Origin of the sequence: Erwinia sp. QL-Z3 (assembly GCF_004551645.1) — a bacterium.
Classification (GTDB): Bacteria; Pseudomonadota; Gammaproteobacteria; order Enterobacterales; family Enterobacteriaceae; genus Erwinia; species Erwinia billingiae.
The window spans coordinates 1-57671 of sequence record NZ_CP037949.1 but is presented as its reverse complement, the minus strand read 5'-3'; the positions used below and the strand labels follow the sequence as shown (position 1 = coordinate 57671).

Annotated in this window: 49 protein-coding genes and 6 pseudogenes; 23 read left to right on the top strand and 32 right to left on the bottom strand. The window is 48.8% G+C overall.

Features of this window, described 5'->3' with window-relative positions; genetic code table 11:
- The first annotated feature begins 208 nt into the window (after positions 1-208).
- The 3 genes and pseudogenes from E2F51_RS00305 to E2F51_RS00295 all read left to right on the top strand — a co-directional run bounded on the left by E2F51_RS00305 (position 209) and on the right by E2F51_RS00295 (position 2653).
- Complete coding sequence (locus E2F51_RS00305) at positions 209-622, top strand: N-acetyltransferase (RefSeq protein ID WP_134822423.1); 414 nt, start codon at positions 209-211, stop codon at positions 620-622.
- Between the two features lie 29 nt (positions 623-651).
- The gene (locus tag E2F51_RS00300) at positions 652-1338 is read left to right on the top strand and encodes a PAS and helix-turn-helix domain-containing protein (protein WP_134822422.1); all 687 of its coding nucleotides are present in this window, start codon (positions 652-654) and stop codon (positions 1336-1338) included.
- Between the two features lie 12 nt (positions 1339-1350).
- Positions 1351-2653, top strand: a pseudogene (locus E2F51_RS00295) (cytosine permease).
- Here E2F51_RS00295 and E2F51_RS00290 read toward each other — a convergent pair.
- From E2F51_RS00290 to E2F51_RS00280, 3 genes are all read right to left on the bottom strand, one after another.
- The gene (locus E2F51_RS00290) at positions 2626-2889 is read right to left on the bottom strand and encodes a hypothetical protein (RefSeq protein ID WP_134822421.1); all 264 of its coding nucleotides are present in this window, start codon (positions 2887-2889) and stop codon (positions 2626-2628) included. The pseudogene E2F51_RS00295 and the gene E2F51_RS00290 sit on opposite strands and share 28 nt — an antisense overlap.
- 78 nt (positions 2890-2967) lie before the next feature.
- Complete coding sequence (locus E2F51_RS24260; RefSeq protein WP_134822420.1) at positions 2968-3135, bottom strand: CopG family ribbon-helix-helix protein; 168 nt, start codon at positions 3133-3135, stop codon at positions 2968-2970.
- A gap of 432 nt (positions 3136-3567) precedes the next feature.
- Positions 3568-3957 (bottom strand): relaxosome protein TraM, encoded by a 390-nt coding sequence (locus E2F51_RS00280; RefSeq protein ID WP_134822419.1) that lies wholly within the window; start codon positions 3955-3957, stop codon positions 3568-3570.
- Between the two features lie 778 nt (positions 3958-4735).
- Between E2F51_RS00280 and E2F51_RS00275 the strand changes: the two genes are divergently transcribed.
- Positions 4736-5281, top strand: coding sequence for a lytic transglycosylase domain-containing protein (locus E2F51_RS00275; RefSeq protein WP_134822418.1), 546 nt, complete (start codon positions 4736-4738; stop codon positions 5279-5281).
- 15 nt (positions 5282-5296) lie between these two features.
- Here E2F51_RS00275 and E2F51_RS00270 read toward each other — a convergent pair whose 3' ends face one another.
- The 8 genes and pseudogenes from E2F51_RS00270 to E2F51_RS00230 form a co-directional block, all read right to left on the bottom strand.
- On the bottom strand, positions 5297-5608 hold the full coding sequence (locus E2F51_RS00270; RefSeq protein ID WP_134822417.1) for a hypothetical protein: 312 nt from the start codon (positions 5606-5608) through the stop codon (positions 5297-5299).
- A 259-nt stretch (positions 5609-5867) separates the two neighbouring features.
- Positions 5868-6128, bottom strand: a complete 261-nt coding sequence (locus E2F51_RS00265; protein WP_134822416.1) for a hypothetical protein — start codon at positions 6126-6128, stop codon at positions 5868-5870.
- Positions 6115-6414 carry a hypothetical protein gene (locus E2F51_RS00260; RefSeq protein WP_134822415.1) on the bottom strand — a complete coding sequence of 100 codons (300 nt, stop codon included), beginning with the start codon at positions 6412-6414 and terminating at the stop codon, positions 6115-6117. Before E2F51_RS00260 ends, E2F51_RS00265 begins: the two co-directional genes overlap by 14 nt.
- A 122-nt stretch (positions 6415-6536) precedes the next feature.
- Complete coding sequence (locus E2F51_RS00255; protein WP_134822414.1) at positions 6537-6836, bottom strand: hypothetical protein; 300 nt, start codon at positions 6834-6836, stop codon at positions 6537-6539.
- Between the two features lie 670 nt (positions 6837-7506).
- A complete protein-coding gene (locus E2F51_RS00250) occupies positions 7507-7905 on the bottom strand; it encodes an antirestriction protein (RefSeq protein ID WP_134822413.1) in 399 nt (132 codons plus the stop codon).
- Positions 7906-8259: 354 nt separating this feature from the next.
- Positions 8260-8907, bottom strand: a complete 648-nt coding sequence (locus tag E2F51_RS24255; RefSeq protein ID WP_371732124.1) for a DUF1380 family protein — start codon at positions 8905-8907, stop codon at positions 8260-8262.
- Positions 8904-9586, bottom strand: a pseudogene (locus tag E2F51_RS00240) (DNA methylase). The gene E2F51_RS24255 and the pseudogene E2F51_RS00240 overlap by 4 nt, the downstream one beginning before the upstream one ends.
- A gap of 605 nt (positions 9587-10191) precedes the next feature.
- Positions 10192-12588 (bottom strand): AAA family ATPase, encoded by a 2397-nt coding sequence (locus E2F51_RS00230; protein ID WP_167738366.1) that lies wholly within the window; start codon positions 12586-12588, stop codon positions 10192-10194.
- Between the two features lie 304 nt (positions 12589-12892).
- Here E2F51_RS00230 and E2F51_RS00225 point away from each other — a divergent pair.
- Positions 12893-14052 (top strand): annotated as a pseudogene (locus E2F51_RS00225) (IS30 family transposase).
- A gap of 177 nt (positions 14053-14229) precedes the next feature.
- On the opposite strand, the gene E2F51_RS00220 reads toward E2F51_RS00225, so the two are convergent.
- Together E2F51_RS00220 and E2F51_RS00215 are read right to left on the bottom strand one after the other, a co-directional pair.
- On the bottom strand, positions 14230-15252 hold the full coding sequence (locus tag E2F51_RS00220) for an alpha/beta hydrolase (protein WP_134822410.1): 1023 nt from the start codon (positions 15250-15252) through the stop codon (positions 14230-14232).
- A 511-nt stretch (positions 15253-15763) separates the two neighbouring features.
- Complete coding sequence (locus tag E2F51_RS00215; RefSeq protein ID WP_134822409.1) at positions 15764-16132, bottom strand: hypothetical protein; 369 nt, start codon at positions 16130-16132, stop codon at positions 15764-15766.
- A gap of 181 nt (positions 16133-16313) precedes the next feature.
- Between E2F51_RS00215 and E2F51_RS00210 the strand changes: the two genes are divergently transcribed.
- Positions 16314-16511, top strand: coding sequence for a hypothetical protein (locus E2F51_RS00210; RefSeq protein WP_134822408.1), 198 nt, complete (start codon positions 16314-16316; stop codon positions 16509-16511).
- Between the two features lie 281 nt (positions 16512-16792).
- Here the strand turns inward: E2F51_RS00210 and E2F51_RS00205 are convergent, their stop codons facing one another.
- Positions 16793-17005 carry a hypothetical protein gene (locus E2F51_RS00205; protein ID WP_134822407.1) on the bottom strand — a complete coding sequence of 71 codons (213 nt, stop codon included), beginning with the start codon at positions 17003-17005 and terminating at the stop codon, positions 16793-16795.
- A 118-nt stretch (positions 17006-17123) separates the two neighbouring features.
- Here E2F51_RS00205 and umuD point away from each other — a divergent pair, with 118 nt between their 5' ends.
- The 4 genes from umuD (at position 17124) to E2F51_RS00185 (ending at position 20305) form a co-directional block, all read left to right on the top strand.
- Positions 17124-17552 carry a translesion error-prone DNA polymerase V autoproteolytic subunit gene (gene umuD / locus E2F51_RS00200; protein WP_134822406.1) on the top strand — a complete coding sequence of 143 codons (429 nt, stop codon included), beginning with the start codon at positions 17124-17126 and terminating at the stop codon, positions 17550-17552.
- A gap of 3 nt (positions 17553-17555) precedes the next feature.
- Positions 17556-18830, top strand: a complete 1275-nt coding sequence (gene umuC, locus E2F51_RS00195; protein ID WP_134822405.1) for a translesion error-prone DNA polymerase V subunit UmuC — start codon at positions 17556-17558, stop codon at positions 18828-18830.
- A gap of 588 nt (positions 18831-19418) precedes the next feature.
- Positions 19419-20039: a ParA family partition ATPase gene (gene parA / locus E2F51_RS00190; protein WP_008815938.1), complete on the top strand. Its 621-nt coding sequence runs from the start codon at positions 19419-19421 to the stop codon at positions 20037-20039.
- A gap of 38 nt (positions 20040-20077) precedes the next feature.
- Positions 20078-20305 (top strand): plasmid partition protein ParG, encoded by a 228-nt coding sequence (locus E2F51_RS00185; RefSeq protein WP_134822404.1) that lies wholly within the window; start codon positions 20078-20080, stop codon positions 20303-20305.
- 612 nt (positions 20306-20917) lie between these two features.
- On the opposite strand, the gene mazF is transcribed toward E2F51_RS00185, so the two are convergent.
- Both mazF and E2F51_RS00175 read right to left on the bottom strand, forming a co-directional pair.
- Positions 20918-21250 (bottom strand): endoribonuclease MazF, encoded by a 333-nt coding sequence (mazF, locus tag E2F51_RS00180; protein WP_013199966.1) that lies wholly within the window; start codon positions 21248-21250, stop codon positions 20918-20920.
- A complete protein-coding gene (locus E2F51_RS00175) occupies positions 21251-21499 on the bottom strand; it encodes an AbrB/MazE/SpoVT family DNA-binding domain-containing protein (protein ID WP_041691825.1) in 249 nt (82 codons plus the stop codon).
- 336 nt (positions 21500-21835) lie between these two features.
- Here E2F51_RS00175 and E2F51_RS23980 point away from each other — a divergent pair, with 336 nt between their 5' ends.
- On the top strand, positions 21836-22042 hold the full coding sequence (locus tag E2F51_RS23980) for a hypothetical protein (protein WP_134822497.1): 207 nt from the start codon (positions 21836-21838) through the stop codon (positions 22040-22042).
- Between the two features lie 124 nt (positions 22043-22166).
- Here the strand turns inward: E2F51_RS23980 and E2F51_RS00165 are convergent, their stop codons facing one another.
- The 4 genes and pseudogenes from E2F51_RS00165 to E2F51_RS00145 all read right to left on the bottom strand — a co-directional run bounded on the left by E2F51_RS00165 (position 22167) and on the right by E2F51_RS00145 (position 26651).
- The gene (locus E2F51_RS00165; protein ID WP_134822403.1) at positions 22167-22562 is read right to left on the bottom strand and encodes a VOC family protein; all 396 of its coding nucleotides are present in this window, start codon (positions 22560-22562) and stop codon (positions 22167-22169) included.
- 105 nt (positions 22563-22667) lie between these two features.
- Positions 22668-23775, bottom strand: a pseudogene (locus tag E2F51_RS23755) (IS3 family transposase).
- Positions 23776-24471: 696 nt separating this feature from the next.
- Positions 24472-25443 carry a ParB family protein gene (locus tag E2F51_RS00150; RefSeq protein WP_134822402.1) on the bottom strand — a complete coding sequence of 324 codons (972 nt, stop codon included), beginning with the start codon at positions 25441-25443 and terminating at the stop codon, positions 24472-24474.
- 8 nt (positions 25444-25451) lie between these two features.
- Positions 25452-26651 carry an AAA family ATPase gene (locus E2F51_RS00145; protein ID WP_134822401.1) on the bottom strand — a complete coding sequence of 400 codons (1200 nt, stop codon included), beginning with the start codon at positions 26649-26651 and terminating at the stop codon, positions 25452-25454.
- A 1583-nt stretch (positions 26652-28234) separates the two neighbouring features.
- Between E2F51_RS00145 and E2F51_RS00140 the strand changes: the two genes are divergently transcribed.
- Positions 28235-29212 carry a replication initiation protein gene (locus E2F51_RS00140; protein WP_134822400.1) on the top strand — a complete coding sequence of 326 codons (978 nt, stop codon included), beginning with the start codon at positions 28235-28237 and terminating at the stop codon, positions 29210-29212.
- Between the two features lie 120 nt (positions 29213-29332).
- On the opposite strand, the gene E2F51_RS00135 is transcribed toward E2F51_RS00140, so the two are convergent.
- From E2F51_RS00135 to E2F51_RS24250, 6 genes and pseudogenes are all read right to left on the bottom strand, one after another.
- Positions 29333-30456, bottom strand: a protein-coding gene (locus E2F51_RS00135) for an IS3 family transposase (RefSeq protein ID WP_134822399.1) whose coding sequence is annotated in 2 segments (ribosomal slippage) — positions 29333-30196 and positions 30199-30456 — 1122 coding nt in all. Because the reading frame shifts where the segments join, the coding sequence is not laid out codon by codon here.
- 364 nt (positions 30457-30820) lie between these two features.
- Positions 30821-31009 carry a DUF1289 domain-containing protein gene (locus E2F51_RS00130; protein WP_134822398.1) on the bottom strand — a complete coding sequence of 63 codons (189 nt, stop codon included), beginning with the start codon at positions 31007-31009 and terminating at the stop codon, positions 30821-30823.
- Positions 31010-31140: 131 nt separating this feature from the next.
- Positions 31141-31896, bottom strand: a complete 756-nt coding sequence (locus E2F51_RS00125; RefSeq protein ID WP_134822397.1) for an ABC transporter ATP-binding protein — start codon at positions 31894-31896, stop codon at positions 31141-31143.
- A gap of 2 nt (positions 31897-31898) precedes the next feature.
- Positions 31899-32927, bottom strand: a complete 1029-nt coding sequence (locus tag E2F51_RS00120) for an iron ABC transporter permease (RefSeq protein WP_134822396.1) — start codon at positions 32925-32927, stop codon at positions 31899-31901.
- Entirely contained in the window at positions 32927-33940 is a 1014-nt protein-coding gene (locus tag E2F51_RS00115; protein WP_209215438.1) for an ABC transporter substrate-binding protein, read from the bottom strand. The genes E2F51_RS00120 and E2F51_RS00115 overlap by 1 nt, the downstream gene beginning before the upstream one ends.
- A gap of 555 nt (positions 33941-34495) precedes the next feature.
- A pseudogene (locus E2F51_RS24250) lies at positions 34496-35196 on the bottom strand (transposase); the annotation flags it as partial.
- Positions 35197-35468: 272 nt separating this feature from the next.
- On the opposite strand from E2F51_RS24250, the gene E2F51_RS00100 reads away from it, so the two are divergent.
- The 5 genes from E2F51_RS00100 (at position 35469) to fhuB (ending at position 42331) form a co-directional block, all read left to right on the top strand.
- Positions 35469-35999, top strand: coding sequence for an RNA polymerase sigma factor (locus E2F51_RS00100; RefSeq protein ID WP_041691799.1), 531 nt, complete (start codon positions 35469-35471; stop codon positions 35997-35999).
- Positions 35983-37026, top strand: coding sequence for a FecR domain-containing protein (locus E2F51_RS00095; protein ID WP_245174110.1), 1044 nt, complete (start codon positions 35983-35985; stop codon positions 37024-37026). Before E2F51_RS00100 ends, E2F51_RS00095 begins: the two co-directional genes overlap by 17 nt.
- 130 nt (positions 37027-37156) lie before the next feature.
- Positions 37157-39502, top strand: coding sequence for a TonB-dependent siderophore receptor (locus tag E2F51_RS00090; RefSeq protein ID WP_134822392.1), 2346 nt, complete (start codon positions 37157-37159; stop codon positions 39500-39502).
- Positions 39503-39558: 56 nt separating this feature from the next.
- On the top strand, positions 39559-40395 hold the full coding sequence (locus E2F51_RS00085; RefSeq protein WP_245174109.1) for an ABC transporter substrate-binding protein: 837 nt from the start codon (positions 39559-39561) through the stop codon (positions 40393-40395).
- Position 40396: 1 nt separating this feature from the next.
- Positions 40397-42331, top strand: a complete 1935-nt coding sequence (gene fhuB / locus E2F51_RS00080; RefSeq protein ID WP_134822390.1) for a Fe(3+)-hydroxamate ABC transporter permease FhuB — start codon at positions 40397-40399, stop codon at positions 42329-42331.
- A gap of 159 nt (positions 42332-42490) precedes the next feature.
- Here the strand turns inward: fhuB and E2F51_RS00075 are convergent, their stop codons facing one another.
- The 5 genes and pseudogenes from E2F51_RS00075 to E2F51_RS00050 all read right to left on the bottom strand — a co-directional run bounded on the left by E2F51_RS00075 (position 42491) and on the right by E2F51_RS00050 (position 47361).
- Positions 42491-43027, bottom strand: a complete 537-nt coding sequence (locus tag E2F51_RS00075; protein WP_134822389.1) for an AAA family ATPase — start codon at positions 43025-43027, stop codon at positions 42491-42493.
- Between the two features lie 273 nt (positions 43028-43300).
- Positions 43301-43673 (bottom strand): annotated as a pseudogene (locus tag E2F51_RS00070) (VOC family protein).
- Positions 43674-44438: 765 nt separating this feature from the next.
- Entirely contained in the window at positions 44439-45314 is an 876-nt protein-coding gene (locus E2F51_RS00060) for a transporter (protein ID WP_134822388.1), read from the bottom strand.
- Positions 45311-46360 (bottom strand): phenylacetaldoxime dehydratase family protein, encoded by a 1050-nt coding sequence (locus E2F51_RS00055; protein ID WP_134822387.1) that lies wholly within the window; start codon positions 46358-46360, stop codon positions 45311-45313. The genes E2F51_RS00060 and E2F51_RS00055 overlap by 4 nt, the downstream gene beginning before the upstream one ends.
- A 2-nt stretch (positions 46361-46362) precedes the next feature.
- Complete coding sequence (locus E2F51_RS00050) at positions 46363-47361, bottom strand: carbon-nitrogen hydrolase family protein (RefSeq protein ID WP_167738368.1); 999 nt, start codon at positions 47359-47361, stop codon at positions 46363-46365.
- A 152-nt stretch (positions 47362-47513) separates the two neighbouring features.
- Here E2F51_RS00050 and E2F51_RS00045 point away from each other — a divergent pair, with 152 nt between their 5' ends.
- The 5 genes from E2F51_RS00045 to E2F51_RS00025 all read left to right on the top strand — a co-directional run bounded on the left by E2F51_RS00045 (position 47514) and on the right by E2F51_RS00025 (position 53586).
- The gene (locus E2F51_RS00045) at positions 47514-48458 is read left to right on the top strand and encodes a helix-turn-helix domain-containing protein (RefSeq protein WP_134822385.1); all 945 of its coding nucleotides are present in this window, start codon (positions 47514-47516) and stop codon (positions 48456-48458) included.
- Between the two features lie 463 nt (positions 48459-48921).
- Positions 48922-50559, top strand: coding sequence for a bifunctional diguanylate cyclase/phosphodiesterase (locus tag E2F51_RS00040; protein ID WP_134822384.1), 1638 nt, complete (start codon positions 48922-48924; stop codon positions 50557-50559).
- Positions 50560-51442: 883 nt separating this feature from the next.
- Positions 51443-51640 carry a type II toxin-antitoxin system RelE/ParE family toxin gene (locus tag E2F51_RS24245; RefSeq protein WP_371732121.1) on the top strand — a complete coding sequence of 66 codons (198 nt, stop codon included), beginning with the start codon at positions 51443-51445 and terminating at the stop codon, positions 51638-51640.
- Positions 51641-51762: 122 nt separating this feature from the next.
- The gene (locus tag E2F51_RS00030; RefSeq protein WP_134822383.1) at positions 51763-52062 is read left to right on the top strand and encodes an XRE family transcriptional regulator; all 300 of its coding nucleotides are present in this window, start codon (positions 51763-51765) and stop codon (positions 52060-52062) included.
- A gap of 744 nt (positions 52063-52806) precedes the next feature.
- On the top strand, positions 52807-53586 hold the full coding sequence (locus E2F51_RS00025; RefSeq protein ID WP_134822382.1) for a spermidine synthase: 780 nt from the start codon (positions 52807-52809) through the stop codon (positions 53584-53586).
- A 1080-nt stretch (positions 53587-54666) separates the two neighbouring features.
- On the opposite strand, the gene E2F51_RS24225 is transcribed toward E2F51_RS00025, so the two are convergent.
- Positions 54667-55977 (bottom strand): PAS domain-containing protein, encoded by a 1311-nt coding sequence (locus E2F51_RS24225; RefSeq protein ID WP_305765434.1) that lies wholly within the window; start codon positions 55975-55977, stop codon positions 54667-54669.
- 507 nt (positions 55978-56484) lie between these two features.
- On the opposite strand from E2F51_RS24225, the gene E2F51_RS00005 reads away from it, so the two are divergent.
- Positions 56485-57255 carry a (S)-acetoin forming diacetyl reductase gene (locus tag E2F51_RS00005; protein WP_041691820.1) on the top strand — a complete coding sequence of 257 codons (771 nt, stop codon included), beginning with the start codon at positions 56485-56487 and terminating at the stop codon, positions 57253-57255.
- The last annotated feature ends 416 nt before the right edge of the window (positions 57256-57671 follow it).

The following is a 57671-nucleotide window of genomic DNA, read 5'->3' as shown; positions in this document are numbered from 1 at the left end:
TGTCATGACGGCTGGTTCTTACCTATCAATCATCTAATCGATACCTCAATATCAATTATTCCAGATATGATTTTTTGATTGATAAAACATAAAATATCACTAACCTGTACTAAAGTAGAAGGGCGATGAACGCCCTTGACAAACCAATAAAATTAATATCCATATCTTAAGATTGCATCCAAAGCCAACATAATTACGAGAGCAAAAAATGAAAATCAGTAAGGTACTGAATCCTGACAGCAGTAGAAGAGGACGTATTACAGATGAGTTATGGAAACACAACGGAAAATTCCATCCAGTTGAAATAGAACAATTTAATTTGGAGATCTTAGATGAAGACGGCGCTTTGCAGGCGGGACTGATAGCCCAAACCTGGTGGGGAGCACTGGAAATTCAGTACTTGTGGGTATCAGAACAGATGAGAGGTAAAGGATGCGGAAAACAACTTGTGCTTGAAGCTGAAGCTATAGCCTTAGAGAGAAACTGTCACATGGCTTATGTTGATACATTTGATTTTCAGGCAAGAGGTTTTTATCAAAAACTGAACTACAAGGAGTATGGATCACTGGATGGGTATGCTAAAAAGTTTGAAAGACATTATTTATCCAAAGCATTAACGTAGTAATTAAAAGGTATACCGGGAGTAAATTCATGCAAAAGCCCCGACATAAGTCAAATATCCTTTATTCCTTAATACCCACATTTGATTTGCTGTCAGAACCATGGGGGATTAAAGATACGAAATCCCGTCATATTTATATGAATAAAGCCGCAAAAATGTATACCTCCACGCCTGACAATTTTGATGTGGAAGGTAAGTTAGACTCTGACTTCCCTGCTTCATGGGCAGAGATGTCAGATGGTTTTGCAGAACATGACAGGAAAACGGAAAATGCGGGTAGCAGGATAGCAGTTATAGAAACAGACTTCTGGTTCGGCAAAAAAGAAATGGAACCTTATTTCAGTGAAAAATTCCCTATTTTCGACGATCAGAAAAAATGCATAGGTACTATCTGGAACGCCAGGAAGGTTAAGGTTATTTCTACATTAGCTTGCATTGGAAAGGAGAAGCCAGGAGTACTGCACATTGACTCCCAATCTGACACATTCACTGAAAATGAGATGAATATTATCTTTCTTCTCATGAAGCGACACAGTCATAAAGAAATATCAAATATTCTGAGCATTGCTGTAAAGACAGTATCCAATCGCATACAGAATATGAAAGAAAAGGCCGGGGTTCATTCGGTGAGACAGCTTGAAGATTTTTGCCGGGAACTTGGTCTTGAAAGTTACCTTCCCAAAAACATGGTTAGAAAAGGCATCCGTTTCGTTTAACAGGTATAAATTATGAATCTTTATGAGAACTACCCCGTTGCCCGAGTTCCTTCCAAACAGCGCATGCCATTTTTCGGTGTCGCACTGGTTCACATGGGGATGCTAACGGCATTAGATCAGTTCATGCTCGGTGCTGTGCTCGGGCATTCAATGACTTATATTCATGCTTTCATTGCTATAACTGGTGGAAGCATTATTTTCTTTATCGCGACAGTAGGACTGGGATATGCCGGGATGAAGGAAGGCATGTCAGGCAGTCTACTGGCTCGCTGGTGTGGCTTTGGACGCATCGGTTCTGTACTGGTTTGATTACTCATCGCTATAAGCCTGTTGGGTTGGTTTGGTGTCCAGAATTCCGTGTTTGCTAATTCACTGGATTATGCGCTAGGGCACCGACTGGGATTCCATCTTGCAGCTACTCTTTCTGGCCTGACACTAACTTTTATCGTTGCATTCGGATTCACAGCTTTGAAATTTGCAGCTCGTATCGCAGTGCCTGCTTTCATTGTTAGCGTCGTTTATATTTCAACAGTAATACTTTCAGGACATAGTATTTCGGAGCTTTCAATCCTCTCGATGCATCAGAATGCCATCACTATAAGTGACGCAATAACGATGGTCGTGGGTGGAAGTATTGTTGCAAGCCTGATTACTCCCGACCTGACCCGTTACTACAGCAATGGCCGCCAGGTTTTCTGGATGACTACGCTAACGATTATAGCCGGTGAGTACATCATAAATGGCTTGGCCATCGTCGCATCTGTAATGCTCAAAACGTCAGATGTTGTCACCATTATGTCCGAAGTCACCGGAGGTATAGGCCTTCTTGTAGTCGTTTTCTCAACGATGCGCATCAATGACATAAATCTCTACTCATCATCGCTGGGTGTAGCCAACACGATTGAAGCTTTAACAAAAAGAAAGGTCTCATATATCTTGGTAACCATTCTCATTGGAGTGGCAGGAACAATACTGTCAGTGATAGGTATCCTGGATAGATTTGTAGACTTCCTGAACCTGCTGGGCGTCCTCTTCCCACCCGTTATCGGAGTGATGCTGGTTGATTACTTCATTCTTCGCAGTGACAGGGAGGTGCTGGATGCATCCCGACGGAATGGAACGTTACCGGATGAGATAAAGACAAAAAAAATTGGCTGGCTCGCAATTGCGGCCAGCCTTTTAGGGGGGGGTATCTGGTTATTGTATAACCACAGGGGTGCCTGCAGTTAACTCGATTCTAGTTGCATGCATCTTCTACTGGCTCAGTGAAAAAACATGGTTACACATTCAGTCACGACGGTTCAGTAACGCGTAAATATTCAGTCTGATTAGTACAACCGCGCGCAACATGTTGAGATTGAACACCATCAATTTTTGTTGCGCCAACTTGAGTGACTTCTGAACGCTTTCTTCGGTCACTTCATAAAACTCGGCAATGAGATGCTGCGAGATACCCCATGAATAAAGTATCGAATAGTCACTTTGTTTGGCAGACATCTCAGGAAAAAGGTTGTGGAACTTTTTTAAATCAGTACGATCAGGCATAGCCATGACAGTCTCCTACTCAGATTGTAATGGTCAGCTGTAGGACCGGATGGCCGTCTGGTTCTACAGCGTTTCTTTTTTATCTCATTTTAGGCTTTTCGCGCCAGACTCTATATCTTTCACAAACTCATCTAAAGCTTCCAGTATGAGCCAGTGCCTTGTGCGCCGACTGGATGCTGCTAAATCATCGAGTTTTTCCTTCAGGGACTCTGGCAATTTAACTGTAACCTGGAAACCCTTATCGTTTGACATTCTCACGCCCTCATAATAATTACTTTAGATAAGATACATCACCTTGCGATTACTGTAAAGTCACGTCATCCAAAAACATACCTAAACCGCAATGCATTGAATATTCCTGTAAAAATTAAACAGGTAAATTCAAGAATAAAACATCGCGCAGAAGCTATATAAACATTACATTCAGGAAGCGACGAAAAACAGAATTGTATATTACGAAAAACAATCAATAACTTTCGAATCATCGAGAAATTTTTCAATGAAAATGACAATAGATAGTCTAAAATTGAGGCAGGTTAAAGTTATAAAAAATATTAACCCCCACCAATCCCACTACAGCCATAAAATCAAAAAAAAGCAACATATAGTTAGAAAAAAATAATTTCAAATGATTTGTTTTTAACAACTAAGACGCAACTCAATAATTTTTATGGTGAGATAAAATCAATCTTCATCTATGAAGTGTTTTCTTTCCGATTTATCTTCTGCGTCACTTATTCCGGTAAGATTTCTGTCAATGAGAGCTTCAAGCGCGCCAACTGCATTCTCCCCCCTGAGCTGCAGGTACATTTCTGACACCATGGCGATCATGATGCTGATACCTTCACGGCTTCCAGAGACTTTACGTATAAGGTCCCTGTTAAAACCTTCCTCATCGAATTTACTGCCTTCACCCTGATGTTTTTTTACCATCAGGCCAATACCAACCAGTTCATTTACCACGGATGAAAAATTTATCTCGCCATGCGTTGCGCCGTTCTGCAGTTCGAGTTGCACAAGTTCATGAACTTCACGCTCGGTTTTTTCTTTAAAGTAAATATTTCTTCTTGCCATGTTTTTTCCTTAGCGCCACATCAGAATACAGCCACGACTGACATGGCATATTTTACGTTATTACCAGTACTGTAAAGCACCCACAATCCAATTTTTTTACTAATATGCGTTTTTTTATTATTCATCAGGTTTTCACTGTGTGTCAATCAGGCACTACAAATTAGTTTCCTGCATCAGTCTGATGTGTGTCAATCAGGCACCTGAAGCAAACTGATGGTGTGTCAATCCGGCACCACAACGATTTTTGTGTGTGTTAATTCAGCAATATACCTCAAAAAGAGTGTGTCAATCAGGCACTATTCATCATAATTATGTGTGTCAATCCAGCACTACCCTGGAACTCACTTTCCATATCTATTTGTTAAATAGTAATAACCACACTTAACACACCATACAGTGCCTGTTACAGTGCCTGATTTACACACAATCAGGCACTGTAAAGACACACAATCAGGCACTGCAAAGTGTGCTAATTAGCACACCACATACGCCACACATGTAAAATATCATGTCATTAATCAGGTAAGCACATGTTATTAAAGCTAAAAACCGCAAGATTACATCTTGCGTGGGGTGTGATGAAATTAAACCTTCCAAAAGCGGCTTGTTAAATACCGCCATCCTGCCGATTTCTTTTATTATACCCCTGCCTTTGCAGTGTCCCCCTGAGCGCTCCGTGCGCGTCTGTAACGAATTATCTTGCATCGGGTGATCTGACGCGCTATTTTCCTGGAAACCCGCTGTATTTAATTCCCTACACGTCACGGGACTGTCCCTAATGAAATGGTTTGCAGTACTGGCATTAACGGCCGCATTTACCGCGCAGGCAAAGCCTGAAATGTGCTTTACCCGTGCGGGTCACGATTACGGGATAGACCCGCTGCTGCTCACGGCAATATCAATCAAAGAGTCCAAGCTTAAAGCAGATGCGGTTAACGGGGATAACAGGAATAAAACGGAAGATGTATGCGGGATGCAGGTCAACAGTTCTCATTATAAAAAACTGAAGCAATTCAATATTGATCGCGCTCGCCTGCTCGACGATCCCTGTATATGCGTTTACGCCGGCGCATGGGTTCTCGCCCATAACTTCCGGTCTTACGGTAAAAACTGGAGCAGCGTCGGCATGTATAATACCGGCCCTTCACCAAAGCTCATCACGCAGCGAAACGCCTACGCGAATGACATTAAAAATATTTACAGAGTTCTGCTGGCCAGAGCAATCGTTGCGGGTGCAAATAACCAGTCTAGCATCGCTGCAAAAACTGATACTGGCAATAATGAAGAACCCGTGGCGCAGGTCATAAAAAAACCGGTCAGATGACCGGTTTTTTATTTATCACCACGGCTGCACGGGCCATCCTTCGAGCGGCTTCGCATCGCGGTCAATTATCACCACGTCCGCCCCGTTAATTTCTCTCGCCTCCGTCAGCAGCCTGATGGCGTCTTCAGACAGCCCGGCGTTTCGCATACACATTGCCGGGATAGCCAGCTTATCGGGAATAACCATAAAGCCAAAAAAAATATTAACCACCCACCGTTCCGGCGCATTACCTGCCTGTTCCCCGCTCAGCTCTGCCAGTATTACGGCATCACGCCGGGTGATATTGTTCATTGAGCAGGTCAGCACGCGCATTTGTTTCTCATCCATTAATAAATCCTCCCGTTCCCGGTTATGACCGGGACACATTTTTTCAGGTCGCGGTAAATTCTTCCCTGTTCCCTGATAATGTTTCCGTATTATCCGGTATTTTCTGACGGATAATACGGCTCCGTGATCCCCTGTTCAGGGCACAGTATCAGGCGGCCCGCGGTATTTTTTGCAGCGGGCCGGACGGCCCCGCCTCATATTATTTACCCTTCATAAACGGACAGGCCCGTCAGCACGTCCGCATCACTGTCGAAATGGATCATCGACACGTTAAGCGACCGGGACAGTAACTCGAGGGTGCTATACCCCGCGTGCGCAGCTCACCCGGCGCGTCAGCGCGGGCGGTGAGCCGGATGATAAATTCGTTATGCATACCCGTACTGTGGATCCACTCATGGGTGAAGGTTTCCGCGCTGTCGATCGGATCGCTGAGGTAAGCCAGCGTCAGCGCATCCTGATGGCTCAGGTGGGCGCTGCTCAGCATGATGTAACGGAGCAGCGCATTTTCATTTTTTTCCATTGTTCCTGTGCCGCCCCTGACGGGACGGCCCTCCGTTATCAGGCAGCGCCCGCTTCAGTTCAAGACCACGCAGAAACTGGCCCCATTCGCTCACGCGCATCGCGGGCACCCGGACGGTCTGACGCTTCTGCACGTAGTGCGCCACGTGGCGACTGCGCGCACGGATTTCCGGCGCAATATCCCGTTCAGCCACGTCTTCCCGGCTGATGCGCGTATGCCGCGTGGCATTCCCGCTATTTACTTCCCCGGCAGGGGGTGCAATGATGCTGACTTCGACAATATGCATGATTAAACCTCGAGTATTTGTTGAAAGCCGGGAAGTCCCCAGGAAGGCCTTTCCGGCACGGACGGGCAGGGGAAACCCTGCCCTCTTCGTTTCTGATGTTTCCTGTTTTCCCTCCTCAGCGCTCAGGGCGCGGCCAGTAGTGCCTTCTCAATTACCGTGTATCCGGTGTCAAACTGGTACACCGCGACGGGCCAGCCATCCGCCAGATACAGCGTCAGCCCCTCCGGCCAGTCGCCGGGTTCAGCAACGGCCTGATAGCGGGACAGCTCCTGCCAGTCCATGCCCGACCAGCCGCAGAACTTCCCGTTGGCGCAGACGTGATCGCACAGGTCGAAAAACTGGGCTTCCGTCAGGTTTGTTTCACCCCATCTTTTGGAAGATTCTGGCGTGGCGGTTTTGACGTTGACGTTATGTGTGTTCATGCTGGTTTCCCCGCTTCGGTTATCAGTTCATCTTTCAGTGAGTTCAGTCGCGGCGAAGGGCAAAGGAGCAACGACAGACGGCTGACCGCACGGGCGTCACCGCAGGCCGCAGCGCAAGGGAGCCGCAGGCGAGTGCGAACGGGCGAGGAACGGCGAAGCGTACCCTTGCGGGCAGACGGATGACGGTGCTACGGCCAGCCCTCCGCGAACGGACTTACCGGAAGATGTGCAGCCGGACTGAAAAACGGGGATGAACACACCCGACGCGACGGAACGGCGTGGCGTCCGCAGCGGCCGCAGCGCGGCCAGTGAAATGCGCCAGCGCACGCTGGCTGCGGGGTTGCGTCAGTCGATGGAAACCCGCCGGCCCGGAACGGGCAAGGGCAGAGACGGCCTGCCGGCTCGGTGCGCAGCATGACAGCGCGGCCCGCAGGGAGACGCCCGGGCCGGGGATGAAACGATGAGAATGAGGTTATGAACCAGGAACTAGAGCTCCCGGAACATAAATAACCTGAGCCATCCCATAACTCAGCCAGAAATCACGCAGGGGTAACGCTTCACACGCAGGAGAAAGGCCGGTGCGTCAGCACCGGCGTTATCCGGCCCGCCAGGGCCGTGGCCCGTTCTCTCCGGTTCATCCGCGTCCCTGCTCACAGAGACGCCGACGTTTTTATCCGGGCAGGCGGTTCTGCAGCGCCATGCGGTCAGCCTGCAGCTGACGAAATCGCTGGCAGTAGTGCTCGCTCAGTTCCGGCTCGTCGTGAAGGTCGTACATCCAGCTGCGGTGGTTCAGTACCAGCAGGGTGATAACCAGCCCCGCAGCTTCGGCAGACAGCGCCAGGTCAGCGCCGTTATCGGGACTGACAAAGCGCCAGCGCCCCGCGCCTGGCTGCATGAAGCCGCCGCCGCTGGCCAGCACCACAAACTCCCACTCGCAGCCGTCATACCCCGAAAGGAAACGGCTGGCGTAAAGAAAAACGTTGTACTCGGCGCGCACGTAATCGTGGGAAAACAGCATCGGCAGAAAACGCATCTTCACATAGCGATCGACGTGGGTCTGTATGTTCATAGCTTCTCCGGTATCAACAGGGTTATCAGCGCGGGCTTGCGCCGTGACCACACCAGAGACGGGCGAAAAGTGGAGAGCGCGGGAGCGTCACCGCAGGCCGCAGCGCAAAGCCTTTGCGGGCTGAATGCCCGTCAAGGCTGCGAACGCGCGAGGAGACGGCGAAGCGTACTCTTGCGAGCGCAGCGGCCCGGCTAAGGTTCGGGAACGGCGTGAGCCCTCACGACGCGGCGGCCGGCAGGGTTTATTTCCGCCAGGCATCTGCCGCGAGGCGGGTGCCGGTCAGCGGCGGAGCGCAGCGAGGTCCTTTTTGCCTTTTTCCGCACTCACGCCGTGCGGGGCGGCGTGAGTCTTCCGTCAGGCGGCCAGCAGCGCCCGGACGCGGGCAATATCGGCCAGCCCGTCGCGGACCGCCGCCGGCGTGCCTGCGCCCGTCTCCCAGGCCGCGCCGTCTTCAGAACTCAGGGCATGCTCTGCCGTTCGCATCACGCGCGCCAGCAGGCCGGCGTCCAGCGTCACCGTCTCACGACCTGCCCGCAGCCCGGCCAGCAGTTCCCGCACCCTGCGCGATGAAATGCCCTCTTCCATGTGGTCGTACAGTCCGGCGTTGCCTATCGCGCACAAAATCGCGTCGGCCTCCTGCGCCGTCATGTCCTCCGCCTGCGCCATCAGGTCCTGTTCCGTCCAGACCAGCAGCGCCAGCTTTTCCTCGCCGCCAAAGGCGCGCTTTATCAGGCGGGTCACTTCTTTTCGGGTTCCGTACATCATGTTTACTCCGTCAGTATTGTTGTGGCCGGGGTTACCCGGCCGCGTGAGGTCAGTCCTGAAAGGCGGCATCCAGCGCCAGCGCTTCTTTGTAGGCTTCCAGAAACAGCGCGTTGATGCCGCATACCGTCTGCCGCGCCAGCCGGATTCCAGCTCGTTCAGCCGGGTCCGCAAATCACACATTTCATTTGAAAGCGCCGCCACCCCGGCGCGGAGTTCTTCATATCCGGCATAGTTCATTTCGCGGCCTCCGGCAGCCAGTCCCCGTTGGCGGCGGGGCGCAGCATGGAGCGCTGCACCGCGGCCAGCCGTTGCTGGCCGGCACGGTGGTATGTCTCCATCATCTCGATGCCGATATAACGGCGCCCGGACTGGAGCGCGGCCACGCAGGTGGAGCCGGAACCGGCAAACGGATCGAGGACAATGGCGCCCGGGTGCGTGAATGACTCGATCAGTGGCTGAAGGCTGGTGACGGGTTTTTCGGTCGGATGGTGTTTGTTTCCGGTGTATTTCAGCCCTGCACGTCCGGCAGCGGATTCTCCGGCAGGCGCGGGCGGCCCTTTGCCAGCACGTAGGCGCACTCATGGGTGTAGCCCACGTAGGCGGATTTAGAGGCGTAGGTCTTGGTAAACACAAAGTGGCCGACGATGCGAAAGCCGGCGGCGGTCCAGGCGCTGATAAAGCGATCGGCGCGGTTCCAGCCGTAAAAGCTGACCATCAGAGAATCGTTTTTAAGCACGCGGTACATTTCATGACAGGCGGGTTGCAGCCACTCGTCAGTTTTGTCGCCGGCGATGGTTCGCCCGGAACGGTCGCGGAAGCCGACCAGGTACGGCGGATCGGTCAGAATGAAATCGACGGCCTTATCGGGAAAGCCGGACATAATCCGGATACAGTCACTCTGGATAAAACGGGACATATGCACATTCCTCTGCTGATGGGGACACCCCTCTGGTGCCGTGACCTCCACACAGACGGGCGTAAAGCGGAGCAGGCAGGGGCGACACCGCAGGCCGCACGCGCCACCGGAGCGGACTGAACGTCCCGCGTAAGGTGGGGAACGGGCGAGGATGGAGACGAAGTGAACCCTTGCAGGCGAAGCGGCCCGGCTACAGTGAGGGCACGGCACTTACAGGTGCCGGCGACCGGCTACAGTGAGGGCACGGCACTTACAGGTGCCGGCGACCGGCCAGCGGACGGACGATGGCTCAGCAGCGGAGCGAAGCGACAACCTTTATTGTGGCGGGGGATACCCGGGGCCCGTTGAGCATCCGTGGGCATTTAATCCCGGGAACTTTTCGAAATGGTGTCATCTTCAACAGAAATCAGAAATGTTTGATAAGGCCAGAAAGGCTGCTTTGAGCGAGGAGCGGGCATTTGCTATTCATACCTGTTCAGCTCCACACTCTTTTGAGTGTTCCGATTGTCCTTACATCACTGAGTACTCTTCCGGCGTGTTTGAAAGGCGCATTCAAGATCCGAATAGCGCCTCGCTCACCTTAAAAACTCTTTGTGCTCTTTTTCCTAAGGTGCCCTTGGTGGTTCGCCAATGCTTTTTAACAGGGAGTTGTATTGATTCGGATCTGCCGCATAAATCTTGTCCAATACGTAGTTTGCCACCTTGGAAATTTCTGGAATTTCCACAGGTTTGAATCCGCGATCAGGGATTGATTCGAGATGCGAAAACTCGTTGTTAAGTCTATTCACAAGAGCTATCGCAGTTGGATCCTCTTCGCCAAAGAATTTTTTGATCCTTTCAAAGGCATCATTCTTGTCATCATGGTGCGGGAACTTAAAGAACAGAAATGCCTCGAGGAACTTACGGAGGTTATTACCGAATCCATAGAATGGTTCATGAGATTCATTCGCTCCACCTTGATTGCGGCACTTGTAGATCTGATGAAACAGGTAGTTGAATTCAGTGATGTAGTCTCGCAGATATGAAGGCATCAGGGAAATCTGGCTTGCCCCTCCGTTTCTCTCCACGATGAAATGTTGGCATCCACCGTGATTCTTCTCATTAGGAAGCGATATTTTCTTTAGATACTTCAAGAAATCTAGGTTATGGGTGGATATAAAAAGCTGCTTGTAGCGATAGCTGTTTGTTCCATCTGCATTCTTGATAGGTTTCGCAATCAGGCTTTCTATCAAGCTGAACATGAAGAAGATATGATTCCCGTCTAGGCTGGAAATTGGGTCATCTATATAAATGATCAGATCCTTACCTTTGCTGTCTGGCTCTTCCAGCTTGGCTATGAAGTAGCAGAAAGCAATCAGGCTGCATTCGCCTTCGCTCAAGTTGTAGGCAGATTTTCCATCTCTGGTGACTTCAAACTTAATCGAAGTATTCTCAACATTGTCTTTGGCTTCAAGCTTGATGCCCTCATGACCAAAGAAGTGACTGAGCAAGTCATTTACTCGCTCCGCGCCCTTGCGTTCATCCTTCTGCTGGCCCTGTAGACGGGTCACTTCGGTTTCTTGTTCGAGAATTTCGGCTTCAGCTTCGCTAAATGCAATGTTGGCTGTGTCAGCATCTGTTTTGAGACTGGCAATACGGGCTAATTCAGTACCGTAGGTGATGTCTCCGATAAAAGACGCCACATCGGTAAGCCGTAGAGATTCTCGTGCAGTGTTTTTATCGTTCTCCAGCGAAATTGTGCGACCATTGTTTTTGGCAATCAGATTATTGATGTCGCTCACGCATTGTTGAATTGCAGTCGGATCATGAAAATAGACAGGTCTGGCAACCTGCTGAAATATGGCGTTCTTTCTCTTATCCAACGCAGCCTTCAGAGCTTTGAGATCCAGCATGTAGCCTTTCAGGTAATCAGTAAGCGTTATCTTGGTGGTTTCGAATGAAATTTTTTCTTCTGCATAGAACTTATCGCCAGTCAAAGTCAAGAAGTTAGGAATGGCTTGGATTTCGGTGGCGATGGATGTCAGGCATGAATCGATACTCGACTCCAGTGCCGAGGATTCCTTACTGAAGTGAGAGTCTAATACCTGCCAGATGTCATGAGGAAGATTCTGACGGCAGAATGCGCAAGTGCCCCGCTTATCTTTATGTAGCGGTATGCCATCCTTAACCCACATCTGAAGAGCCGTCTCATTCAACAGCTCCTGAATTGGCTGTGTTGGCTTAATCAATCTTGAAAGGAGTTCTTCAGCTACCTTGCTTATTGATTCGATGTTGAGGCTTATCGATACGGTATCGGTAATATCAGGTAGGGCCTCTTGCTTCAAGAGATTGACCTTGGAAGCTTGTTCTTCGGTTGTCAGTGCTATGAAGCTAGGTTTTTTGACTAAGCCAATGTCTTTTTTGATGCTTTCAATGTTGTAGACAGCAGGGCCGTAGATGCGGTTCTGTTTAATCTTATTGTTGGCATGAGAACGAAGTTTGCCCTCTAGAGCATCAGACGCAGTTTTATGATTGCCTTTCGTTCGGTCTCTCTCTTTCTTTTTAGCTTCAAGTTCATACCGGAGGCCTGACTTCGATTCAACACTGCCCAGCTTAGTTTGGATTGCGGTAATGGAATCTTCGATTTCTTTATTCTTTTCACCAACGATAGCAAACGTCTTGATCGCGCCGTCTGTTTGATTGACTAGGAAGCTTAGGTTATCGCTAACAAAATCCCGGTTGTAGACCCGAACATCATAGCCATGACCTGAAAGGCCTACCGATGTCACATCACCTTTGTCACCACGAATGGTGAAATTTGGGTCCACGTAGTTGTGTGGAATGCGCCCAGTTTCCAAAGCGCGGAAAATCCGCGAGAGTGTAGTTTTACCAGAGTAGTTCCGTCCGTATAGGATGTTGAGCCTCTTGAAATTCTGGACGGTATTGCCTGTATCTTTAAGGCTATTTTTCCAACTGAGGTCCGTAAAACTACCGAAACTACCGATGTCAACCTGACTAAACATGAACACTCCCCTAGCGCTGGCTATTGGTTGCCAATTTTCAATTGAAACAAATTGTTCATCTAGTCTACTCTGAGGTTAAGGAATATTTGAATAGGTCATTAATAAAATTGATGAATAATTTTATGAATTGGAATTCAGCATCCTTCTAAATGCCCCTCAAAAAGTTTATAGATTGATGTAGGGTAATGAAGCCGGGAGCTGCTCCTAACTGGATGATGCGGATAGAACGTCAGCAATGTCCGCTTTTGGCTGTGAGTTCAACGGGTCGACGCAACGCTATCCTTAAACAAGGGGGGACGTTGCCATGAAACGAAGAACGCGCATTTACTACACGCCAGAACAGAAAGCGATTATCTGGGACAGGTATAAGCAAGGTGATTCCCTGCATGATATCGCCAGAATGTTCGACAGATATCACTCTTCTGTTATGCCCACTATTCACCAAACTGGTGGTTATCGCCCTTCTGTCAGAAAGCGACACCGGCTGGCTCTTTCACTTGATGAAAGAGAGGAAATATCCAGGGGGCTGGTAGCAAAAAGTAGCATCAGGGACATCGCCGACAAATTATCAAGAGCCCCTTCAACTATTAGCCGCGAGATCAAAAGGCATGGAGGTGCAAAACATACCGAGCTGCAAAAGCGGATAAGGACGCGTGGGACAGTGCCCTGAGGCCAAAACCTTGCAAGCTAATTGGATGCCCCGCATTGTGTAAAATCATTGCAGAGAAGATGTATCAGGACTGGTCGCCGGAACAAATCGCCGGTTGGCTTAAACGCTGTTATCCGGATAATCAGGAAATGCAGGTGTCACACGAAACGATTTATAAAACGCTTTTTATACAAACCCGGGGAGCTTTAAAAAAAGAGCTGCAGCAGTGCCTAAGAAGCGGGAGAGTAGTACGTAAATCCAGAACGACATCACTTAAAGGAAAGGGATTAGGCTCAATACCGGATGCAATACCCATCAGCGAAAGGCCATCTGATGTTGCAGACAGAGCTATACCAGGTCACTGGGAGGGAGACCTAATACAGGGCTCTAAAAACTCATATATTGTCACGATGGTAGAACGCCATTCCCGCTTTGTTATGCTTGCCAAAATCAGTGATAACAAGACAGCCACAGTCATATCCGCACTAATCAAACAAGCCCGGCAGCTGCCTGTTGAACTTTATAAAACATTAACTTGGGATCGAGGGGCGGAAATGACTAATCACACCCTTTTTACTGTAGCAACAGAAATTGAGGTCTATTTTTGTGATCCACAATCTCCCTGGCAACGCGGCTCCAATGAAAATACGAACAGATTGCTTAGGCAGTATTTTCCAAAAGGAACTGACTTATCGGTTCACAGCCAGCAAAGACTAAACAGTGTTGCCAGGCAGCTCAACGAGAGGCCAAGAAAAACGCTAGACTATGAATCACCCGCAGAGCGTTTTAACCAATGTGTTGCATCCATCGGTTGAACTCACAGCGAAAAGAAGACGTTTTTCGGCGTAGTCGTCTTCCGGAATAAAATGTCTGATTTTATGGTATATCTGTGAACGCCATGAGCGGGCATGGCCGGACTGGTTTACAGCAGGAATAAGTTTTCAGGAACCGTAAAAGTCGGGCTGGTCAGCACGCTGAACAGCCCGCTAAAACTATTTCAGATGCTCACGAAGGAGACTGCCGGCCTGAGTCAGTGAGGCCTGAACCTCAGGAACTTCTGCCAGGGCATTAAGCAGGCCGTAATCGTGTATCATGCCGTTATAACGCACCTGAATCACGTCAACGCCTGCTGCATTAAGTTTACGTGCATAAGCTTCTCCTTCATCCCGCAGCACATCATTTTCCGCCGTCTGTACAAGCGCTGGCGGGAGTCCTTTCAACTGGGTTTCAGAAGCACGAAGCGGTGATGCGTATATTTCATTGCGCTGGGCATCGCTGGTTGTGTAATTATCCCAGAACCACTTCATCATATTCCGGGTGAGAAAACGTTTCGACGCATATTTTTCGTAGGATACCGTGTCAAATTTTGCATCGGTAACCGGCCAGAAGAGGACCTGATAACGCAGGTCAGGACCGTGTTTTTCTTTTGCCATCAGGCTCACGACTGCTGCCATGTTTCCGCCAACGCTGTTTCCCGCTACCGCAAGGCGATTGCCGTCAACACTGATTTCGTCACCATGTTCTGCCACCCACTTTGTGGCCCCATAGGCCTGGTTTATGGCAACCGGGTAGTGTGCTTCAGGGCTGGGCGTATAGTTGACGAAGACGGCAACAGCACCTGACGCAAGAACCAGGTCACGAACCATGCGCTGATGAGTCGGGTAGTCTCCCAGCACCCATCCCCCACCGTGAAAAAACATAAAAGCCGGCAGCTTTCCGGAGGCGTTTTCAGGCCTGACGATGGTCAGCTCCACGGGTTTGCCGTCTACCTGAATGGTTTTGTTGGAGCTTGCAACGCCGGAGAGGTCAACCTTCACCGAAGACTGCGCTCCGGACAGTACCTTACGGGCTTCTTCCGGAGAAAGTTTCTCGATGGGTTTGCCATTACCGCTGTTCAGCTGGTCAACGAATGACTGCGTGGTATGCTCCAGATGAACGTCGTTTGAGGCCGCTCCGGCCGTACTTATCGCCAGAAAAATGCTGCTACTAATCAGGGCGGAGGTCATTCTATTCATGATAAATCCTTAAGTAATAATTATAACAAAACAGTAAAAATCATCTGTGACAGTCCTGATGATTTAAAAAATTATAGATGAAAACATCTGCGTTGCATGATTTTAAGGGAATTTAATAGAGTCCGTGAATTTATGTACCGAGAACCATAGAAAGGGAAAATGGAGGAGCAACTTTGAGGAACATTTAAATTACTTATATATCATCAGTGCGATGAAGTGTGACTTTAGCCGTTTATGAAATCAGGCAATGACCTGAGGTATCTACTTCAATGCCGACTTACCAATGTCCGCTTCTGGCACTTAGCGGAACTATACGACATAGATTTTGAGTATTTTTGTCGTGAACAGAATTCATGCTGTAAGCTGGCAAAGGCGGACTTATGAACTGAAAGATATGTCAGGATAACCGCAAGCCACCGGCGGTGCGCCTGCGTCATGGCATTGCGGGTACAGCTGAGAAACGGTAAACAGGTAGTCAGTTAATATTCATATCACGCCCGGTAAACCGGCCTTAACGCTGAAGGTTAAGGCCTTCCTGCCAGCGCCAGCGAAACAGCGTTTCCCAGCGTTCATCCCATTCGTCATACACCACCACCACGCCTTCAGGGGTGACGGCCGCCGTCTGGCGGTCCACGAAACGAAAGTCCGACGGCATGGCGCAGACGGTGTCGTCAACCTGCCACAGGGTGTCCAGGTAAACGTCCCCCCTGCCCCAGTGCCAGTGCCCGCCATCTTCCTTCAGGCAGTCAGGCCACCACGTGCGCCCCATCAGCGCCACGCCCAGCATGGCCACGCCCGCGTTTTCAGCCATCAGCAACACCTCATAACGGATGATTTCTCCGCGCGAGTGAACTTCAAAAACAACAAACCAGTCATTCATGCTGATGCCTCAGATAATGCGGGACGGCGGAGTGGGCCCGGCAGCAAAGATTATGCCAGCTTAAACTGGGCCCGGGAATGCCACTAAAGTACGGTGCCGGCTGGCCGATACCAGGAATAATCACATTACCTGTCCGACCGGAATGGTTTACCCTGGAAACCATTTTAAAAGGAGAATTTCTATGGGAACCGCTAAGCCCCCCGTTTTTATCCCCGCCGCACCGAAATGTCTCGCCGCCAGTCTGCGCGAAATGGCTGACCTGGTGGAAGCCGGCAGCCATGAGATACGCGAGGCGGAGGTGTACTACGATACCGCGGAGAACGGAGAGCACCTTACTGTTTTCCGCGTGGTGCATGCCCCCGGCCGTGCAGAAAGTTAGGCGCCTCTGACTACAGGATGCAGGGTCGTCCTGCCGGACGGGCAGGCGCGGGCCGCCGGCGAAAATATTCCGCCTGGCGTTCCCCGCCTCCGGATAATGAACGGAAAACAGGGTTACCGGCTCAGGAAAATACCGGTCTGCACCCACCCCCACCGCTCGCCGCAGCGGCCGTCTGAGGCGTACCGCAGCAGCGCGAGGAACGAACAGACGGCGCGAGGAAGCGGAACGGCACCGCCCCCCGCATATTCCCCTGACACACGGTGCTCACGGACACACTTTTATCAGCGCTTTTTGACGCTGCCTGCCAGCCAGAATCCCGCGGCCAGAATAATCACCCACAGCAGCTGGAGCGCTGCCTTTACTCCGGTACTCAGGTTATGAAAAACAAGCAGCGGAACGATGAACAGTGCGCTTCCCAGCATGCACCACTCTCCCCAGCTCTTGCGCCGCGCAGGCGGCACGGCAGAAAGACGTTTTTTTATGGCAGACAGCATGGTCTGCATCTCCTTGACTGATGCGGTGGTTGTTCTTGCCGGCATTATGTAAAGGACCGTGACAAAAAGGCAGCTTTATTTATACTGTTTATATATACAGTACAATCAGGATTCAGCCATGCCTCTTTTACATCTCCTCACGCCTTCTTCCTCGCAGGAGCGCATCCTGCTGCCGCTGTTTTCCGACCGGTGTGCGGCAGGCTTTCCTTCCCCTGCCGCAGATTATGTCGAAGCCGCGCTTGACCTGAACGAGCTCTGCATCCGCCACCGGGCCGCCACCTACTTTGTCAGGGCCTACGGTAACAGCATGACCGATGCCGGTATTAAGGACGGGGACCTGATGATTGTCGATAAGTCAGAAAAGCCGTCGCACGGGGATATCGTAATTGCCGCGGTGGATGGCGAGTTCACCGTTAAGGTGCTGGAGCTGCGCCCACGACTCGCCCTGCAGCCCATGAATCCGGCTTTCCCGACTATCTACCCGGACCCCGACGCGCTGGAAATCTTCGGCGTGGTGACCTGGTTCCTGCACACGACGCGGAGCTGAAGCATGTTTGCCCTGGTCGACGTCAACAGTTTTTATGCCTCCTGTGAGAAGGTATTCCGCCCGGAGCTCAGGGATGCCCCCGTCATCGTATTATCGAACAACGACGGCTGTGTAATCGCAAGGTCCGCAGAGTCTAAGCGCCTCGGCATAAAAATGGGGGAACCCTGGTTCCAGATAAGGTCACGGCAGTTCCCGGTGCGGCTTAACGTGTTCTCCAGTAATTACTCGCTGTACCACGACATGTCTGTCAGGGTGTCGACGGTACTGGAGGAGATGGCGCCCGCCACGGAAATCTACTCGATTGACGAGTCGTTTCTGGATATCAGCGGCATTGACAACTCTGAACCCTTTGAACACTACGGACGCCGCGTTCGCGAGAGGGTGAAGGCCGTTACCGGTCTGACGGTGGGCGTCGGGATGGGGCTGACCAAAACGCTGGCGAAATCAGCCCAGTGGGCGAGCAAGGAGTGGCCACAGTTTGGGGGGGTGCTCGCACTGACAAGGGACAATCCGGTCCGGACTGAAAAGCTTCTGTCGCGACAGCCTGTGGAAGAGGTCTGGGGCGTCGGCCGGCGGCTGAGTAAACAGCTCAACGCGATGGGTATCGTCTCCGCGCTCGATCTGGCACGCAGCAACCCCGCCTTCATCCGCAAAAACTTCAGCGTGGTGCTCGAAAGAACCGTCCGTGAGCTGAAAGGTGAATCCTGTATTGCCCTGGAAGAAGCCCCACCGGCAAAGCAGCAGATTGTCTGCAGCCGGAGTTTCGGTGAGCGCGTCACCACGCTTGAAGGACTCAGGCAGGCCATCTGTAAACATGCCGAACGCGCGGCGGAAAAGCTCCGTCAGGAGGGGCAGTACTGCCGGCACGTTTCGGCTTTCATCAAGACGTCGCCCTTTTCTCCCGGAGAACCGTACTACGGTAACGTTGCCGGCGAAAAGCTGACGGTGGCCACGCATGACACCCGAGACATCATCTCGGTTGCAATGAAAAGTCTGGACCATATCTGGCGTGATGGCCACCGTTATGCAAAGGCAGGAGTGATGCTCGGCGACTTCAGCTCTGGCGCTCTGGCTCAGCTGACGTTATTCGACGAGCGGCCGCCACGCCCTCAGAGCGCAGAACTGATGTCCGTGCTGGACAAGGTCAACGGTTCCGGGCTGGGTAAGCTGTGGTTCGCAGGCCAGGGAACACAGCAGGACTGGCAAATGAAACGGGAAATGCTTTCACCTGCATGGACTACGCGCTGGAGTGATATTCCTGTGGCCAAGTTGCGATAGGTTCCGGCTATCTTTTGATCCAGACCTTATTATTGAGGTGAACTATATTTTATTAACTAACTTAGGAGATCCCGGTGCTTCTGTTTAGTTATCCTGCCACTTCCCTACCTCATTACCCGTCGCCCCTCCCGGGTCAGCAGGGGATAAGCAACAAACTCAAAATAAATGTCCAGCGCTGCGATTTTCAACAATACACCGTTTACAACATAGTTTCCGGTACTATTAAAGTATAGCGATGAAGCCGATTTGAAAGAGCAGATTGACGAACTTTTTGACGAAATATACCTACCGCTGAGATACGTAACTGCGTGGTCGATGATATGACGCTAACCAATGATGCAACCAATCAGGGCTGGAATGAATACGATGGAGGTTGGCTTTAATTTCCTGATAGAAGCTTAAACCAAAATTCCCGCCAGTTCTAACATTCAAAAAACTCTTATACTCATTTACACACAACAAATATATTTACTCATTTGTGTTTTTGTGTCTTTGTGTTTTTGTGTCTTTGTGTTTTTGTGTTTTTGTGTTTTTGTGTTTTTGTATATAATTAAACTCAAATGAGTAAACACACAAATAAGGTTAAACATGAAAATTATCGCGTTCCTCAACCCCAAAGGGGGGTCTGGTAAAACGACTGCGGCGATCAACGTCAGTAGCTGCCTTGCCAGTTCGGGTAAAAAAATTGCAGTTGTAGATACAGACCCACAGATGAGCCTCACTAACTGGAATAAAGCAGAGAAAGCAGCATTCGATGTTTACACCGCAGCATCAGAGAAAGACGTTTACCAGGTAAGAAAAGATCTGGCTGAATATGACTTTGTGATTATTGATGGAGCCGGTTCTCTGTCAGTTATTACTTCCGCAGCGGTGATGGTCAGCGATCTGATTATCATCCCGGTAACACCCAGCCCTTTGGATTTTTCCGCTGCCGGTTCTGTCGTCACGGTACTGGAAGCCCAGGCTTATAATCGTCCGGTAGAAGCTCGATTCCTCATCACACGGAAAATCGAACAAGCCACCATGCTTAACGTCCTGAAAGATAGCATTGCTCAGACGGGTATTAAGCCGTTTAAAACTGCGATCACACAACGCCAAAGTTACGTTAAATCCGTCATGGAGGGTGAGAGCGTTTTCGATACCAACGATGGAGCAGCAAAGGGCGAGATAGCCATTCTGACGCGAGAAATACTCGAATCATTTGAGTAAAAACTCATATACTCATTTCAGCATATTAGAGGTTCTGTATGGCACTAACTAAGCAACATACATCAAAAACAATGAGTTTCGGTGAGCATCGAGATCTTGAAAAAGTCGTCAATAGCACACCCACGGGAAAACAAAAGAGAGTCAACGTTAACTTTGATGAAGAAACACATATCCGCTTCAAAGCGGCGTGTGCAAAACGAGGTACATCTATTACTGATGTGATAAAGGACATGGTTGATAGCTGGCTGAAAGCAAATGACAGGTAAATTACTCAAATACACATATGAGTAAAAAATCATGTGTAATAATAAGAGAGTATAACCATCCAGAGATACTCTCTTGTTAGGCAGATCAATTCTGCTGTGGCTCTGGAACGTCATCGTTAACAGACGGGCTACTTCCAGCATCGGCTTCATTCTGCGCGGCAATGAGCGCATTGGACTGCTTGTGAGTGAGCACCGCCCGCGAACGGTTAGCTGCGTAAAATTTGGCGACAGTTACAACTTCCTCACCGGTAAACGTCTGTCGATCGTCCGGGTTATTTTTAAGGCTGTTCTTTGTAATCTGGAGAGCAACTACTTTCGGATCAACATTATTGGCGAGCTACGTTGCTACACATTTCGCTGAATGACCTGTCCTGCTTGTCTGGTCAGATGTAACTTGATCCCAAGTATCAAGCGCCGCATCCTTTCCGCTTCGCAGTGTGTCTCTAATCTTTTTAACTGTCATATTGCAACTCGCTAGATACTTCAATAAAAAATGAGTAATCACGCATTTACTCAAAAACACATGCATTCCCTTTGAGAACACTGATCTGGTGCATAAAATTTTTATGTACCAGATCAGTGTTGGCCAAGCAAAGCGCGGCAAAGATTTTCTCATCCAATTAGAGCTTTAGCCTTTGCTCTGATCTCAGCAAGTTCGTCAGGCGATACAGTGCCTTTTTTTGTTACTTTCCGCGCTCTCCAGTCAACACAGGTAACTTGATCGGCAAGAGCAACACTTTCGCGGCTACCGGATAGTTCTACCTCAAATGGATAGCCTTTAGCTTTAGTGGTACACGGAACGCAAAGCAGCAACCCTACGGGATTATTGTAAGAAAAAGGGCTAAGGACGACAGCAGGGCGATGGCCGCCCTGTTCGTGACCTTCTACGGGGTCAAAATCCAGCCAGATTAGATCACCAGAATTTGGTACGTAACGTGAAACCATTTAGATCAATTCCTTCCCAACTGGCGAACCAAAATCTATTTTTCCGTGAACGTTATCTGGTGTGATACCTGATAACAGTACATCTAGTGAATACTCTTTAGATTTCAATGGTACTAAAACAATTTGGCCAGCTTCATCAATTTTCAAATCGAGTTTATCTTCGACATTGAGTGCTGCTGCTTGCATTACGCTGGCTGGTATTCTGATCGATGGGCTATTGCCCCATTTTTTTAGCGTTACTGTTGTCATTAACATTTCCTCCCTCACATTTGTAGATACATTGTAGAGGATATACAATGTGTCTACAAGCATCCTCCTTCCTTATAGACCGGGTTTTTAGCTAACTTTCAGTAGTGATGTAGGTAAGGACGAAAAGTGCCTTTTGGGGTTTGAAGTCCACTGATGTAAAAAACTACGCTAAGCGGTATCAGAAATCGATTTTGATACGATCCAGTCTCAAAATGACCAAAAAAAGATATTTGGAACCGTTTTTTTGGTCCAAATATGCAATCTCATAAGTCTAAATATTTCATACGGTTAATTCCCTAACGTGGTTTTTCGCACAATTGGCCCTCGAACCCCAATATAGCCACAGCAAAAGGAACCGTGTCAGATACACAGCTAAAGCAGGCCATTATTGATGAATCAATAGCGGCCTATCCTGGAACGTGTGCTTACCCCTTTAACAGTGTAAGAAATGGCAGCGCCTGTGGTGGGCGCAGCGCATGGAGTAAAGCCGGCGGTTATTCACCGATCTGCTACAATAAAGTAACTAAAGAGATGGTTAAATAGTGGCGGGACTCCCACTCAACGAACAATTGATGGTTCCTCCCTCATTTCAATGCCGCTATCTGGCACTCTATTTATTGCTCAGATCCCCTCGCTTTTAACATAACATCCCAGCCGCGAACTGAACTCAGAGCTTGCCCCAGTACATGTTTTGGATAACAACCCTGTATCCATCCATATCCTCGAAGGTAACGCCATCGCGGTCCCAGTAGGGATAGAATGATTTAACTCTGGCAAAGCCAGCATCATCCATATTTTCACAGGTGGTTCGCCAACTGTCTTTCTCAGGAATGTACAGAACCAGGAGATTTTCATTTGAGGCTGAAGGTAGCACCGGATGATGGTGGCACTGGGTAAACTCAAGGTACCAAGACAAGCCGTCTAGTCCTAACATGTATCCGCTGAATCCATCGTGATCTGTAAAAGCACCGATTTTTTCTAACCCACGCCCCTTACAGTACATTTCACAGCTTTTACTGAGTACGCTGACAGGTCTGGCAATCCTCATATGCTGCAATGCCATAAACACTGACCTGCCCCCAGGATTAGATACAACCTTCAGTTAGTAATGACGGTTGTTTGCCCCTGACCCCGAATATGATCCAGGCATAATCAGGAATAACCGGCTTCATGTTGGCTGCATATTCTGGCAACCGGCAGATTTTTCGGCGAATTCGTATGGGGTCATCCAGCCCAGAGCAGAATGGGGACGCCTCTGGTTATAGTGTATGCGCCAGGCCTCGATTTTGCACCGTGCATCCTCCAGAGACATAAACCAGTTCTCGTTCAGACATTCCTGCCGCAGCCTGCCGTTGAAGGACTCCACCGTCGCATTGTACGTCGGTGTTCCCGGGCGTGAGAAATCGATTCTGATGCCTCTTTCGTACACCCATCTGTCCAGCATTTTCCCTGCAAATTCAGAACCATTATCGGTTTTCAGCAACTGGGGTAAAGGGCGTCTGAGCGCTATGTTATTCAGCATTTCTGCCACTTCTGTTGAACGCAAATTCTGCCCCACGCAGATCCCCAGGCATTCGCGGGTTTACAGGTCGATAACCGTCAGCAGGCGCAGTCGTCGCCCGTCAAACAGCGCATCAGAGGCAAAATCCATGCCCCAGACGTGATTCGGATACAGACCCTGCGGCTGCGGTTGTCGGCGCTGGGCCGATTTATTGCGGCGTGGCCGTTTGAGGCGCAGAGACAGACCCTGCTCACGGTAGAGGCGGTAGATTCTTTAGTGATTATCGCGCCAGCCTTCCCGCCTGAGCATCACGTGTACCCGGCGGTCCCGTAATGAACCCGGGTTTCGGTTATCTCACGGATGCGTAGCCGCAGTGCGCTGTCGTCGGCGGCCACAGAATGATATCGAAACGAGCTGCGGCTGACCCGCAGCGCAAAACAGACCTGTCTCTCACTGGCGCCGTAGCGGACTTGCAAATCCCTGACGCATTCGCGCAGACGTGCCAGCGTCAGCTCTTTTTTGCCAGTACGTCCTGCAGCATCGCCTTGTCGAAGCTCAGATCGGCAACCAGCCTCTTCAGCCGCAGATTTTCCTCTTCAAGCTGCCGCATATGTTTCAGTTCTGAAGGAGAAATCCCGCCGTACTTTTTGCGCCAGGTGTAGAACGTGGCGTCGGAGATGCCCAGCTTGCGGCAGACTTCCGGTACGGCCGTACCCAGCTCAGCCTGCTTCAGGGCAAAGACAATCTGCTCTTCGGTGAATCGTGACTTTTTCATCGGCACCACCTCCGTTCAGGGGAGTGTTTATCATGCCGGAATTCTGTTTCTGAATGGAGCAGGATTTTGGGGTAGGGTCACCACGTTAACGGTCACCTGCGTCCATCAAGAATCGTATGCCGAGCTGGTAGGATTAGGTGAAACAGGCCGGGAGCTATCGCATGGCATATGTCCTCATTTGTAAAATTTCCAATAGCATTGCGTAACTGGTTCAGCAGAAGCTGACGATCCCAGCATTCTGGTAACGAAGCCCTATGCGAAAGCGTTCTCAAATGGATTAGCGCCTGTTCGATATCAGTTTCACTGATAACCACATCCTGTTTGTGATTGATGAACATAAAATCTCCTGCGGTTGCTCAGTGGCAACATTGCGGGCCGAGCCCTTATAACATGCATATTTTACGTCAGACACAGCATCGCATTCATTGTGATCAATCAATTGTTGATAAGCTGATTTAGAGGGTTATTTGACGTGAGCTACCGCAAAAACTTTTCATTACTGCCCCTGGAGATTTCACCGTGAAATTCCATAAAAAATGCCATTTAAATCAGTAAGATAGGCATGAAATTTGAGTGGAGAACAAAATGGCTAATTTCAACTAAAAGCATGAAACTTTGTGGAGATTTCACCTTGAAATCCCCATTCAAAAATTCAGTAAATCATACAGTTAGATACAAAATTCGGTTGGAGAAAATTTACTTTTCCAGATGAGAAGACAGTACTTTTTCAATAGCATCATCCAACGCGCTCTGGACTTCAGGAGCCAAGCGATTAAATTCATAACTGAACGTTCGCCCTTTTGTCTTTTTTCGGGCAAATCTGTTTTTATCGCCAAACTGCCACAATGTCGTGGTAACCGTCTTGTCCCTTGATGAAGATGCACCCATAACCAATGCTTCTTTGCGAATTTCGGTGACAAGTCTGGTTTTTACTTCATCATCAACCAGTGATGCATCGTTATGGATATCACTGAAAACATCAGCAAGGTTTGAAAGAAGTTCTGTTAAATCCAAGCCTTTGTCAGAAAGGAGCTCCTCAGTAGCCAGCAGTATTTTATAATCAGAGAATGACAGAACAGCCTGAACCGGGAATACGGATAACATAGCTGTTGATACGCTCGCAGCCTGAAGTGCCCGGGTCACCATAGCCTGGGAGAGGTTCTCTGATTCGGCGATTTCTTTCTGCGACAGACCGGTAGATTTCAGGGTTTTTAAACGCAGGCCCACTTCGCGAATATTATGTTCACGAGCAGTCTGAATGTCTTTTGCCAGTGCGCGAGCTTCAGCAGAGGTGAGGACGTCGTCAGTCACAAGAACAACCAGATCAGACCGACAAATTAACGCAGAAGCACGACGGCGTGAACCGTCCAGTACTTCGATACCCTCTTTGTTACGAACTCCAATGGCCGGGAAGAATTGCTGAAGTGGGAAAGTTCGTGTTATGTCTTTGAGCGATTCCGGTGTTAGGGCAGACTGGTCACGACCATTATTTTCCTGGACCACGTAAGTCATGCGTTCCACGTCTGTAGCAGGGACGGTTATTCGCGTAAAGAGCACCTTCCTGCCAGAGGAAAGTGTGAATACCTGCTTAAACTCTTCAACTATCGCTTCGCTGTTCAGGACAGGTGAGCTGAACGTTCGTCCAATAGTGTGGCGTATTTTACTCATCGTGCACCTCAGTTAATCCGTAAAAATTCAAGTCGGTCAAATGCTGCTTTGGCAAAGTCTTCAGCCGCTGAACGAGCGTTTTTAAGCGCTTCGCTACTGCCGACATAGGTGGCGGGATTAGCTGAGATAACTGTATCGAAGGATTCACCACAACGTTCAAATCCATCAAGCCGTGGAAGAGCTGCATCAAGCATGTCCCCGCCGAATATCTCTTTTGCCAGGCTGTGGCACATTTTGTGGTCAGCTTTATTGGCTAGCTTCGACATGAAGCCGATATTGGCACGCAGGCGGCATCCACATCCGGAAGATTCAATGATGCTTACGAGCTCCGGCAACCTGGTCAGATATTTTAGTGTGGAATGAAAGTCAACCTGAGCAGGGGGGATTGGAGTCATCAGAACATCTGCTGCAGCGAGTGCGTTATTCAGAAAGGCGTCTAAATGTGGTCCGCTATCAATGAAAATCAGATCATAATCGGTCTTAAGTTTATCAATGATATTAACGCGCAAAACACTATGTGGATTTTGCCCAGGAAGATGTTCACGGCAAAGTGATTCCCATCCTGATGCGATAAATGCATCATCAATTGAAGCGGGTATAACATCCACTCCAGGCACAATAGACTGAACGACGAACTCTTCTAAAAGCTCTTCACGTGAAACATTCTGCAGCATAGCCTGTGCTGAAGTTGTCTCAACCATGCCTACAGCTCTGGTGTGATTGAGAAACATAGTTGCAGAAGACTGAGGATCCAGATCAATGACCAAAATACGCAGATCTTCAAAGAGAAGGTGAGGGTGGGCACGCATGCCATGCGCCAGAGAGACAGTGGAAACAGTTTTTGATACGCCCCCCTTCAAATTTCCGACGAACACCGTCAAAGCTTCGGAATGTCTGTCCCGGTATTTAGGAACGCCTCGATGGTGGTAGATATCCACAATATTTTGGATATTCATTGCATATTTGGTGGAGGTTCCTGCAGAACGCTTATCAAACACATAACCATTCTCTTCCATCTCGCCTACAGCATAATCCACATTAGCTCGCGTAAGTTTTGGCAGCTTGGACAGAGCTGCTTTTGCATAGACCTGGAAGTAAACGTCTTCATGAAGTTCCTTTTTCTGAATATGAATCTGCTCGGTTAGCGCGCTGAGCATTTTACCTGCCCGGACGGCAATTTTGTCAGATTGAAGTGACGCTGTACTCATAAAATGACCCTTTTATGTAGGATAATTAATTAAAGGCGATATTCCTGCATGTAAAAACAAAAATCAACATTATTCATCAAAAAATGACGCATCTAAGCATTATTGGAAGTCGGATCCATATCAAAACCTATTTTTACCTATCGCCAATCCATCGTAGAAGCCTTAGTGATGGCTTCAAGAAACAAGGCACTGTTATGAGCAAGTACCTTTGAGTGCATTGTTCTAGAAAGAACATGAAATTATTCCACATATGGAATTTTACCAGGCATGCACCAAAGGTAGATTTTTTGCTCATTTCTTCAGAAGTACGCTCGTCAATATTACTTTCATAAACGTTAATCTGATTAAGATCTAACCTTATAACGCTGGATAGGGTTAACCTACTAAAAATTATGATCTTATTGACCGCATTGATTACCTGATAGTGGGGCTGTTTAAGTGAAAGGATTAACGATTTGGTAGGGTTTCAGATATGTGGAGTGATTACATGTGAGATAGGGTTTATCTCATGTGGAGGAATTACCTGTGGGATAGGTTTTTTTTATGTGGAGGGATTACCTGCGGGATAGGGGTTTTCTTATGTGGAGGGATTATCTGCGGGATAGGGGTTTTCTTGTGTAGAGGGATTACCTGCAGGATAGGGGGTTTCTTATGTGGAGTGATTACCTGCGGGGTAGGGGTTTTCTTATGTGGAGGGATTACCTGCAGGATAGGGGTTTTCTTATGTGGAGTGATTACCTGCGGGGTAGGGGTTTTCTTATGTGGAATGATTACCTGCGGGGTAGGGTTCTTCTTATGTGGAATGATTACCTGCAGGGTAGGGTTCTTCTTATGTAGAAGACTGTCATGTGACGCATGGTTTCTTCCTGCATGGAAGGATTACCTGTCAGGTAAAGATTAGTGTAGGTAGGAAGAATTTTTGAATGTACACATCGGTATCAGAGTAAAATACATATAAAACATATACTTATGTGGAGATATGGGTTAAATATATCAGTAAAACTTGCCTTAAGTGACTAAATTTATACATAAATTTCAGGATTGATTCCCCTACTAATCTGAACTCTTTAGATGGTAAAGCCCATGCTACAAACGTGTTGTACTGGAAGGTTTATGACTGCATCGAATAGATCAAAGCGGTCAGGGCAACCTGATTGCTTTGTTTATTTATAAGTTTACTGTTTAATAGTTTCAGTTTAGATGCTAAATTAATCATTATTTTTCAGTTGGTTAGATAGTTATATGTGGAGTGATTTCCAGCGTGAAGTGGAGAAGTTTTCTGTTACAAGTGGAACTATTTTCTGCTACACGTGGAATATTTTTCTGCTTAATGAGGATCTTTTTCCTGTGGAGTAAATGTCTAAGAATCATAGGATTAAAGGTCTAACATCTAATTCGATCTTTTATGGATCCTGAATCAATGCGGTCTAATGCTTTGTCAAAACGTAATGTGGAATGATTTTCTGAAGAAAATGAGTTACCCATACAATACAAGCGTGCTCAACTTCAACCAAATGCACATGAGAATTGACTCGACTGGTTCAGTGTGGAAGTATTAATAAAAAATCCACGGTTGAGGCAAGATGGAAAACAAAAAACTAACAGTGGTACAGGGCAACGAACTTCTTGAAGGCGCCTACAGCGTCACACTGGATGAAATGCGTTTACTGAATCTCGCACTGGCTCAAATCGACAGTCGTCGTCCTCAACCTGATATCCTTTACAAACTCTATCCTAAGGATTTCCAGCGCATCTTCAATGTTAATCCTACCAGTAGCCACGTTCAGCTCAGGACGGCAGCTGAGAGTTTGATGAAAAAACCAGTCACTGTTTACAAGCGCGATTCACGTTCAAATAAGGTTAAGACGGTGCAGTTAGCCTGGTTTTCACGTCTTGAATATATCAACGATGACGATCAGAGCGCTGTAGTCGTGCGTTTTGGTCAGGATGTCGCACCATATCTTTATGAACTTAAAGAAAGTTTTACCCAGATGAACTTTTCTAGTTTGGCAAAGCTAGATACCCCTTTTTCAGTACGCCTCTATGGATGGTTGATTAAATCCAGGCATCTCAGCGGCTACAAACAAAATGGCGTAATTGAAGTTACATTAACTTTGGAGTGGATGCGCGAAAAGGCTGGCCTGGTGGGAAAGTATGCTGATTATCGTGATTTCAGGCAGAAACTTCTTCAGCCAACCATCGATCGTATAAATGCCAATACCGACATTTCAGTCATCTGGGAACCTGTCAAAGCTGGCCGAACCGTAACCGCAATCAAATTCACTTACGCAGATGAGGCGAGTCCAGAGGTATCCAAGCCAGTTCGTCCTCGTTTACCTCGTAGGCCCCGAGCTGTTAAAGGGTCCGATCTGGAAGGGCGCTGGGCCAGAAAGTGCATTGCGTTAATGACTGACTGGATAGGGAAACTCCAGGAATATGACACTTCTTGTAAAGTTCCTGTAGCAGATATGCGTAAATTAGCGGATTGGTACATCGTTACCGGCGATAAGCAAAACAGTAAACGCGTTTCTGCAGAAATAAGTGCCAGGAAACGTAAGTAGAAAACTTTTCAGGAAATTACTCCACATTAGCTGGAAAGCGTTAGTCGCTGACACCCACCAGTATCGTGACGCATGATTTTTTCACCTGAATTGACCTGCCCCCAGGATTAGATACAACCTTCAGTTAGTAATGTCAGTTGGTTTTTCTTCATATTTCCCGTTTCGCCAGCCCGCTGCAAATTCAGCCGGCGTCAGGTAATTCAGCGATGAATGTGGTCGACATTCGTTATAATCCTGCCGCCAGTCATTAATGATTTCCCGGGCATGTAGAATATCGCAGAACCAGTGTTCGTTCAGGCATTCATCCCGAAAGCGGCCATTGAAACTCTCAATAAATCCGTTCTGCGTTGGCTTGCCCGGCTGGATTAAGCGCAACTCAACACCATGTTCAAAGGCCCATTGATCGAGCGCGCGGCAGGTAAATTCCGGGCCCTGATCAGTTCTTATCGTTGCAGGATAGCCACGAAACAGCGCAATGCTGTCCAGAATACGTGTCACCTGAACGCCTGTAATCCCGAATGCCGTGGTGATCGTCAGACACTCCTTCGTAAAATCATCCACGCAGGTCAGACACTTAATCCTGCGGCCGCTGGCAAGTGCATCCATGACAAAATCCATCGACCATGTCAGGTTTGGCGCATCCGGGCGAATAAACGGAAGCCGCTCAGTCGCCAGCCCCTTGCTGCGTCGCCTGCGCTTTACACTCAGGCCGTTGAGATGATAGATGCGGTATACCCGCTTGTGGTTGACGTGAAGGCCCTCCCGACGCAGTAGTTGCCAGATGCGCCGGTAACCAAAGCGGCGGCGCTCAAGTGCCAGCTCTGTGATGCGTAGAGACAGCTGCGCGTCAGCAGCCGGACGCTGAGCCGAATAACGGCAAGTCGACAGGGACAACCCTGCCAGCCTGCAGGCACGACGTTGCGACAGACCTGCGGCCTCACACATGACTTCCACTGCTTCCCGCTTCTGGTCTGTCGTCAGAAGAACTTTCGGGCAAGAGCCACCTGAAGCGCCTCCTTATCCAGCATGGCTTCAGCGAGCAGCTTCTTGAGGCGGGCGTTCTCCTCTTCAAGCGACTTGAGCCGCTTCACTTCAGGGACTTCCATGCCACCAAACTTCTTGCGCCAGGTGTAAAACGTGGCATCGGAAATGGCGTGCTTACTGCAGAGCTCACGGGTAGAAACTCCGGCTTCGGCCTCGCGGAGAATACTGATGATCTGTTCGTCGGAAAAACGCTTCTTCATGGGGATGTCCTCATGTTGCTTATGAAGACATTACTAACATCGCGGTGTGTTAATCAGCGGGGAGCAGGTCACTTGCCATTGGCTACGTCTCCTAAAGACGCAGTGTATATTTTAGGAAATATTCAATAAAATGAAGACATCATTTTCTCTGGAGTGTATATCCAAATTATAAGCAACCAATAAATATTTCTATGGTTTGTTAACGTTTTTGGGTGGCGGGTTTTTCTGAAATTAAGTTAACGACGGCCAGACTTTCCAAAATTGCATTTATTGGACGATCAATAGACATAGGATGTGATTCAGGTCATTTCTTGTATCTGCTTTTGAAAATCACCAAGACTATCAATCGACCGGTCATTATTATCTATTTTCTTTCAACCAACAAATTGATGATCTTCAATCGTGAAGGTAGCGCCCGCAGAATTTTTTGACGATGGAAGGGGGCGAGTTTACGCCATTCGCGTGCTTCCTGTAGTGTCCGGCCGCAGCCGTGGCACCAACCCTCTGGATTGCTGAAATTACAGGCATCAGTGCAGGGTGACTTTATGGACATTACCTCTCCTGGGATAAATTGTTAAAGGTGAACCTTAGTAATTCACCGAAATTTTAGTAAAATGCATAATAGATGTGAGAACACCTAAGGCTTAGTTAAACAGAATCAGTCAGGATTGTAAGTTATTATATTTAGGCATATTGAATATTCATGGACCCTTTGTCGGTCCGGTTAACCTTAGCATCAACTTTCCACGTTTTTTGAATCAGTTCTGGAGTAAGCACAGCAGCAGGCTCTCCTGTGGCCACCACCTGACCTTCCTTTAGAACTACAAGATGTTGACAATATTTCGCTGCCAAGTTTAAGTCGTGCAATGCCACAATGACAGTAACTGGAAGCGAGGAAATCAGTCGCATTAACTCAAGCTGAAACTGAATATCCAGATGATTAATCGGTTCGTCCAGTAGCAGAATATCCGGCTGCTGGGAAAGCGCACGGGCTATCTGGCACCGTTGACGTTCCCCCCCTGATAACCTCTGCCATGGCCTGCCAGCCAAATGTTTAAGCTTCATCAGCGAAAGGGCATGTTGCACAGCATCCTGATCGGACTGACGCCATGAGCTAAACGCACTGCGATATGGAGACCGTCCGAGACGGACAATTTCAGCTACTGTTAATTCTGACTCAGTCTCAGAATGCTGTGGCACAAAAGCAAGTGTACGGGAAAGCTGGCGTCGGCTCAGATCTCCTGTCGGCCTACCGCCAATTTTTACACCTTCGTAAGCGCAAGGTATAACACCTGCCATTGCTCGAATTAGTGTAGATTTTCCTGACCCATTAGGACCTAGCAGGCCTACCGTTTGCGACCGCTGCGCGACAAAACTGATTCCAGACAATACACAGCGTGCCTGAAGCGATACGTTCAGTTTATCCCCCATCACATGCATGATTATTTCTCTCGGTTGCGATAAAGAATTAGGGCAAAAACGGGTGCACCGACCAAAGCCGTCACCACGCCAATCGGCAGTACCTGGTGGCTTATCAAGGTACGAGATACGAGGTCAGCAAGGATCATAAAGTAGCATCCAGCGAGAAACGTAACAGGTATGCTTATTAGATGGCGATGCCCAGTGAGCATGCGTGTAATGTGAGGGATGACCAATCCTACAAAGCCAACAGCACCTATGGAACTCACTATCACTGCCGTCATCAACGCTGTGACCAGTAATAAAATAATGCGCACCAGTAACACCCGCGTACCGAGCGTTGCGGATACCTCAGCACCAAAAGTGAAAGTATCCATCGAGCGGGCATAGCAGATCACAATCAGTAGCCCAATTGCCGTGACAGCAGAGCACAGTATGGCATCGGGCCATCGCACTCCGCTAAGACTACCAAGAAGCCAGAACATAACGCCACGTGACTGTTCTGCATTAGCTGAGGTACTAACAATGTAAGATGTCAGGGCGTTAAACAGTTGTGTACCGGCGATACCGGCTAATATGATACGGCCTGCATTTTCACGCATACCACCGGATAACAGCGCAACTAAGCCAAATGCGATGCAGGCACCGCTAAAGGCCCCAACGCCCACAGTGATGGCACCACTCCCGAGCCCGAGCAACATCACGCTGACGGCACCGGTAGAGGCGCCGGCTGAAATACCCAATAAATAAGGATCGGCAAGCGGATTACGTAACATCGACTGCAATACCAGCCCACATAATGCCAAGCCCCCACCGCTACTGGCCGCCATTAGTGCACGACTCATGCGATATTGCCATACGATTCCCGCTTCCACAGCGGGCAAATCGTAGTGCGTTATTCCAATGCCGTTGGTTATGGCACGTGTGCTAGTCATAAAATTAACTGGCATCTCACCGGAAGTCGCAGCAAGTATCATCATCAATGGCAGACTGAGGAGACCGACCAGAATGATCAGGCCGGTTCGCCAGTAAAAAACAGATTTATTCTTCATCAATGGGATTTGAAAGTATTAATCTGTTGGCCAATCAGTTCCACTGCCTCAACGTTACGCAAAGACGGGTTAAGAGACATGGCTGGTACCACTACGATATGACCATTTTTAACTGCGGGCATCTCCCGAGTAACGGGATCGGTTTCCAGGAAAGATTTTTTAACTGCCACATCATCAGCTGGGTAAAGCCTTCTGTCCATTCTGGCAATGACAATGATATCTGGCTGTGCCTGAACAATATGTTCCCATGTAACAGCTGGCCACTCTTCATCAGAATCAATGATATTGGACAGGCCCAGAGTATGGTTTATCCATCCCGGCGCACCTTTGCTACCCGCTACCCAAGGATCGCCTTTTAGGCTGGTACTCGAAAACCAGTAAACGACTTTCAACGGCGTTGAACGATGCACACTGGCGTGTTCTTTAGCAGCGTTAATACGTTCGGACACACTCTGTTTCAACGCTTCTCCTCGTTGCGGTACATCAAAAATACGCGCAAGAGTCGTAATTTCATTAAGGATGATGTTCATTGAATAAGGTGCGGAGCGCGCTCCATCACCGTTTGAGGTTGCAGTAACTGATTTATCTGTACAATCAGCCGATGAAATCCAGGTTTTGATACCGAGTTGTTCAAACTGCTGACGCGTGGCGACTTCTCCCTGGGGCCCTACATGCCAGCTGTATTGAGCGAGAACAAGTTCTGGGCGCTGTGCAACAACGGCTTCGAATCCTGGCGCATTATCTGCCAGCCGCTTCAGTTTACTCCCTTGTTGTTTCAAATCGTCTGGTAAGGGGCCAAACCAGACAGACGTGCCTGTAATATTCTTACTGAGCCCTAGCGCCAACAATAGTTCAGTTTCGTGCTGACCAATTGTCACAACGCGAGAAGGAGCGTGTTCAAACGTTTCTTTTACTCCGCAGTTCTCTACAGTCAAAGGATAGTTGCCAGCATTTGCGCATGATACGTAAAGTGATAGCATTGATGAGGCGATTAGTTGAGCAGTTTTTTTCATTATCAAATTTAATGGTTATGTTATAACATAACAATATGCCAATTTGTCGTTTCCTTGTCAATCCGTATGGATCCTTTGTAATGATCTTACGTCTGCGCTTGCTGAAGATGTCGCTAACGTAGAGGCAGAAAATTTTCGTATCTGAGTTACTTCACGCCCCGCGTTGCCTTGGTTTGGCTTGGTTAGGTTTGGTTTGGTCAAAAAACGGATTTTGGCGGGTTCGTGATGAACTTGTTTTCAAATTCTGGGCGGAACAGAAGTTTTGAGTGGTCTAACGGATGTGTTTCAACTTTAAAATTTGTAGCATCTTTATCAGAAAGCTCTTCACAGGAAGACATTTAAGAATAAACAATGATTTAAATTGCTAAATTATTCAAACAAAAACTGTTCGCATAATATTGATTATGTTAAATTTAACATCATTACCATGCCTTTACGTCTTACATTTCCTAATTTAAAGCTATTTCTTGAACGAAACTTTTAGTTTAAGTCACTTCACAAAAACCCCACCTATCAAGATATTGTGGGCAACGGAAACTGGTTATTACTTCAGTTGGTATAAAGGTCACTGCCCGTAAGCAGGCGGAGCCGGCGACCGTCAAACAAGCTCATCAGAGACGAAATCCATGCCCCAGAGGTGGTTTGGCCAGAGCCACCTTAGGCTATGGGTGAATTTTAAGTGAGGTATTTATTGTGGGGCGAACGTTTGTGCCAAAGCTACAACCCCCTGCTCACGTAAGAAGGATAAATGGGTTTATGATTATCACGCAAGCCCTCCCGTGTTAGCAAAACTTGTATCGTGGGGTAACCTTAGTGAAGAAGAGTTTCGGCAATTTCCTTGATGCGCAGGCGCAGCGCACCGTCATCTGCCGCAACGGAGCGGAACCGGAACGAGCTGCGGCTGACCCGCAGCGCAAAACAGACCTGTCTCTCACTGGCGCCGTAGCGGACTTGCAAATCCCTGACCCATTCGCGCAGACGTGCCAGCGTCAGCTCTTTTTTGCCAGTACGTCCTGCAGCATCGCCTTGTCGAGGCTCAGATCGGCAACCAGCCTCTTCAGCCGCAGATTTTCCTCTTCAAGCTGCCGCATATGTTTCAGTTCTGAAGGAGAAATCCCGCCATACTTTTTGCGCCAGGTGTAGAACGTGGCGTCGGAGATGCCCAGCTTGCGGCAGACTTCCGGTACGGCCGTACCCAGCTCAGCCTGCTTAAGGGCAAAGACAATCTGCTCTTCGGTGAATCGTGACTTTTTCATCGGCACCACCTCCGTTCAGGGGAGTGTTTATCATGCCGGAATTCTGTTTCTGAATGGAGCAGGATTTTGGGGTAGGGTCACCACGTTAACGGTCACCTGCGTCCATCAAGAATCGTATGCCGAGCTGGTAGGATTAGGTGAAACAGGCCCCGGTAGAATAGCCAGACTACACATTTTTTTGAATGATTATCATTTAATGATAATCAACAATGGAATTTATGAGTAGTATAGGGCTCGCAGACGTTCCCTGACCTTCATTCTAAGAGACTCTAGTGCCTGCTTTCGACAAGTATTACACTGAACTATATCGGTTTATACACCGGAAGCTTCGTGACCGTGAACATGCAGAAGACATGGCTCAGGAAACGTTTATACGGGCATTGACTGTCACCCAACCTGTTCGATCTCGTCGAAGCCTACTGTACAGCATTGCCCGCAATTTAATTATCGATCACTATCGTCGCCCGGTTCTCTCTTCCACCTGCGACGCAGAATACAGCGACAGCGAACATTTTTTTGCCCCATCCCATTTGCAACCCTACGAATTAATAGAAGAAAATCAGTATACTGAGCTGATGACCAAAACAATCAAGGACTTGCCCCCGCGGTGCCGTGAAGCCTTTGTCTTACACCGTTTCAACGGTCACTCTCAAAAGAGCGTCGCCATCCACATGGGAATTTCAGTCAATATGGTCGAGAAACATATTATTCGAGCCATGATGGCTTGCCGCAATAGTCACGCCCTCTGGATGCAGCAGCACACCGACGAAAGGCGTAAGAAGGCTCATGACCATGATGAATAGCGAGAGGGATGCTAAACGATCTGCAGATGAACAGGCCGCCCGCTGGCTAACAAAACAGCAGGCAGGGTTATCTGCCAGTCAACAACGCGAATTCGCAGAATGGTTATCACTGAGTGAAAACGCCAACCGCTATCGATTCATGCAACAGTTATGGCAGCAGGTCGGCGATTTGCCGAAGGATAGCGTCACGTTATTGCGGGCTTCGATACCGGCCACGCCGCGAAAAACCGTATCACACCTCATCTGGCATAAAGCTTGTGTCGCCACTGTCCTTTGTCTGGTGCTGTTATGGCCTGCTTGGCAGTGGCTCTCCCCGCCGCTGATGACCACTCAGTTGCACACCAGTCCCGGAGGATCCCAACAGTTCACCCTGCCTGATGGAACCGTACTCAGTCTGGATGCCGATACCCAGTTACAGGTGGCCTATTATCAACAGCGGCGTGAAGTCAGGCTCAGCAAAGGCCAGGTCTATTTTCAGGTCAAACACCTTCAAGATAAGCCGTTTGTGGTGCTGAGTGGTCCTTCCCGTGTGACGGTATTAGGCACGAGTTTCAGCGTCCGCTATATCCCGCAGTCGATGAGTGGTGATGGCGTAGAGGTGGCAGTTAGGAGTGGCTCGGTGCGCATCGGGGCCCGTTCATGGTTACAGAATATGCGATGGAGGGCATTGGCTTCGCTGAATTTGATGGCTTACGACCACCATTTGATGGTGCTGCATGCCACACAGCGGGCCACCGCCGATGCTCACGGTAATCTGACTCGTCAACTTCCGATTGCACTGGACAACATCGCCGAGTGGCGCCAGGCGCGTATTAATTTTAACAATACACCGCTCAACCTCGCGCTGGCTGAATTCTCTCGCTACGGCAATGTGCCTTTTCATTTGGCCTCATCTGACGTAGCCAACTTGCGCATCAGCGGCAGTTTCAATATTTATCGTCCTGACAGTTTTGTCGATGCCTTGCCCAAAGTATTACCGGTAAAACTGATCCCACAGGGCGATGAAACGCAGATCATCATTCGCTGATGGTTTGCGACAAAAGGCCGCCTGAAGAAAAAAGTAAAAATATTGAGGTGGTGACGTCAGGATTTTGTCAGCAGTAACGTCTTCAGAAAAGATAATGATTCTTATTTGATTTTTTTCTGGGAAAAATTGCATGATGACTTTTACTCTTTACCAACATACACGCGTGAAAACTGGGCTGGCAGCACTGGCATTTTGCCTCTGTTCGCCCGTTCAGGCAGTCGCTACCCTGCCGGTTTCACTTCCCTCCCAGCCCTTGATCAGCTCGCTCAATGCGCTGGCTCAATTGGCAGGCGTTCAGCTGATTGCTTCTCCTGATGCTATTGCCCAAAAGACAGCCCCTGCGCTGCAGGGAAACATGACGCTGGAAGGTGCGCTCAGCCAACTGCTGAGCGAAAGCGGTCTGGGTTTTAGCGTCGATAATGGCATCGTGGTCATCGCTCCTCTGCGTGCCGTATCAGATACCCTTACCGTCACCGGACTGTCTGATCCTTACGCCAGCGTTCCACAGCAAAGCAGTACCGCGACCAAAACCGATACGCAGTTGCTGGAAGTGCCTCAGTCTGTGTCAGTGGTGACTCGTGAAAGAATGGATCGGCAAAATGTGCAAAGCGTCACTGAAGCGCTGCGCTATGTACCGGGCGTAAAAACGGAAACCTACGGTGTTGATCCCAAAGGATATGACTGGATATACATTCGTGGTTTCAATGCGCTAACCACCAACGATTATCGCGACGGACTCCGCCAGTTAAACAACAGTTACAGTTACTTCCGTACTGAACCTTATGCACTGGAACGTATTGATATCGTGCGCGGTCCCTCATCAACGTTGTTTGGTCTTGGCGATGCAGGAGGCATTGTAAACCGCATCAGTAAACTGCCCTCCGCACAGGGCGTGCATGAGGTTGAAGTTGAACTGGGCAACTTCAACCGCCGTCAGGCTCAGTTTGATATGAGCGATAAAATCGACGATGACGGCCATTATCTTTATCGCATGATTGGTGTTGTGCGTGACAGCGACACGCAGTTCCAGTACCACGACGGGCCTGATGTCGAAGATAACCGTGTCTATCTCGCCCCCTCTCTTACCTGGCTGCCGAATTCTGATACCAGCCTGACCGTGCGTGCCGACTATCTGCGTGATACATCCGGTGGCACTGTCGCTGTCCTGACCAAACCAGGGGGTAAAGTCACTGATACGCTGCTGGGAGATTACAGTTTTAACCATTTCCGTCAGGAACAGTTCACCGTGGGGTATGAGTTGAGTCATCAGTTCAACGACACTTTCCAGTTACGTCAGAATGTGCGTTACGGCCAAACCGACACCGTTCTCAACAATCTCCTGCCAGGTGCGGTGAATTTTGATGCCGGGACCGTTTCGCGTAATGCGATTCGCTTTGATGAACACATGAACGCGTTCAACATCGATAACCAGTTACAGGCTGACTTCTCAACCGCATCAATTACTCACCGTCTGTTAACAGGCCTTGATTACAGTCGCCTTGAGGGCAATGCCAAACGCTTCGGTGCCGTCGCCCCGACCTTCAATATCTACAATCCGGTCTATGGCCTGAATATCGCCGATCCGAATTATGCACTGAACGACAATGACCAGACTACCGCGCAACTGGGCGTGTACATGCAGGACCAAATTTCACTGACGCCAAACTGGCTGCTTACCCTGGGCGGCCGCCACGATGAAATCAGTCTGCGCACGCAAAACAATCTAACTGAAAGTACCAGTTGGCTGGATCAAGGCGCATGGACCGGACGTGCCGGACTGACCTATCTGGCAGATAACGGTCTCGCACCCTATATCAGCTATGCTGAATCCTTTGTCCCTAACAGTGGAACTGACAGTCAGAACCGGACTTTTGACCCAAGCAAAGCACACCAGTACGAAGTCGGCGTGAAATACCAGCCAGACGCAAGTCTGCTGTTGACACTCGCCGCCTTTGATATCACCAAAAGCAATGTGCTAACCAATGAGATTGTGAATAGCGTCGTAACCGGTTATCAGGTCGCTTCTGGCGAAGTGCGTTCGCGCGGCGTGGAAACAGAAGCCACGATGAAACTTACGCAGAATCTGGATTTGCTGGCATCGTACACTTACACAGAAACGGAAATCACCGCCAGTAACAACGGCGATCGCGGTAAGCAGCAGGCTAACGTGCCGAAACATATGGCCTCAACCTGGCTGAACTACAGCTTCCATCAGGGCGTGCTGGACGGATTGCTGCTAAGTACCGGCGTGCGTTATGTGGGGAGTATGTACGGCGATAATGCTAATACAGTACCGGTGAAAAACTTCGCGCTGATTGATGCAGGTGCGAAATACCAGGTGAATCAACATGTCTCAGTCGGGTTTAACATTCAAAATCTGCTAAACCACGATTATGTCGGGACCTGTGACGAGGACACCAGCTGCTATCCAGGACAGGAGCGAACGTTTATTGGTTCGTTGAAATACAGCTTCTGATGTCAACTTTATTACTCAGCCGTCGTGACTGTCTGAGGGCGTTACTGGCTCTGCCGTTGCTCAATGCAGCGCCAGCGCCAGCCGCCACTCCTGCTCACCGTATTATCGCTATTAACTGGCTAGCGGCAGAAACACTTCTTTCACTTGGTATTATCCCTCTGGCGGTTTCTGACACGGGCTATTTTCGGCGTCGGATCGCTACCCCGGTTTTACCGGACGCGGTTCAGGATATTGGCCCTTACTGGGAACCCAATATGGAACAGATAAGCGCCCTGCAGCCTGAGCTGATCCTCAGTGATAATCTGGCGCCCGCAATCCTCGATAACCTGCAACGTATCGCCTCACTGCAAATCGTGTCGGTGTACCCTCCCTCAGGCCAACTTTGGCCGGCTTTACTGCACTTTATAGGTGATCTGGGGCAGTTACTGGGTATTGCCTCGAAAGCAGATCAAACCATTCAGACCTTTAGTCTGGCTATTGATCGCTGTAAACAGCAACTCACTCACGTCGCTGGGCAACGCATTCTGGTGGCCGTGCGCAGTCAGGATGGAAAATATGCCACGGTTTATGGTGCCAACAGCCTGCCGGATGCTCTTCTTTCACAGCTGGGGTTGCGCAATGCCTGGAGTTTACCTGTTGGTTCAATGGGAACAGCCAACGTAGGCATCGAAAAGCTGATGTCATTGCAGGCCGACTGCCTGTTTTATACTGAACTTCCTACAACTATGACGCGCGTTTCCCGGCTGCGTCAGCCGGAAGGACTCTGGCAACAGTTGCCACTGGTCAGTAGTGGGCGGGCCCATGAACTTGCGCACTTCTTCCCTTTTGGTGGTTTAGCCACCGCGCTCAATTTGGCGCAGCACATCACTGCGGCGCTCAAGGGGTCCAACTGAAATGCGTAAAATACCCCGATATGTTTTTCCGTGGCTTCTCATTCTTTTGCTGACTCTGCTTTGTCTCTTTCTGCTGCTCAGCAATCTGAGCCAAATCAGGTTAAGCAATCCACCTGCAACGGTCAGCCTTCTGTTGCAATACAGTTTTCTGCCGCGTCTGACTACCAGCGTAATCTCCGGGATGGCGCTGGCGCTGGCAGGTTTGATCTTTCAGCAAGTTTTGCGTAATCCCCTGGCAGAACCTGCGACGCTTGGCATCGCGGCTGGCGCGAATCTGGCCATGTCGGCCAGTATTATTGTGTTCCCCAGCCTGATGTTTATCGGACTCCCCAACCTGGCGCTGGCGGGCGCTGCACTGACTGCATTGATACTCTATCTTCTGATAGCCCGTCAGGGACTCGATCCACTTAAAGTTATCCTGACTGGAATGGTGATCAGCCTGTACGGGAACGCCATCACTACACTGATGGTGTTGTTCAACCATGATTATCTTAGTGATTTATACAACTGGCAAGCCGGGTCACTGAGCCAGAATGGCTGGCAGGCGATCCATTTTTTATTGTTGCCGATTGGGGTATTGATTGCAGTCAGCGCATTGCTGGCAAGACCACTTACTTTGCTCGGCCTCTCCGATCAAAGCGCCGGGGCGTTGGGTGTGTCGGTGATAAAAGTGAGGGTCGCCGCCCTTGCCATAGCCGTTGCTCTCAGTGCGTTGGTCACCAGCCAGGTCGGAATTTTGGGTTTTATTGGGCTGGCTGCTCCAGCATTGATCCGGCTGACAAACCTGAGAACCTTCACCCATCAGCTATTAGTGATTCCGCTACTGGGTGCAATACTACTGACGTTGATCGATCAACTCGCACAATTTCTTTCACCGGTTAGCGGTGATTTGCCGACTGGCGCGCTGTCAGGGCTGCTGAGCGTCCCTTTAATCCTGCTTTTGTTGTTCCGCCGACATCAACCGCAGATAAACCCGCCGCTTTTCAGTGCATCACCCGGAAGGCCATTGACGCTTGCACGTGTGTCAGGATTGCTGTTGCTCTTAGTGGGTAGCATCATTGTCTCTTTGTGGATTAATCACGCTCCTGACGGGGCCACATTTTGGACGTTGATTGAATGGCGTTGGCCGCGAATGGTCGGCGCACTCAGTGCCGGTGCGATGCTGGCCGTGGCGGGTGTCCTTATCCAGCGACAAAGCGGCAACCCACTGGCCAGCCCAGAATTACTCGGCATCAGTAGCGGGGCCTCGCTGATGGTGGTGTTGATGGTAACCCTGTTCAACCAGACCCTGGCGCAACTTTTTCCTGCTGCACTGGCAGGAAGTGCGCTGGCTACGTTACTGCTGTTTCTCTTCGGGTTGCGTTCACACTTCCAGCCGCAGTCCATGGTAATGATCGGTTTGTGTATGACTAACCTTAGCATGACATTGAGTATGCTTTTGCTGATGAGTGGCGATCCGCGTGCGATGATGTTGCTAAACTGGAGTACCGGTTCAACGTCAGGTATTACAGCAGACCGCGCGATGTGGGGGGCGGGACAGGCATTATTACTGATCCCTCTGGCCTTACTTTTAAAACGCTGGGTGCAAATACTGAGCCTTGGACATCACACGGCCCGGGGATTGGGGATTGGGCTTCGACGCAGCAATATCCTGATTTTACTCCTCGCGGCGGCGCTCACGGCTGGCGGAACACTTCTGATTGGCCCACTCAGTTTTGTCGGGCTCATTGCTCCGCAACTTGCCCGCTTCAGCGGCGCTTACCGGTTTCGCTCACAATGCCTGGTCGCAGCATTATTTGGCGCATTACTAATGATCTTTGCTGACTGGCTGGGGCGCAATATTGCCTGGCCGTGGCCAATTTCAGCAGGGTTGCTTTCCGCCTTGATTGGAGCACCTTGGTTTTTATGGCTGTTGCTGAGAGTGGAGAAAAGGTAAAAATAGCACAGTAGCCTCGCTCATCCTGCGTGGCTTTGAGCGAGAAGCCGACAGGTTTGATGACGTCCTCTTCATATTGAACGAGCCAGCCAATTAAATTGTGCAAGGTACAGAATCTGATGAATGACTCTTATCGAAAGCCTTAATTATATGAAAATATTATGAAATATCCCATCTTTGGAAGCAGGAATCAATATCACGAGGTAATGTCAGCATCAGCTTTTGAATGGTTGCCTGTTCGAAAAGTTTCCTGTGGCGAAGGTGGTTTTTAGGCGCAATATGCACAATGTATTTAAGCATTTCCCATGTCACATTCTCCCTTCGGGTATTGAGGCCACCGATCCTGGGTTTTGACGAGTAACATCGGCGTATATAGCGCTGCAACGCTATCGCTACTGGCACATCAAGCAGTATCAGACCTGTAGCACGTTCAAGTCGGGGATGTATGCATTTTGTGTAATTGCCATCTATTACCCATCTTTCTTCACGAACTGCCTCTTCATGTAACCGATAAAAATCTTCTGGTTCACGGGGAACCCATTTTGTATCGGGCAGATGATGCAATTGATCAAGGTGGACTAAAGGTAACGAGGTTTTAGAAGCTATTGATTTTGCCAGTGTGGATTTGCCGCTATTTGATGGCCCCATAATGCAAATGCGTGGGCCAAGGTCATCTAATGATAAAGAAATGTTCATTCACCGACCTCTCAAATAAACCGTAATAAATTCAGATAAATATATAACAACCTGTGGATCTCTCATGCTATCCGGCAAGCCCCGGTAATCTGCTAATGTGTAGTCAATACTATGCGGAGTTGGCAACGTCCGCTCCTGGCACGAGGCTGCCACAGGTTAGGAGCCGGGGGCAGCCATGGGCGAAAGGCGGACACTATATTGGGGGCGGATAGGTCGTGACGACCTAGCCGTAAGACAGCTTTAATTTTGCTTGTTCAGGTAAAGGTCTCTGCGTTAGCCGTACAGGTCCTCAAATACAACAACTGTTCCGTACTCCTCTTCTCACGGTTCCTGGCAAAAATGGACGCCCTTCGCCTTCATTGCGTTGTAGTCGCGCCAGAAGTCGTCGGTCTGCAGGAAGAGGAATAACCGCCCGCCGCACTGGTTGCCGATGAAGCCTTCCTGCCGATCGTTTGAAGCCAGGGCCAGGAGAAGATTACAGTCGCGCCCGGAATTCGGTGTCACCACAACCCAGCGCTTGCCCGGCTGCGGCGGGTCCTCGACCTGGTTGAATCCCAGTTTGTCGGTGTAGTAAGTACTCAATCGCGCAATCGTAGTCGTAGACCACGATCGCCACATATCCCATGTATCGCTTTTGCGTTCTCATTTCTGCTCCGTCAGGTTTCAGGCACAGCTGGCCGGTCATTACTTTTAACATAAAATTTCGACCACGAATAACATCCTTAGCTCCATAAAGACGTGAAGTTAAGGAAGCTCTTTACACATAAAAACACACAACGGATCTGCAGCATAAGGGGGGAATGCATCGCATATCTCGTAACCGCATCCCCGATCAAGTGCAACAGCCGGTTGCTGGTGAATTCCTGTTTCAAGCCGCAACAGGCTCGAATTATTTTCTGAAACAATCGTCTCGATTGCACCGACTATCTGCTCTCCAGGCTTCCTTCCCCGGTTTTCCGGTCGAATATAAGCCCGCTTAATCTCAACTGAGCCATTTTCCGTAAATAGCAAATCACCATCACCTGCTGGTTAGCTATTTTCCTCACGTACGATAACGCACCTGAGCCGCTCGTCAGTAACTGTTGAAAGATCCAGACAGTGATTACTTTCTGCAGGATACCGTTCGCTCTGAAAGGCATCGAGCTCGCTTAACAGCCACGCCAGGTCAGAATCACTTATATCTGCTTCTGAAATGTTGAGCATGCGATATCCTTGATTCAGTGTTAACTACTGAATCTACCATGCTGTTCAATCTATGACGCCGTTGAGTACCTAACATGGGAGTTCGTGTGCAACTTCCGCTTTGTGGTCGTACCGGCCACTGGCTACCCGGTTTGATGCAGGGACTTTTTAAAGAACTAACGACAAAGATTGAAAATCTTTGGCCAGAGAAAGCCCCTGGCCAGTAATTTCAGAAAAGGTAACCTAATCTCAGACTGATATTTGTATCCTGCCGGAATCCCTGCTCTACAGAGATATCACGACCACCTGAGAACTGAACCTGAACGGCAGGTGTAACGAAATGCGACGCAGAGATACGGACATACGTGCTGTCCAGCCGATCATATTGAGAAATACCGTCAATCCGGCTTCTGGCCCCGGTTATCCATCCGCCGCCGAATCCAAACTGCGTGGCAGGTGCAATGTTATAACTCAGATAAGCCTGGTATTCGTAACGCGGACTCTGACTGAGCCGGGCGTTATTATTACCGTACCGGTTATTTGCTGTCGTCCAGGAGACATCCGCACCCGTAGTGAATGCCCAGGCGTCTGAGAAATGATGGATCCAGACGCCCTGCAGCAGATAACGCCAGCGGTTTTCCCCTACATTCACAGCTTTTTCATTGTTGTAGGCCCCGGTGGGCGCATAAATAAAAGGGGCCAGGGAAAGAATGTCAGCTCCTTCGTTGTCCATGCTGAACTTGAAAGGCATACCCACTATGATATCGCCCATCCCTGACGCTCTCCCGAGTGGGCTGGCATCTCCCATCGCATCCGCCCTGGCAAACGGAATGATAATCTGTGGCTCAATACTGACGTTTTCCGCAGGACGAAATCCATGAATAAAGCGCAGCAGTGTGGCCTCAGAGCGTAATCTGTAATCACCGGCTGCTTTATTGCCCTGAGAATAGTATTCATTGCTGTGAGCATACTGAAAATAGGCCAGCGCGAATGTTTTATTCGCCGGCATCATCTCGTAATCTCCGGGAGAAAACTCAAGGGCATCTGCAGGCAGGCTTAATGCTGCTGCAAGAGAAATACCGGTACGGCAAAAAAACGTATTCATAATGATCCTCCGCTGTCCTGCCGTAACAGGCCGGTTCCTGGATGACAGTTAACATATTCAAAGTACTGTGATTTTTCAGGTACAACGACAATTTCATGCCACAGGCGGAGCGCGATATCAAAGTTCAGCTCTTTCACGTAGCGCATGAACCCGCCAAATATTGCCACGTGTGTCGGATGGCTTTTTGCCCAGAGTTCAAGGGCGGCCATATCGGCAAAGTGCGCCAGACCAAACGTTTTCTCCGTCAGAGCATGTGATGAGGGATCTAACACCTGCATATACCGGCAGCTCAGGCAGCCTATGGCGTGGCCCTGGTCTCTCAGAAAATCCATTCCCCGGTGCAGCACCGGCTCTATTTCCGTGAGGTATTTTTGTCTTTCTTCCTGTTGCGTGGCCGACCAGTCCTGCCCGGAGCGAATGAGGCAGAGATTGTTACTTCCTGACAGCACAATCCGTTTTCCACTTGCTGTACGTGAGCGGGATTTACCGGTCCCCCGTAGGGGGGTGTTCTGAGCTGCAGGCAGCCGGTCGCGGGCACTCCCCCAGTAGCCATGCTCGCGCATTTCACCGCTCATGCCTTCTGCCAGCCGGGCGGCGCCTTCCGGAGATCCCCTGTCTGAAAATATGGTTTCAAAGCTTTCAGGCTGCGGGCTGACAACTTCCAGAAATAAACCATACTCCCCGTTCTCCCTTTCTGGTGAATTCCACCATATGTGGAACAGGCTGCTCTGTTTCCAGCTCTCAAACTGCTCTGCGGATGACCAGTAGGCGATGGCCATCAGGTTATAAAAACCCGCCTGGTCTTTGCATGACGCTATGTCCCAGTGGCCGGGGCCATCCGATGACGAAAAGCGATCAGTGACTTCATTCAGGGCAGAAATATCCGGACAGTTTCTCCCCTGGATACCGAAGTACGCCATGACTATCCGGCCGGCCAGGGGGGAGAATCGGGCGGTCCAGGCCGGAAAGGGCGGCTCATGTTTATCGGGCATGGCGGAGGGACATCTGCGCAGGGTACGCAGATGCTCAGGAATGGCTGATTCCATTTCTACTCCTCCTCTTCTTCGGCAGCCTGTTCGGCAATTAGCTCTGGAGGCGAATACCGTTTAATCACAGTCTTGTTGGATGAAGGATTAAAAAGGAGTCGGGTCACGTCAGGACGTGAATAGTGGCCTACCGGGTCAGCCGCAAGTTTGGCAAAGGTGATCGCAGCAGGGTCGAGCTCAGCGATAAGCAGTCCTTCCTCATTCTCCCCGAGAGGTATGACGAGTTCCCTTCCGTCCGGGCCGTAAATACGGGCATGTCCCCCCCCGGCACTGAGTAACGCCCTACGGTCATCGTCAGGACAAAGGAAATCAATCATCTCATCAGAAACCACGGCACACGGGGCTATCACGAAGCACTGTCCCTCTGCGGCATACAGGCGAGAAGCAGCCGTGTTGACCTCGGGCCCCAGCGCAGCCGTTGCGCTGGTGTAAAGACTGAAACTGGGCCAGGCGGCGATATGTATTTCCTCATGCTGGGAATACATCGCATAACGGGACAGTGGCTGCAGATGCTCCCAGCAGCAGAGGGCTCCGACGTTCCCCAAAGGTGTCTCCCAGGTAGTCAGGGAGGAACCGTCGCCTTCGCCGAACAGCGTACGCTCCACGTGCGTAGCCTTAAGCTTGCGCCGGATTCCAATGGTCTCCCCGTCGCTTCCAATCAGCCATTGTGAGATATAGAGGCTGCCATGATCGCGCTCGCTGAAGCCCAGAACCACAACGATATTATTCTGCTGCGCCGCAGCCGCAATTCGCTTCGCCTGAGCACTGTCCAGCACGAGGGAGTTCTGATGATACTGATAAACCAGGGGCATATTAATGGCGGGCGAGTTAAGCCATAAGAACCACGGATAACCGGGTATCCAGGTCTCAGGAAAAGCGATGAGCTCCGCGCCTTTCTGTGCGGCTTCTGATATGAGGGCGATCGTTTTGTCTATGGTTCCTTCAAGATTCATAAAAACAGGGGCGGCCTGAACGCAGGCAACGGTAACCGGTTTGTTCATCATATTGTGTCTCCTGGTAAAATAACTCAGCAGACACAGATATATCCTCCCTTACGGATGCGGTGTTATGACATGAAGGAAAGGATGCTTGTCTGAAAAGGAACTGGTCTGAATATTGCATAATATGTCCAACCAGGGCGGAGGTTGCTGACATGAACACCTATAACACTGCTGATGTTTTGTATGATGACCGGAGTGAATACTGGCGTCATGCCATCAGCCGCACGTTTGTTCCGCTGGAAAGTACTTTTTCCGGAGACGATCGGTACGGCATTATCAGATGCGGAAACTGGGGTGACCTGCGGGTCTCAGAAGTCAGCTGCAGTGCTCAGGACGTCATAAGATGTCGAAGAGGGGCTGATAATCATCCTGATAATGCTATGCTGTTGAGTTTCATCAGTCAGGGTAAAACCTCCGTGATTCAGGCGGGGAACCATGCCAGTCTTGGTCAGGGTGAATTCGGGCTTTATGACACACGCTTTCCCTACGAACTGCACCTTCATGGTGAAACGCGCCAGCATGTGGTGCAGATACCCATAGAGCATCTGAGACAGGAACTGGGAAAGACAGAACACCTTGTTGCGTATTCCTTTGGCAAAACACATTCCCTGACGCCTTTTCTTGACGTGCTTCTGAATAACCTGATGGCGCAACCGGAAGATATTCAATCACATCACACCAGCGTCCTTTACAGGCAGCTCCTTGAGCTCCTTACCGTGATCGTCTCAGACGAATGCAAAGTAAAAAGATCGCCCCGTTCATCCGCAGGACTGCTGCTTCAGATTAAAATAATGATAGAACAGCAGCTTTCGGATACCACGCTGTCAGTATCAAGAATTGCTGAATCGTTCCGTATTTCACCGCGTTATCTGAGTATGCTCCTGAAAAGTGACGGTACCACCTTTGGCCGTTATGTCCTTACTCAGAGGCTGAATAAAGCTTCACTGGCTTTGAAATCCCCCGTGTATTCAGATATACCCATCAGCCAGATTGCATGGAAGTATGGGTTCAATGATATGGCTTATTTTTCTCGTGTATTCAGGGCAAAATTCAGCTACTCACCAACGGAGTACCGTCATCAGGCTGGCAACACTTAGCTGGGATGGCCATATGACAAGTTACAATAGGGGAAATAAATCTGATGCCTGTCGCGATGACTGGCTTTTGAAAATTCCTTAACGTGATGTTTCACTCAACATAGCATCAGCCCGGTTTAAAATAAGGGATCAATTTTTTCATCGAACCGATGGCATATATGTAATTTTTTAGAAAAAAAATGCACTCTTAAGGGGGCCGGCGTAGAGCCCCCTATACAAGATATTTCTGGCATAAAAAACCTCTCTCAAAATATCCCTTTTTATCAAAAACGCATTAGCCGTATGTTTTTGTGCGGATGGGCTTAAAATCTTCGACAGGACATGGTGAATCTGTTCTTATCCCTGTAACCACCTGAGGCCATCAGCCGTGCTGAGAAAACCTGCACCCACGTTCTGACCGTTCAGGTTTTGTTTCATTACGCCGATAACGTAGATAACCACTCTTTCGTATAAGGCGTTACCTGTGACAATACGCACTCACATACTGCAGTTCAGGCTGGGCCTGCTGTTGCTTCTCTCTCTCATAAGCGTTGCGTCCCTTGCGGCCCTCTGGGAGTTTCAACTTGAAGGGAGAGTGCTTCCGGCACTTGGTATCCCCTATGATGGTAGCTTCGAGGACGCCGAACGCTGGCGTTTTATCATTACCTCCACCACATTTGCCACGCTCTCACTGGCGATACCCGGGCTGATCATCCGACGCCTGGTCGTCTCGCTGAGTCAGGGCTACCAGGCAATTCTCGATGCGCGACAGGAAGCATTTCGCCTTGCACGTCACGATGAACTGACCGGACTTTATAACCGCCGCATTTTTATTGAAAAGCTGACGTTTTGGCTGACAGGGGAAAGTCCCACTGCGGCTGTCATGATTATCAATCTTGACAGATTTAAACCCATCAATGATACCTACGGTCACGCGGGGGGCGACGATGCTCTTTGCGAGATAGCAGGCAGGCTCCGTACATTCAGCAACAAGGAGATTACTGTCGCGCGCACCGGCGGAGATGAATTCGCGGTGCTCATCTCGGGCGTGATCGGACGTGATGAGCTGGCCGCGCTGGGTTCCCGCATCTGTACCTCACTCTCACAGCCGCTGATGTCACTGCCGCATCCTCTTTCAGCCGGAGTCAGCATCGGGATCGCGCTTTTCCCGGACGATGCCGAAACGGCCGACGCGCTGCTGCGTTGTGCTGACACTGCGATGTACCATACGAAAAGGACGGAGCGGGGCACCTTTTGCTTCTATGATCTCTCTTTCGGGGAGGCTGTACGTAGCAGAGAACAGTTTGAGCGTGAAATTCGCAGTGCCGTGCTTAACAACGAGTTTGTCCCCTGGTTCCAGCCTGTCATCAGCCTTCACAGCGGAAAGATATCAGGATTTGAGATTCTGGCTCGCTGGCATCATCCGGCGCGCGGCTTACTGATGCCTGCCGATTTCATCAGTGAAGTGGACCGCACCGGCTGTATGCCTGCTATGACGGAATCCCTACTTCGCCAGGCATGCCGGCACTTTCGCGATCGCTATACTGACATGACTCTTGCATTAAATATCCCTGCTTCCATGGCAGAAGACCTGACACTGCCCGAAACCATTCAGCGCCTTCTCCGGGAAGAAGGCCTGCCGCTGTCGCGGCTCGAGATTGAAATTACCGAAGATACGCTTATCGCGAACATGGGCAGCGCCAGAATAAACCTGGATAAATTCAGGGCCATGGGTGTCACCGTGTCGCTTGATGACTTCGGCACCGGATACTCCGGCCTCTATCACCTGACACAGTTGTCGATTGACAAGATTAAGATTGACCGTTCTTTTATCGCACTCAAAACGTCCAGGAAAAACCAGATGGTTGATGCGATCCTGGCCATGGGAAAAAGTCTGGAGATGCAGATAACGGCCGAGGGAATAGAACACATGGAGGCGGCACGCTGGTTGTCGGCGCACGGCTGTGACTTTGCGCAGGGCTGGCTTTTTGGTATGCCTGTCCCTGCAGACGAGATATCCGGACTTTTTACGGGTAAAGCTCTTCAGGAATTCGGCGCCACCCTAAAGGGGCATATCCCTCTTTCAGGCGACAATCTGCTTCACTGCCCAGTTGAGTCATAAGTGTTGTGCGGTACAGGGGGCATGTTCATTCATCCCTCTGTAGATTCAGTATCTGGATTTAATAAAAACCCACACACTCCCGTCATCATAACTACACCTTTTCATCAGGTTGTGGGTTATCGCTAAACATTCTGAGCATAAAGTGTGACATTCTGCCACCGTATGGTTCAGTCAGCTTCAAACAATTAATGGCAAGGCAAGGAAATGCGTGGCAATCACACATGAGTAGCGGGGATAAGTACTGCAGTGAGGGTGGTATGTCACACTTTCGTAATAAGCGGTAGTAAACATAATCATAAAAACACAGGCCGGGTGTGATTGAGGCTTTGCTTTTTAACGGGTAAACGGCCTGCTGAAGATTACTAAAGGTGAGTTTTATATCTCCTTAAGCCATGAAGTCATTGGGAATTTCAGTATGAAATTACCATAAAAAATCGTTATTTTACAATATCTTAAGAAGAAAACAAGCCTGGGTAAAAATCTTAAGCCACATATCACAATGACACTATACTCTTCAAAATTTAGAGTCATGGTGCTCTACCAAAAATGATTCGAGTGCTTTACCCCGATAGAAGCGGGCCGGAAGGAACCACAACGAAACGGCAAAAGGCAGTGACAGGCTGCGCACATCCTAAATAGATCCGGAAGGAACCATCTGCATGCCATTTTGGTGTTCCGTTTGGCTGTAAATCTTACAGACAGCCAGTATAAGAAAGCACTGTTCCTGTAAAAGGTTTTGTTGTGGAGTAATACGGGAGAAGTATTTCTAAATGATGCTTATTAAGCATTGTAAATATAGCCTATAGTGTATAACCTGTTTATAGACTGCAATATATAAAGGTGAGCGTGTGTGGGCGGTTGAAACCACGGGTTTAGTCGCTGAATGGCTGAAAGAGCAGGACAGGGCGATGCAGCTGGACGTTATTGCTGCACTAAATTTATTGAAGCAGGAAGGCCCCACCTCGGGCGCCCGCACGTTGATACGTTATACGGCTCCAAGATCCCAGATATGAAAGAGTTGAGAGTTCAAAGCAATGGACGGCCCGTGAGAGGTGTTTTTGTGTTCGCCCCTTTACGTTAAGCCATTGTTCTGTGCGCGGGTAACAAAGAAGATACAGATGAAAAGCGCTTCTACAAAACCATGATTAAAACGGCTGAAAATGAGTATCACCGACACCTGGACTACCTTAAACGGAGTGGAAAATGAGGACGCTTGATGATCTGATGGCTGATTTAACACCCGAGGAGCTGACTCAGGTGAACAATAAAGTTGCAGAAATTCGGCTTGATTCTCAGCTGTATAAACTTCGAGAGGCGCTGGCTAAAACGCAAAAGCAGCAGGCAAAAGCCATGGGGATCGCACAACCTTCCGTTGCGGCTATTGAGGGGCGCGGTGAAGACCTGAAAATTGCGACGCTCAAGCGATATGTTGAAGCGCTGGGTGGCCAGCTTACTATCGGCGTAAATATGCCCGGCGGTGAGCACGTCGATTTTACGCTTTAACGACAGCGTTGTAGCCCGCTATGAGCGGCCTGAAGAGATTGCTGGAAGGATTGCCAAAAGCAGTCGCAATAAATCACATGCGTAACCTTTCCCGTCGTTTCGGTATCCAGGTATCCTCGTTCATTGATTGATTGCCTAAAACCTGGATATCCGCCTGAAAGGACTTATTTTCTATTTGCTGAGCGTAGGTATGCAGTTTCACCTTTGTGGCTGATGTGACCGGCAAGAATGGGCGCCCCAGGTGGTCTTTAAGAGAGAAGGCCCATGCCTGATTTTTTTATGCGCGCATCCCTGGCAGCAACACACCGGGTGCATCCTTAAGGAATTAAGTTTAAAAGCAAAAAATAACGTCTGCAGGCAACCTTCACTGTGCTGAATGCGAAAGGCCGTTGAGCGTAGGGAATCTGACCTTTACCCGCAACATCGGGTTCACTCTTTCAGGGCCCGGATTAAAAGGGTCAGTCCGTCCCAGTCACTTTCTTCCTCCGCAGTGATCCGTTACTTATAAGCGTAACGGAAACAGCCACTTAATGACTTTTCGGAATTTTTAACTTTATGGAATCGACACTGATTGCCTAAACCCACGACATCTATATTTAAGCGTCGTCACCCCCCCCACAAGAAATAAGGGGGCAGATCAGATTATTGAGTTGCAGGTAAGGTTTTGGAACAAAAGTTCAGTGTCAGAATAAACCAATATTGTTATAATGTTTTTTCATAATGTTTCATGATTGAGAACAGTAAATGGCATTGCTTGGCGATTTTTTTAAAGGCTCATCTCTTCGCCCCACGGAGATTATAGTTTTGAAGGTGACGGATGAATATGGAGACATTATCGTTGCAGATTATGATGATTACAGGGTCCTTCGTTTTGAAGGGATAAATGAGCAAAGCAAAATGCTTAAAAGTAATGTTAAATTGCCAGTGCATAATTACATTAAAGCCATGTTAATGGCCGTAGCTTTCACGATCACGGATAATGTCTTAGTTTTGGGGCTTGGAGGTGGAGCGCTCGTGAGGACATTAAATTTCATTGATAATGAAATAGAGATAGATGTCGTGGAACTAAGAAAAGATGTACTTTCAGTAGCACGTAAGTGTTTCTCTTTACCCGTTTCAGAAAATATATCTTATCACATCGAAGATGCGAAAAGGCACCTGAAAAAAAGTATAAAGCATTACGATGTGATTTTCTCGGATCTTTATTCTGCTTTTTACATGGATCCATTTCAGGAGACGGAAAGCTTCCTGATAACCTGCAGGGAAAGAATGAATTATAACGGCTGGCTTGTAATAAACTATCACGAAATCCCAAGAAGAGAAAGTCCACTACATCGTTCTCTCATTAAAATTTTTGGAGAAGTGCTTTTCTGTCGAGTGCCCAGTGGAAATGTTATTATATTTGCAGCAAAAATAAAGAGTGATTTCCCCATTGCTGAACGAAGGATTCAGGCTGAGCGGTTACTGGATAAACTGGGAATGGATCTGTATTTTTTGTCAAAAAACATCGCCCCCTTCCCCTGAGCTTGAAACTGAACGGCCTTGGACATTCAGGTGATTTGTTAAATAAATCAAGTAATTAACATCTAGAATGTGGGCAATCACATTGATAACCTTGCAAAGACATCACGGGCCGAAAAAATTTTAAAATCAGCAACTGAAATGCCTTAAGCCATACCCTCGTCGACGGCATCCACTGACATTTGGTTTATGAGATGGTCATTCAGCCGGATATTGCGAGCCAAATACGTTTTTACGTGACCCATATGCAGGGTTATTCTGAACTGGCCATTCTTTTCACTACGCTCTGAGTCTGCTTGTTCATATTCGATACCGTAATGTACGATAGTTATATTACAAAATAAGATAGTGAATAAGTGCGTGGCAGCGCCCCTGAATAACGTACGTTAAGAGTTGACCTTATAAGGGAATCTGAGTATGAACACTGAAAATGGCGTTTTTTTCCTTTTTCCTGAGTGTTCATGAATTACCATAAATTGACCATCACGATTTATTATTTCGATGACTTGTGTTACAGATTTTTTAGATGCATTGGTTGTGGAGGCAAAATGCTTACCCTTAAGATCAGATAATTCAGATTCTGTTAACTTTAATTTCATTTATTAACTAAATCCTTTCTATTTTTGGAATCAAACAGCCTCTTTAAAAGTAGTACGTAATAATGGCAAAATCAAGTCATGCGGGTATGTTTAAAAATCTCACGACATACATTGCACGTCAAAAAGTAATTTGGTGACGTGCATGCGGTCCATCTTCATGAAGAGATTAATGGTACAGTGCTGCTTCAAAAACTGTGCATCGTTCAATTCCCTACGCTATTAATAATTTGTAAGAGCGGCTACTTGACTGGCAATAACTGGGTGAATGATGAGGTACGACATTCCCGAATGGTAAAGAATTTAACGGTTTGCTAACCACTCACATCCTGGGCACTAAGTCTGTCTGAATATTGGGGACAGGAGTTACTGCATCCCGGAGGAAACAACTGTCCCAATATCAGCTTAAAGACAGGTCCTGATGATACCGTTAAGGCTCACTGGTATATGATTTCTCAGAAAACAGGGTTTATTCCTCAATCCCGCGCTAATCGCTATCGCCAGATGAGTTTCTGATACGCATCTGCAAACGGGATATTTGACCAGTGATATCCGCCGTTCTTTCTGCTAATACCCTTATCGCACTGGCTATAACAGAAAAGCCCCTCCCGTGTACACCCGCTCTTGCAGCCTCAATACTTGCATTCAGGGAAATTATTTTGATCTGGGCAGCAATATCTCCATTTTCAGCTACCAGTTCTGCTATCTCATCAGCCGTTCTGGTTGTCTGCTCCCTGCGTTGTACCTCATTCCGCTGATGAATCATTCGGTCTTTGCGGTTCTGAATATCGATTAGCGCACCCACCGCCCGCAGCGGAGTTCCATCTGGACTACGCTTGGTCTGCCCGCGAGCCTGGAACCATCGGTATTCTCCGGTTCGAAGTTTCAGCCGGTATTCAATATCAAATCCCGTTTGACCGCTTCGGTCCAGCAGATGTTTTACAAAGGAGTCGAGTGCATTCTGTTTATCCTCCGGATGCAGCCTGGAAGACCAGCTTTCCATCACGTCAGGAAACTCTTCCACCGTCTCAAACCCCAGCAGTTTTCTGAACTGAGGAGACCACCAGAATACGTTACGTGGATTCATGGGGTCGCCGTTTAGTATATCGAGATCCCAGAGTCCATCGTTGAGCATTTCACGGGACAGGTCAAAACGCGTGGACACAATGTCAAAACGATGGGCCTGCTCAACCTGATCGTCGATTTTTTCCAGAGTACCGGTGATATTAGGCGTAGTGCCGAGTGAATCATGCTTAGCTCTGATGCTGAACCACTCACTCTTATGGCCACCGGTGTTGAGCCTGCATAATAAAGTATGCCCTTCATCACTGATATTGCTGACAACTCGGCGGATGTAAAGCCGGAATGCCTCTTTATCTTCATTACTCATGAAAGACGTCAGAGAAGACTGGTCGTCAGGAGTTCCCAGGGCCATCCCAAGCAGATTCCGGGCTCTGGGCGACAGCTTAATAATGCTGTTGCCGGAGAAATCAGGCCCCTCCATAACCCATACTCCTTCGCGCATAAGTTCAGGAACGGAAAGCAGCATGCCGTCAATGTCACTTTCAACTTCTGGTAACGTTTCACAGGTAACAGCCGGCGTGAGCGGATCCAATGGTCTTTCGGCTTCAGGTCGTTTTTTTAATAGTTTACGAAACATATTTTTCCCGGCAAAAAATAATAATGGCAAAGTTGCGCAGAATGTTATCGGCACGCGGCCTGCATCTTTTATACCTGCATATGCAAAGATCTTTGGGGATATACTCCCGGTGCAACCCTGATCCAAAATCCCTGCCACACCTGCCCACCAGTTGCATGTATCAGCCCCGGGCTTTTCGAGGCTTATAATCGGCAAACCCCCACCCTGTCACAAATCTTATGGCACAGGAAAAGTGCAGTGTAAGGTTCCTGGCGAAAAATTACATGGATAGTTAAGTCCCAGATCAAATACGTCTCAAAGTTAGCAGCTTTAACTATTGGAACTTAGCTGCCAAAAGACCCAACATATTATTAACAGGACTTAAGTGTTGAATTGTGAGAAGGCAGAGCCGTGACGGGAAAATACGCACGTTCCCGGTGCCAAGGGTCTGTGTGGGTTGATTCTTGGCTTATGGCGATGCGTGTGGCGCTGACCCATTCCTGATACACAGTTCGGTACAACACGAACAAACGTTTCGTAACGTAATGGGGGCACCGATCGTGATGTGGGCGCTGCCCTGCCCGGATGAAAAAGATAACCATCCGCGGATGAAACAGTAGTACCTGAGACAGATTTTCTGATTCACTTTTTAAGGATGCCATTATGATGAACAAAGTTGCATTTGTAACGGGAGCCGGTCAAGGCATCGGCGCTGCCATTGCTTTACGTCTGGCAAAGGATGGTTTTGCGGTAGCCATTGCGGACTATAACATTGAAACAGCGCGGCAGATCGCGGATAAAATTATCCATTCGGGAGGAAAGGCTGTCGCGCTGCAGGTTGATGTGACCCAACGCGATAAGGTTTTCAGTGCCGTTGAAGAAGCACGCCATATCCTGGGGGATCTGAATGTCATCGTCAATAACGCAGGCATTGCGCCTTCAACACCGATTACCGATATCACGGAGGAAATTTTTGATAAGGTTTACAACGTAAACGTTAAGGGCGTTATTTGGGGGATGCAGGCGGCTATTAATGCCTTTTGCGCGGAAAAGCACGGAGGAAAAATCATTAATGCCTGCTCTCAGGCAGGGCATGTTGGCAATCCTGAACTGGCCGTATATAGCTCCAGCAAGTTCGCCGTTCGGGGGCTTACACAAACTGCGGCAAAGGATCTTGCTTCCAAAGGCATAACGGTAAATGCTTTTTGTCCGGGTATTGTTAAAACCCCCATGTGGGAATCAATCGACAAACAAATTTCCCAAACAGCGGGTAAAGCTGCAGGCTTTGGCACGCAAGAGTTTTCGAAACGTATCACCCTGGGGAGGTTATCAGAACCTGAAGATGTGGCAGCATGCGTCTCATTTCTGGCGGGGCCAGACTCCGATTATATGACCGGTCAGTCACTACTGATCGACGGTGGTATGGTCTTCAACTGATCCATCCATTAACTTACTCATACTTCGGCATGAGTAAGTTAATATTACGTGTGACTCAGGCTTCAGCTCGTATGTTCTTTCATCCCCAATTTAATCTTCTGCTTGATTTTCACTCGGGTATAATAGATTCCTGTTGGGGAATGCCTGCCTCAATTCTGGCAATCTGCAATAACCTTGGCAATTAAAGATGAAGTTAGAAAGGTTCTATGTCATCCATAACATAGACAATTCCCTTGAACTTATTACCCCTCATTCCCTCTTAATCGAATCATCAGCGCGTGATAATATTTTGCTAAAAGATTAAAATTCACCGCATTGCTTTCAAGGCTCAATATGCAGTTTGTGTAGGAAGCGGGATTGGGAATAAAGTTTGTTGTTACTTTATGATTACAAAAGGAAGCCGGGGCCCAAAGGCC

Bases quoted from the DNA above. Each gene is read 5' to 3' on its own strand.
- E2F51_RS00305 (WP_134822423.1), top strand. From the start codon at position 209: ATGAAAATCAGTAAGGTACTGAATCCTGACAGCAGTAGAAGAGGACGT.
- E2F51_RS00300 (WP_134822422.1), top strand. From the start codon at position 652: ATGCAAAAGCCCCGACATAAGTCAAATATCCTTTATTCCTTAATACCC.
- E2F51_RS00290 (WP_134822421.1), bottom strand. From the start codon at position 2,889: ATGGCTATGCCTGATCGTACTGATTTAAAAAAGTTCCACAACCTTTTT.
- E2F51_RS24260 (WP_134822420.1), bottom strand. From the start codon at position 3,135: ATGTCAAACGATAAGGGTTTCCAGGTTACAGTTAAATTGCCAGAGTCC.
- E2F51_RS00280 (WP_134822419.1), bottom strand. From the start codon at position 3,957: ATGGCAAGAAGAAATATTTACTTTAAAGAAAAAACCGAGCGTGAAGTT.
- E2F51_RS00275 (WP_134822418.1), top strand. From the start codon at position 4,736: ATGAAATGGTTTGCAGTACTGGCATTAACGGCCGCATTTACCGCGCAG.
- E2F51_RS00270 (WP_134822417.1), bottom strand. From the start codon at position 5,608: ATGGATGAGAAACAAATGCGCGTGCTGACCTGCTCAATGAACAATATC.
- E2F51_RS00265 (WP_134822416.1), bottom strand. From the start codon at position 6,128: ATGGAAAAAAATGAAAATGCGCTGCTCCGTTACATCATGCTGAGCAGC.
- E2F51_RS00260 (WP_134822415.1), bottom strand. From the start codon at position 6,414: ATGCATATTGTCGAAGTCAGCATCATTGCACCCCCTGCCGGGGAAGTA.
- E2F51_RS00255 (WP_134822414.1), bottom strand. From the start codon at position 6,836: ATGAACACACATAACGTCAACGTCAAAACCGCCACGCCAGAATCTTCC.
- E2F51_RS00250 (WP_134822413.1), bottom strand. From the start codon at position 7,905: ATGAACATACAGACCCACGTCGATCGCTATGTGAAGATGCGTTTTCTG.
- E2F51_RS24255 (WP_371732124.1), bottom strand. From the start codon at position 8,907: ATGAACTATGCCGGATATGAAGAACTCCGCGCCGGGGTGGCGGCGCTT.
- E2F51_RS00230 (WP_167738366.1), bottom strand. From the start codon at position 12,588: ATGTTTAGTCAGGTTGACATCGGTAGTTTCGGTAGTTTTACGGACCTC.
- E2F51_RS00220 (WP_134822410.1), bottom strand. From the start codon at position 15,252: ATGAATAGAATGACCTCCGCCCTGATTAGTAGCAGCATTTTTCTGGCG.
- E2F51_RS00215 (WP_134822409.1), bottom strand. From the start codon at position 16,132: ATGAATGACTGGTTTGTTGTTTTTGAAGTTCACTCGCGCGGAGAAATC.
- E2F51_RS00210 (WP_134822408.1), top strand. From the start codon at position 16,314: ATGGGAACCGCTAAGCCCCCCGTTTTTATCCCCGCCGCACCGAAATGT.
- E2F51_RS00205 (WP_134822407.1), bottom strand. From the start codon at position 17,005: ATGCTGTCTGCCATAAAAAAACGTCTTTCTGCCGTGCCGCCTGCGCGG.
- umuD (WP_134822406.1), top strand. From the start codon at position 17,124: ATGCCTCTTTTACATCTCCTCACGCCTTCTTCCTCGCAGGAGCGCATC.
- umuC (WP_134822405.1), top strand. From the start codon at position 17,556: ATGTTTGCCCTGGTCGACGTCAACAGTTTTTATGCCTCCTGTGAGAAG.
- parA (WP_008815938.1), top strand. From the start codon at position 19,419: ATGAAAATTATCGCGTTCCTCAACCCCAAAGGGGGGTCTGGTAAAACG.
- E2F51_RS00185 (WP_134822404.1), top strand. From the start codon at position 20,078: ATGGCACTAACTAAGCAACATACATCAAAAACAATGAGTTTCGGTGAG.
- mazF (WP_013199966.1), bottom strand. From the start codon at position 21,250: ATGGTTTCACGTTACGTACCAAATTCTGGTGATCTAATCTGGCTGGAT.
- E2F51_RS00175 (WP_041691825.1), bottom strand. From the start codon at position 21,499: ATGACAACAGTAACGCTAAAAAAATGGGGCAATAGCCCATCGATCAGA.
- E2F51_RS00165 (WP_134822403.1), bottom strand. From the start codon at position 22,562: ATGGCATTGCAGCATATGAGGATTGCCAGACCTGTCAGCGTACTCAGT.
- E2F51_RS00150 (WP_134822402.1), bottom strand. From the start codon at position 25,443: ATGAGTAAAATACGCCACACTATTGGACGAACGTTCAGCTCACCTGTC.
- E2F51_RS00145 (WP_134822401.1), bottom strand. From the start codon at position 26,651: ATGAGTACAGCGTCACTTCAATCTGACAAAATTGCCGTCCGGGCAGGT.
- E2F51_RS00140 (WP_134822400.1), top strand. From the start codon at position 28,235: ATGGAAAACAAAAAACTAACAGTGGTACAGGGCAACGAACTTCTTGAA.
- E2F51_RS00130 (WP_134822398.1), bottom strand. From the start codon at position 31,009: ATGTCCATAAAGTCACCCTGCACTGATGCCTGTAATTTCAGCAATCCA.
- E2F51_RS00125 (WP_134822397.1), bottom strand. From the start codon at position 31,896: ATGCATGTGATGGGGGATAAACTGAACGTATCGCTTCAGGCACGCTGT.
- E2F51_RS00120 (WP_134822396.1), bottom strand. From the start codon at position 32,927: ATGAAGAATAAATCTGTTTTTTACTGGCGAACCGGCCTGATCATTCTG.
- E2F51_RS00115 (WP_209215438.1), bottom strand. From the start codon at position 33,940: ATGAAAAAAACTGCTCAACTAATCGCCTCATCAATGCTATCACTTTAC.
- E2F51_RS00095 (WP_245174110.1), top strand. From the start codon at position 35,983: ATGACCATGATGAATAGCGAGAGGGATGCTAAACGATCTGCAGATGAA.
- E2F51_RS00090 (WP_134822392.1), top strand. From the start codon at position 37,157: ATGATGACTTTTACTCTTTACCAACATACACGCGTGAAAACTGGGCTG.
- fhuB (WP_134822390.1), top strand. From the start codon at position 40,397: ATGCGTAAAATACCCCGATATGTTTTTCCGTGGCTTCTCATTCTTTTG.
- E2F51_RS00075 (WP_134822389.1), bottom strand. From the start codon at position 43,027: ATGAACATTTCTTTATCATTAGATGACCTTGGCCCACGCATTTGCATT.
- E2F51_RS00060 (WP_134822388.1), bottom strand. From the start codon at position 45,314: ATGAATACGTTTTTTTGCCGTACCGGTATTTCTCTTGCAGCAGCATTA.
- E2F51_RS00055 (WP_134822387.1), bottom strand. From the start codon at position 46,360: ATGGAATCAGCCATTCCTGAGCATCTGCGTACCCTGCGCAGATGTCCC.
- E2F51_RS00050 (WP_167738368.1), bottom strand. From the start codon at position 47,361: ATGAACAAACCGGTTACCGTTGCCTGCGTTCAGGCCGCCCCTGTTTTT.
- E2F51_RS00045 (WP_134822385.1), top strand. From the start codon at position 47,514: ATGAACACCTATAACACTGCTGATGTTTTGTATGATGACCGGAGTGAA.
- E2F51_RS24245 (WP_371732121.1), top strand. From the start codon at position 51,443: ATGGCTGAAAGAGCAGGACAGGGCGATGCAGCTGGACGTTATTGCTGC.
- E2F51_RS00030 (WP_134822383.1), top strand. From the start codon at position 51,763: ATGAGGACGCTTGATGATCTGATGGCTGATTTAACACCCGAGGAGCTG.
- E2F51_RS00025 (WP_134822382.1), top strand. From the start codon at position 52,807: ATGGCATTGCTTGGCGATTTTTTTAAAGGCTCATCTCTTCGCCCCACG.
- E2F51_RS00005 (WP_041691820.1), top strand. From the start codon at position 56,485: ATGAACAAAGTTGCATTTGTAACGGGAGCCGGTCAAGGCATCGGCGCT.